Source organism: Vibrio sp. S17_S38, assembly GCF_014694375.1.
GTDB lineage: Bacteria > Pseudomonadota > Gammaproteobacteria > Enterobacterales > Vibrionaceae > Vibrio.
In genome coordinates this window covers 1-56,864 of the sequence record NZ_JAAUWW010000006.1, presented here as the reverse complement: position 1 = coordinate 56,864, position 56,864 = coordinate 1, and the positions used below count along the sequence as shown (strand labels likewise).

The 56,864-nt window shown below is 40.9% G+C and carries 66 protein-coding genes (1 of these 66 running past the window's edge); 49 read left to right on the top strand and 17 right to left on the bottom strand.

Annotation, left to right across the window (positions count from 1 at the left end; genetic code table 11):
• On the top strand, positions 1-226 hold the 3' portion of the coding sequence (locus tag HC725_RS06400) for a hypothetical protein (RefSeq protein ID WP_190330996.1). It extends 143 nt beyond the left edge of the window; only the last 226 of its 369 coding nucleotides appear in the window; the start codon falls outside the window, past its left edge; its stop codon occupies positions 224-226.
• Here the strand turns inward: HC725_RS06400 and HC725_RS06395 are convergent.
• Entirely contained in the window at positions 211-909 is a 699-nt protein-coding gene (locus tag HC725_RS06395) for a LexA family protein (RefSeq protein WP_190330995.1), read from the bottom strand. The two genes, HC725_RS06400 and HC725_RS06395, sit on opposite strands and share 16 nt — an antisense overlap.
• Before the next feature lie 105 nt (positions 910-1,014).
• Here HC725_RS06395 and HC725_RS06390 point away from each other — a divergent pair, with 105 nt between their 5' ends.
• From HC725_RS06390 to HC725_RS06360, 8 genes are all read left to right on the top strand, one after another.
• Positions 1,015-1,257 (top strand): helix-turn-helix domain-containing protein, encoded by a 243-nt coding sequence (locus tag HC725_RS06390; protein WP_190330994.1) that lies wholly within the window; start codon positions 1,015-1,017, stop codon positions 1,255-1,257.
• 70 nt (positions 1,258-1,327) lie between these two features.
• Positions 1,328-1,867, top strand: a complete 540-nt coding sequence (locus tag HC725_RS06385) for a hypothetical protein (RefSeq protein WP_190330993.1) — start codon at positions 1,328-1,330, stop codon at positions 1,865-1,867.
• 105 nt (positions 1,868-1,972) lie between these two features.
• Entirely contained in the window at positions 1,973-2,098 is a 126-nt protein-coding gene (locus HC725_RS16795; RefSeq protein WP_274601392.1) for a hypothetical protein, read from the top strand.
• Positions 2,098-2,364: a hypothetical protein gene (locus HC725_RS06380; protein WP_190330992.1), complete on the top strand. Its 267-nt coding sequence runs from the start codon at positions 2,098-2,100 to the stop codon at positions 2,362-2,364. Before HC725_RS16795 ends, HC725_RS06380 begins: the two co-directional genes overlap by 1 nt.
• Positions 2,361-3,194: a hypothetical protein gene (locus HC725_RS06375; protein WP_190330991.1), complete on the top strand. Its 834-nt coding sequence runs from the start codon at positions 2,361-2,363 to the stop codon at positions 3,192-3,194. Before HC725_RS06380 ends, HC725_RS06375 begins: the two co-directional genes overlap by 4 nt.
• Before the next feature lie 17 nt (positions 3,195-3,211).
• The gene (locus tag HC725_RS06370; RefSeq protein ID WP_190330990.1) at positions 3,212-3,949 is read left to right on the top strand and encodes an ATP-binding protein; all 738 of its coding nucleotides are present in this window, start codon (positions 3,212-3,214) and stop codon (positions 3,947-3,949) included.
• Positions 3,946-4,539, top strand: coding sequence for an MT-A70 family methyltransferase (locus tag HC725_RS06365; protein ID WP_190330989.1), 594 nt, complete (start codon positions 3,946-3,948; stop codon positions 4,537-4,539). The genes HC725_RS06370 and HC725_RS06365 overlap by 4 nt, the downstream gene beginning before the upstream one ends.
• Positions 4,536-5,132 carry a hypothetical protein gene (locus HC725_RS06360; protein ID WP_190330988.1) on the top strand — a complete coding sequence of 199 codons (597 nt, stop codon included), beginning with the start codon at positions 4,536-4,538 and terminating at the stop codon, positions 5,130-5,132. The genes HC725_RS06365 and HC725_RS06360 overlap by 4 nt, the downstream gene beginning before the upstream one ends.
• Before the next feature lie 31 nt (positions 5,133-5,163).
• Here HC725_RS06360 and HC725_RS06355 read toward each other — a convergent pair whose 3' ends face one another.
• Both HC725_RS06355 and HC725_RS06350 read right to left on the bottom strand, forming a co-directional pair.
• Entirely contained in the window at positions 5,164-6,183 is a 1,020-nt protein-coding gene (locus HC725_RS06355) for a Kiwa anti-phage protein KwaB-like domain-containing protein (RefSeq protein ID WP_190330987.1), read from the bottom strand.
• 1 nt (position 6,184) lies between these two features.
• Positions 6,185-6,802, bottom strand: a complete 618-nt coding sequence (locus HC725_RS06350) for a hypothetical protein (RefSeq protein ID WP_203219068.1) — start codon at positions 6,800-6,802, stop codon at positions 6,185-6,187.
• A gap of 444 nt (positions 6,803-7,246) precedes the next feature.
• Here HC725_RS06350 and HC725_RS06345 point away from each other — a divergent pair, with 444 nt between their 5' ends.
• The 32 genes from HC725_RS06345 (at position 7,247) to HC725_RS06195 (ending at position 32,812) form a co-directional block, all read left to right on the top strand.
• A complete protein-coding gene (locus tag HC725_RS06345) occupies positions 7,247-7,558 on the top strand; it encodes a phage holin family protein (protein ID WP_190330986.1) in 312 nt (103 codons plus the stop codon).
• Positions 7,558-7,977, top strand: a complete 420-nt coding sequence (locus tag HC725_RS06340; protein WP_190330985.1) for a M15 family metallopeptidase — start codon at positions 7,558-7,560, stop codon at positions 7,975-7,977. Before HC725_RS06345 ends, HC725_RS06340 begins: the two co-directional genes overlap by 1 nt.
• Positions 7,952-8,386 (top strand): DUF2570 family protein, encoded by a 435-nt coding sequence (locus tag HC725_RS06335; protein WP_190330984.1) that lies wholly within the window; start codon positions 7,952-7,954, stop codon positions 8,384-8,386. The genes HC725_RS06340 and HC725_RS06335 overlap by 26 nt, the downstream gene beginning before the upstream one ends.
• A complete protein-coding gene (gene lysC, locus HC725_RS16900) occupies positions 8,268-8,522 on the top strand; it encodes an Rz1-like lysis system protein LysC (protein WP_446751354.1) in 255 nt (84 codons plus the stop codon). Before HC725_RS06335 ends, lysC begins: the two co-directional genes overlap by 119 nt.
• A gap of 313 nt (positions 8,523-8,835) precedes the next feature.
• Positions 8,836-9,306: a hypothetical protein gene (locus HC725_RS06330; RefSeq protein WP_190330983.1), complete on the top strand. Its 471-nt coding sequence runs from the start codon at positions 8,836-8,838 to the stop codon at positions 9,304-9,306.
• Between the two features lie 16 nt (positions 9,307-9,322).
• On the top strand, positions 9,323-11,434 hold the full coding sequence (locus HC725_RS06325) for a terminase gpA endonuclease subunit (RefSeq protein ID WP_190330982.1): 2,112 nt from the start codon (positions 9,323-9,325) through the stop codon (positions 11,432-11,434).
• Positions 11,431-11,631, top strand: a complete 201-nt coding sequence (locus HC725_RS06320) for a hypothetical protein (RefSeq protein WP_190330981.1) — start codon at positions 11,431-11,433, stop codon at positions 11,629-11,631. The genes HC725_RS06325 and HC725_RS06320 overlap by 4 nt, the downstream gene beginning before the upstream one ends.
• Positions 11,624-13,138 carry a phage portal protein gene (locus HC725_RS06315; protein ID WP_190330980.1) on the top strand — a complete coding sequence of 505 codons (1,515 nt, stop codon included), beginning with the start codon at positions 11,624-11,626 and terminating at the stop codon, positions 13,136-13,138. The genes HC725_RS06320 and HC725_RS06315 overlap by 8 nt, the downstream gene beginning before the upstream one ends.
• A complete protein-coding gene (locus HC725_RS06310) occupies positions 13,110-15,173 on the top strand; it encodes a ClpP-like prohead protease/major capsid protein fusion protein (protein WP_190330979.1) in 2,064 nt (687 codons plus the stop codon). Before HC725_RS06315 ends, HC725_RS06310 begins: the two co-directional genes overlap by 29 nt.
• Positions 15,174-15,334: 161 nt before the next feature.
• On the top strand, positions 15,335-15,673 hold the full coding sequence (locus tag HC725_RS06305; protein ID WP_190330978.1) for a capsid cement protein: 339 nt from the start codon (positions 15,335-15,337) through the stop codon (positions 15,671-15,673).
• A 15-nt stretch (positions 15,674-15,688) separates the two neighbouring features.
• Entirely contained in the window at positions 15,689-16,030 is a 342-nt protein-coding gene (locus HC725_RS06300) for a hypothetical protein (protein ID WP_190330977.1), read from the top strand.
• The gene (locus HC725_RS06295) at positions 15,999-16,511 is read left to right on the top strand and encodes a phage tail protein (RefSeq protein WP_190330976.1); all 513 of its coding nucleotides are present in this window, start codon (positions 15,999-16,001) and stop codon (positions 16,509-16,511) included. The genes HC725_RS06300 and HC725_RS06295 overlap by 32 nt, the downstream gene beginning before the upstream one ends.
• The gene (locus HC725_RS06290; protein WP_238928449.1) at positions 16,477-16,983 is read left to right on the top strand and encodes a hypothetical protein; all 507 of its coding nucleotides are present in this window, start codon (positions 16,477-16,479) and stop codon (positions 16,981-16,983) included. The genes HC725_RS06295 and HC725_RS06290 overlap by 35 nt, the downstream gene beginning before the upstream one ends.
• Entirely contained in the window at positions 16,949-17,665 is a 717-nt protein-coding gene (locus tag HC725_RS06285) for a phage baseplate assembly protein V (protein WP_238928448.1), read from the top strand. The genes HC725_RS06290 and HC725_RS06285 overlap by 35 nt, the downstream gene beginning before the upstream one ends.
• Before the next feature lie 9 nt (positions 17,666-17,674).
• Positions 17,675-18,007, top strand: coding sequence for a phage baseplate protein (locus HC725_RS06280; RefSeq protein WP_190330975.1), 333 nt, complete (start codon positions 17,675-17,677; stop codon positions 18,005-18,007).
• A 37-nt stretch (positions 18,008-18,044) separates the two neighbouring features.
• On the top strand, positions 18,045-19,025 hold the full coding sequence (locus HC725_RS06275) for a baseplate J/gp47 family protein (RefSeq protein WP_194687883.1): 981 nt from the start codon (positions 18,045-18,047) through the stop codon (positions 19,023-19,025).
• A complete protein-coding gene (locus HC725_RS06270) occupies positions 19,006-19,641 on the top strand; it encodes a phage tail protein (RefSeq protein WP_190330974.1) in 636 nt (211 codons plus the stop codon). Before HC725_RS06275 ends, HC725_RS06270 begins: the two co-directional genes overlap by 20 nt.
• Before the next feature lie 21 nt (positions 19,642-19,662).
• Complete coding sequence (locus tag HC725_RS06265) at positions 19,663-20,760, top strand: phage tail-collar fiber domain-containing protein (RefSeq protein WP_190330973.1); 1,098 nt, start codon at positions 19,663-19,665, stop codon at positions 20,758-20,760.
• Positions 20,760-21,317, top strand: coding sequence for a hypothetical protein (locus HC725_RS06260; protein ID WP_190330972.1), 558 nt, complete (start codon positions 20,760-20,762; stop codon positions 21,315-21,317). Before HC725_RS06265 ends, HC725_RS06260 begins: the two co-directional genes overlap by 1 nt.
• Positions 21,318-21,565: 248 nt before the next feature.
• Positions 21,566-22,429 (top strand): acyltransferase family protein, encoded by an 864-nt coding sequence (locus HC725_RS06255; protein ID WP_342365930.1) that lies wholly within the window; start codon positions 21,566-21,568, stop codon positions 22,427-22,429.
• Between the two features lie 119 nt (positions 22,430-22,548).
• Positions 22,549-22,761 carry a hypothetical protein gene (locus HC725_RS06250; protein ID WP_190330971.1) on the top strand — a complete coding sequence of 71 codons (213 nt, stop codon included), beginning with the start codon at positions 22,549-22,551 and terminating at the stop codon, positions 22,759-22,761.
• The gene (locus tag HC725_RS06245) at positions 22,754-23,932 is read left to right on the top strand and encodes a phage tail protein (protein WP_190330970.1); all 1,179 of its coding nucleotides are present in this window, start codon (positions 22,754-22,756) and stop codon (positions 23,930-23,932) included. The genes HC725_RS06250 and HC725_RS06245 overlap by 8 nt, the downstream gene beginning before the upstream one ends.
• Complete coding sequence (locus HC725_RS06240; protein ID WP_190330969.1) at positions 23,925-24,401, top strand: phage major tail tube protein; 477 nt, start codon at positions 23,925-23,927, stop codon at positions 24,399-24,401. The genes HC725_RS06245 and HC725_RS06240 overlap by 8 nt, the downstream gene beginning before the upstream one ends.
• A 90-nt stretch (positions 24,402-24,491) precedes the next feature.
• On the top strand, positions 24,492-25,061 hold the full coding sequence (locus HC725_RS06235; protein ID WP_190330968.1) for a phage tail assembly protein: 570 nt from the start codon (positions 24,492-24,494) through the stop codon (positions 25,059-25,061).
• Between the two features lie 126 nt (positions 25,062-25,187).
• Entirely contained in the window at positions 25,188-27,875 is a 2,688-nt protein-coding gene (locus HC725_RS06230) for a phage tail tape measure protein (RefSeq protein WP_190330967.1), read from the top strand.
• 24 nt (positions 27,876-27,899) lie between these two features.
• The gene (locus HC725_RS06225; RefSeq protein ID WP_190330966.1) at positions 27,900-28,274 is read left to right on the top strand and encodes a phage tail protein; all 375 of its coding nucleotides are present in this window, start codon (positions 27,900-27,902) and stop codon (positions 28,272-28,274) included.
• Positions 28,261-28,467 (top strand): hypothetical protein, encoded by a 207-nt coding sequence (locus HC725_RS06220; protein WP_190330965.1) that lies wholly within the window; start codon positions 28,261-28,263, stop codon positions 28,465-28,467. Before HC725_RS06225 ends, HC725_RS06220 begins: the two co-directional genes overlap by 14 nt.
• A gap of 30 nt (positions 28,468-28,497) precedes the next feature.
• Entirely contained in the window at positions 28,498-29,469 is a 972-nt protein-coding gene (locus tag HC725_RS06215; RefSeq protein WP_190330963.1) for a hypothetical protein, read from the top strand.
• Positions 29,470-29,473: 4 nt separating this feature from the next.
• Entirely contained in the window at positions 29,474-30,703 is a 1,230-nt protein-coding gene (locus HC725_RS06210) for a tyrosine-type recombinase/integrase (RefSeq protein ID WP_190330961.1), read from the top strand.
• Positions 30,704-30,809: 106 nt separating this feature from the next.
• The gene (locus tag HC725_RS06205; RefSeq protein ID WP_190330959.1) at positions 30,810-31,097 is read left to right on the top strand and encodes a MarR family transcriptional regulator; all 288 of its coding nucleotides are present in this window, start codon (positions 30,810-30,812) and stop codon (positions 31,095-31,097) included.
• 15 nt (positions 31,098-31,112) lie between these two features.
• A complete protein-coding gene (locus tag HC725_RS06200) occupies positions 31,113-32,033 on the top strand; it encodes a hypothetical protein (protein ID WP_190330957.1) in 921 nt (306 codons plus the stop codon).
• A 605-nt stretch (positions 32,034-32,638) separates the two neighbouring features.
• Positions 32,639-32,812 carry a hypothetical protein gene (locus tag HC725_RS06195; RefSeq protein ID WP_190330955.1) on the top strand — a complete coding sequence of 58 codons (174 nt, stop codon included), beginning with the start codon at positions 32,639-32,641 and terminating at the stop codon, positions 32,810-32,812.
• Positions 32,813-33,092: 280 nt separating this feature from the next.
• Here HC725_RS06195 and HC725_RS06190 read toward each other — a convergent pair whose 3' ends face one another.
• On the bottom strand, positions 33,093-33,539 hold the full coding sequence (locus HC725_RS06190; RefSeq protein ID WP_190330954.1) for a tellurite resistance TerB family protein: 447 nt from the start codon (positions 33,537-33,539) through the stop codon (positions 33,093-33,095).
• Positions 33,540-33,713: 174 nt separating this feature from the next.
• Between HC725_RS06190 and HC725_RS06185 the strand changes: the two genes are divergently transcribed.
• The 3 genes from HC725_RS06185 to HC725_RS06175 all read left to right on the top strand — a co-directional run bounded on the left by HC725_RS06185 (position 33,714) and on the right by HC725_RS06175 (position 39,197).
• Complete coding sequence (locus tag HC725_RS06185; protein ID WP_446751353.1) at positions 33,714-34,436, top strand: sulfite exporter TauE/SafE family protein; 723 nt, start codon at positions 33,714-33,716, stop codon at positions 34,434-34,436.
• 167 nt (positions 34,437-34,603) lie between these two features.
• Entirely contained in the window at positions 34,604-38,578 is a 3,975-nt protein-coding gene (gene hrpA, locus HC725_RS06180; protein ID WP_190330952.1) for an ATP-dependent RNA helicase HrpA, read from the top strand.
• A 124-nt stretch (positions 38,579-38,702) separates the two neighbouring features.
• Positions 38,703-39,197: an outer membrane beta-barrel protein gene (locus tag HC725_RS06175; protein ID WP_190330950.1), complete on the top strand. Its 495-nt coding sequence runs from the start codon at positions 38,703-38,705 to the stop codon at positions 39,195-39,197.
• A gap of 153 nt (positions 39,198-39,350) precedes the next feature.
• Here HC725_RS06175 and hxpB read toward each other — a convergent pair whose 3' ends face one another.
• Positions 39,351-40,001: a hexitol phosphatase HxpB gene (gene hxpB, locus HC725_RS06170; protein ID WP_190330949.1), complete on the bottom strand. Its 651-nt coding sequence runs from the start codon at positions 39,999-40,001 to the stop codon at positions 39,351-39,353.
• 252 nt (positions 40,002-40,253) lie between these two features.
• On the opposite strand from hxpB, the gene HC725_RS06165 reads away from it, so the two are divergent.
• Entirely contained in the window at positions 40,254-41,156 is a 903-nt protein-coding gene (locus HC725_RS06165) for a DNA ligase (RefSeq protein ID WP_190330948.1), read from the top strand.
• 83 nt (positions 41,157-41,239) lie between these two features.
• Here the strand turns inward: HC725_RS06165 and HC725_RS06160 are convergent, their stop codons facing one another.
• The 5 genes from HC725_RS06160 to HC725_RS06140 all read right to left on the bottom strand — a co-directional run bounded on the left by HC725_RS06160 (position 41,240) and on the right by HC725_RS06140 (position 45,057).
• A complete protein-coding gene (locus HC725_RS06160) occupies positions 41,240-42,613 on the bottom strand; it encodes an MATE family efflux transporter (RefSeq protein WP_190330946.1) in 1,374 nt (457 codons plus the stop codon).
• Between the two features lie 136 nt (positions 42,614-42,749).
• Positions 42,750-42,965: a CPXCG motif-containing cysteine-rich protein gene (locus HC725_RS06155; RefSeq protein ID WP_190330944.1), complete on the bottom strand. Its 216-nt coding sequence runs from the start codon at positions 42,963-42,965 to the stop codon at positions 42,750-42,752.
• 371 nt (positions 42,966-43,336) lie between these two features.
• Positions 43,337-44,206, bottom strand: coding sequence for a fructosamine kinase family protein (locus HC725_RS06150; protein WP_190330942.1), 870 nt, complete (start codon positions 44,204-44,206; stop codon positions 43,337-43,339).
• A gap of 199 nt (positions 44,207-44,405) precedes the next feature.
• The gene (locus HC725_RS06145) at positions 44,406-44,882 is read right to left on the bottom strand and encodes a C40 family peptidase (protein ID WP_190330940.1); all 477 of its coding nucleotides are present in this window, start codon (positions 44,880-44,882) and stop codon (positions 44,406-44,408) included.
• 37 nt (positions 44,883-44,919) lie between these two features.
• Positions 44,920-45,057, bottom strand: coding sequence for a hypothetical protein (locus tag HC725_RS06140; RefSeq protein ID WP_190330939.1), 138 nt, complete (start codon positions 45,055-45,057; stop codon positions 44,920-44,922).
• 45 nt (positions 45,058-45,102) lie between these two features.
• On the opposite strand from HC725_RS06140, the gene nagK reads away from it, so the two are divergent.
• Entirely contained in the window at positions 45,103-46,026 is a 924-nt protein-coding gene (gene nagK / locus HC725_RS06135) for an N-acetylglucosamine kinase (protein ID WP_190330937.1), read from the top strand.
• 48 nt (positions 46,027-46,074) lie between these two features.
• Here nagK and HC725_RS06130 read toward each other — a convergent pair whose 3' ends face one another.
• The 3 genes from HC725_RS06130 to HC725_RS06120 form a co-directional block, all read right to left on the bottom strand.
• The gene (locus HC725_RS06130) at positions 46,075-46,344 is read right to left on the bottom strand and encodes a DUF2960 family protein (RefSeq protein WP_190330936.1); all 270 of its coding nucleotides are present in this window, start codon (positions 46,342-46,344) and stop codon (positions 46,075-46,077) included.
• 140 nt (positions 46,345-46,484) lie between these two features.
• The gene (locus HC725_RS06125) at positions 46,485-47,375 is read right to left on the bottom strand and encodes a mechanosensitive ion channel family protein (protein ID WP_190330934.1); all 891 of its coding nucleotides are present in this window, start codon (positions 47,373-47,375) and stop codon (positions 46,485-46,487) included.
• Between the two features lies 1 nt (position 47,376).
• Positions 47,377-49,728, bottom strand: coding sequence for an ATP-binding protein (locus tag HC725_RS06120; protein ID WP_190330933.1), 2,352 nt, complete (start codon positions 49,726-49,728; stop codon positions 47,377-47,379).
• Positions 49,729-49,988: 260 nt separating this feature from the next.
• Between HC725_RS06120 and cobB the strand changes: the two genes are divergently transcribed.
• Positions 49,989-50,705 carry a Sir2 family NAD+-dependent deacetylase gene (cobB, locus tag HC725_RS06115; RefSeq protein ID WP_190330931.1) on the top strand — a complete coding sequence of 239 codons (717 nt, stop codon included), beginning with the start codon at positions 49,989-49,991 and terminating at the stop codon, positions 50,703-50,705.
• 92 nt (positions 50,706-50,797) lie between these two features.
• Here the strand turns inward: cobB and HC725_RS06110 are convergent, their stop codons facing one another.
• The 4 genes from HC725_RS06110 to potA form a co-directional block, all read right to left on the bottom strand.
• Positions 50,798-51,841, bottom strand: coding sequence for an extracellular solute-binding protein (locus HC725_RS06110; RefSeq protein ID WP_190330928.1), 1,044 nt, complete (start codon positions 51,839-51,841; stop codon positions 50,798-50,800).
• 143 nt (positions 51,842-51,984) lie between these two features.
• A complete protein-coding gene (potC, locus tag HC725_RS06105; protein ID WP_190330926.1) occupies positions 51,985-52,773 on the bottom strand; it encodes a spermidine/putrescine ABC transporter permease PotC in 789 nt (262 codons plus the stop codon).
• The gene (potB, locus tag HC725_RS06100) at positions 52,773-53,630 is read right to left on the bottom strand and encodes a spermidine/putrescine ABC transporter permease PotB (RefSeq protein WP_190331097.1); all 858 of its coding nucleotides are present in this window, start codon (positions 53,628-53,630) and stop codon (positions 52,773-52,775) included. The genes potC and potB overlap by 1 nt, the downstream gene beginning before the upstream one ends.
• Before the next feature lies 1 nt (position 53,631).
• The gene (gene potA / locus HC725_RS06095) at positions 53,632-54,774 is read right to left on the bottom strand and encodes a spermidine/putrescine ABC transporter ATP-binding protein PotA (RefSeq protein WP_190330925.1); all 1,143 of its coding nucleotides are present in this window, start codon (positions 54,772-54,774) and stop codon (positions 53,632-53,634) included.
• A 327-nt stretch (positions 54,775-55,101) separates the two neighbouring features.
• On the opposite strand from potA, the gene HC725_RS06090 reads away from it, so the two are divergent.
• Complete coding sequence (locus tag HC725_RS06090; RefSeq protein WP_190330924.1) at positions 55,102-55,908, top strand: hypothetical protein; 807 nt, start codon at positions 55,102-55,104, stop codon at positions 55,906-55,908.
• A complete protein-coding gene (locus HC725_RS06085) occupies positions 55,905-56,669 on the top strand; it encodes a glucosaminidase domain-containing protein (RefSeq protein WP_190330922.1) in 765 nt (254 codons plus the stop codon). The genes HC725_RS06090 and HC725_RS06085 overlap by 4 nt, the downstream gene beginning before the upstream one ends.
• Positions 56,670-56,864 lie beyond the last annotated feature (195 nt).

Below are 56,864 nucleotides of genomic sequence, written 5' to 3'. Positions count from 1 at the left end.
ACATGAAGTAGAAACGGTTTGGCTTATTGATTGTAAAACTAGTGAGGCTAACCATGCTTTATTCTGGGTTCAGATTCATTCTGATACGGAATACACGGTTTGGGCGGCAAATGGAAAAGCAATGCAATATAAGGATAAGTTCACTAAAACACCTGTAAGTGATTTTTACTTAAACGGAACTTACCCTAATGTAGAAAAGGCTCTGAAATCCTATTCAGGATCATAACTACCAATAACGACGCCATCAATTTCAATGTTATCTTCAACAATTGGCGGGAACTGTGGGTTTAGTGCTTTAAGGTACCATTCGCCATATTCATTCTCGGCCAATTGCTTGAAGGTGTAGCCCTTTTGAGTTCTAGCAACCACTCGCTTGCCTACTTCTGGCACTTTCTTCTTATCAACAAAAATAATCATACCTTCAGGGTAACTTCTGCCGTGGGGCGCAGTCATGGAGTCCCCAACAACTCGTAATGCATAAGTTTCTTCTGATGCATTGGGAGAAGGGCACATGATCATTTCACAGTCTTGAGGTAAGACTTGAGTATCAGAAGGGCAAAATTGACCAGCCTGCACCCAAGAAATTAACGGCACCAACCGAGCTTTTACAAAATGAGTATTTTCTACAGTATAAGAAGGTGCGCTTTCATTTGTAGCGTGCGTTTCTTTTGCTTGTCCACCTAGCAATTCTTCTACAGTAGAGCCAACGATCTCGGCAATATCTGCTAACCGCTTAGTGTCAGGTATCGCCTCACCGACTAACCATTTACGGATCGCAACTAAAGAAATATCAAACGGCAATTTCTTGCGTAAATATCCAGCTCGCCCTCTAACCGGTATTTCCTTTTTATCACAAGCAGCATTAAGTCTTTTAGAGAACTCTAGAGCTTTATTTTCGTTGTAATTCATATCTAGATTCCGAAGTTTTTAACCAATGGTTATTCTATTCTGTTTGACATGTAACTATCAGTTAGTGTTTAATTATCTAACCAATAGTTAGTAATGGAGTTAAGGATGAAAATTAATATCGTTACCAAGGTCATTGATGAGTATTTCAATGGCTCTATGAAGCAAACCGCAGATTACTTCGGTGTTTCTTATCAGGCCGTTCTTAAATGGGTTGAACAAGGTGAATTCCCTGCTAAATACGGACGTATGGAACAAGCACATGTATTAACTGGCATCGAATACAAGCAGTTAACCCCATCGGCTTTTACGTTACCTGATAACCACAAGTTACAGCATGTTGCTGCTTAATTCGTGAACATCGCTTTTCTGTACAAACAAACAGTAATTATTTTTACCTATTAACCAAAGGACATAACACATGAAAAGTTTTAAAGCCGTTATGCGTAACGCACTTGAAAGTTGGCAGTGTGAACTTTCAAAAGATGCAATCACTAGCAAAGTGGCGCGTAAATATCACGAGCTGGATTTAGCGCATGAAGAAGATGCTCAACCAAAACAGCTATTAAAACCGGTTGGGGCAGATGATAAAAATAACTGGCAAAACTTCTTCCGCTATAACGAGCGCACCAGTGTTGAAGCCAAAGCCACTATGTTGGATTTGCTGCCTGCCATATTAACCGCCATGCCAGCGCAACGTGCGTGTGAAATGCTAAACCGCTTTTTAGGGCCACTTGGGTTTTCGGTTGCCGTGATTGGTGCCAATGATACCAAAGCCGACCGAGATAAATTATTGCATGACCACAACAAAGAAACCTCAGAAGCCTTTCAAGCGGTGATTTCATTAGGTGAGAACGCGAGCATTGACCAGCTGCGTGATGCTTACCGTGAAGTCGTAGAGGCGAAAGAGTCTCACTCGCCAATCTTGGAATATTTGGAAACCTTGATTTCAAAAAAATAGGCAGCAAAAAAGCCGCTTAATGAATGGCAAATCTGTGCCGTGCCTGACCAGCACAATGCGCACAAAACCGATCTTCAATATAAAAAGTAAAAAGGACTATGTGCAATGAGACTTTATAAAGTAATCAAAGGTGGCGTTGACCACTACATGATGTTTGATGGAAAAGCAGAGCAAGAAATCACACGCGAGGAATTCGCTCGCCTTTGGGTTGAGAATGGAGGGCGTGTGTGATGGGCGCTAATGTATTTTTACAGTCGTTAACTTACCAAGCTAGAAGCACTCTAGAAAAGTGTGTAGTGATGTATTTCGCACAAAGCTGTGGCTCTGATGCTGTGGTATCTATTTCTCTGCCAAAAATATCTAAATGGTGCGTAGCATCTGAGCAAGAGATCAGTGAGCTTATTCTTGATTTAAAGCGTCGAGGTATTTTGACACCGGATTTTCATCGAGTAACAGATGAACCCGTTTGGAAATTGAATTTCAAGGGGGTGCTATGAACCTTATTGAATTACTCGATCGCCCAATCGCTTTTCACCGTCCATTCGTTGAGCTTGGCCTTGGTATTTCTGGTGCGTTGTTCTTGAGTCAATCGCTATATTGGAGCCGTAGAACGAACGCCTCTGGCTACTTTTACAAGACTCAAGATGAATGGGAATCTGAAACAGGTATGAGCCGCAGAGAGCAAGAAACCGCTCGTAGAAAGCTCAAGTCTTTAGGAATTCTGGAAGAGAAAAAGCAGGGTGTCCCTTGTCGTGTTTTTTACCGAATTAACGATGCCAAGCTACTCGCTTTATTGGATGAAAAACAGCAAGAAAAACAGTCAAATCCAGATTGTACAAAAGCGCCAAACCAGTATGGCGGAATGCGCCAAACTAGAATGGCGGAAAGCGACACACTAGATTGCACGAATCCGCCAAGCAGTGATGGCGGATCTGTACAAACTAAAACAGAGACTACACAGAGACTACCAGAGACTACTAACAAAAAGACCGCGTGCAAAAAGCTTGTTCTTAAATCTCGTTTAGAAAATTCTGAATTACCTGCACAGCTCAACACAGTCGCTTGGGCCCAATGGTTAGATTATCGCGCCAAAGTCAAAAAACCTTTCAAAACGCCTCGCGGTGAACGCCGTGCTATGAATGAACTCATCAAACTTAGCCAAGGTGACCAGACTCTACAGCAGCGGATTGTGGATCAGTCGATTGATTTTGAATGGGTTGGGTTGTTTGAGCTTAAGACTCAGCGTGGCAGTGGCAAACCTAACGTACCGCTAGCAAACCAAGTCGCTGCGGCTGATGCGGATTATTCTCGGCCTGATGGTTTTTAAAAAAGGGATTTTTGATTATGAGCGTATTTGAACGATTACAACGTTGTGTGCCGGCACATGTGCAACCCAAGTTTACAACCGTTGCAGAAATGCGAGCCTTTCACGAACAGGAAGCCGCCAAGCTTAGCCGTGAAGTGTACGACCAGTGCCAAGCCACCAAAGTTAAAAACGTGATTGGCCGTTGTGGTATCAAGAAAAAGCACCTGAACTGTGCGTTTGATAATTACTACACCGAGCGAGCAGAACAACGCCAAGCCTACCAAATCGCCAGCAGTTTGTTTGCAGGGTATTGCAAAGGTGCCGTGCGTAATTTTGTATTCAGCGGTCGCCCTGGTACGGGTAAAAATCACTTAGCTTGTGCCATTGGCAATGGGTTGTTAGCGCGTCAAAAATCGGTGGTAGTGATCACCGTGTCGGATTTGATGATGCAATTGCGTAACTCATACCAACCAAACCCAGAAGTGACCGAAACGCAGATCATCAAACACCTAAGCCAAGTAGATTTATTGATTCTGGATGAAGTCGGTTTGCAACGCAGAAACAACAACGAGGCGATCATGCTCAATCAAATCATTGATAACCGTTACATTGCCGATAAACCAACGGGCGTACTCACCAACCTAGCCAATAGCGAATTGGTGGAATGCTTAGGCGAACGAGCTGTAGAACGATTGATGGAGAACGGCGGTCAGTGGGTACCGTTTACGTGGGATAGTTATCGTAAGTCGCATGTGAAAACAGGGAGGGCAGCATGAATAAAAAGTACCAAGTGATTTATGCCGATCCTCCTTGGGCGTTTAATTCCAAGAAAAGCGGTGGAAATATGAATTCTGGCGCAGCGTCTCATTATGATTGTATGAGCATTGATGATTTGAAAGCCTTGCCAATTGCAGACCTTGCTGCAGATGATTGTTTACTTGTTATGTGGTGGGTAGGTGCAATGCCACAAGAAGCGATTGATTTGGTTAAGGCGTGGGGCTTTACGCTTAAAAACATGAATGGCTTTGTGTGGGAAAAGCTCACCATCAAGAACAATCCATTTTTTGGCATGGGTTATTACACGCGAGCGGGATCTGAGTCGGCCATTATCGCCACTAAAGGCAAGTTTAAACCTGCGAGCCGTAGCGTTCGTGCTGTGCGTCGTGCTGTGGTAGGGCGTCATAGTGAAAAGCCGAATGAATTTCGTGACGACATTGTGCAGTTAGCCGGTGATGTTCCAAGGCTTGAATTATTTGCTCGTATCGCCACACCCGGTTGGGATGTGTTTGGTAATGAATGTGATGGTTCTATTCATATTGAGGCTGAAGAAAGTGATCAAAAAGAAAGCATGGAGGCAAGCGCATGAAACCAGAAACCTTATTAGCCAAATTCAATTTAAAAGGCATTAACTATGAAGCAATGCAAGCCGCAGGTGGTAAAGGTTTGTTTGGTTTAGATGAACAGCTCGCCATGGTGGGGATCACATGGAAAGAATCCCCAGTAGGTTTTTTGGTGTTGTTCGTTGAATGCCTAGGTGATCAACACAGTGCCAAATTACTTTATCAATCCACTTTGGTTGAAGCACAACGTTTAATGCAAGACTTTCGTGGCACCTACCCAGACAAAGCATTACAAGCGTTATGCGTCACGGCAATCATGGAAGCCTGCAACGCCAATGGCCGAATCTGCCCAGAATGCAATGGCAGTGGAAAGGTTCGAGGTCGTCACTCGAATCGTAATATTCGTAAGTGCATGTGCTGTACCGATGGCCGCATTGAATGGGAGATGGAAACGCGCTTTTCAGTATTTTGCCAAACCTTGCCGATCACATACTCACGTTTTAAGGCTTATCATCCCGTGTTACCTGAGTTAGTTAAATGGTTGTTAGGTCAAAGAACGGCTGCGATGCTGGCGATGATGGAAAGATTGGTTGAAGAAGAGAGGGAGGCGGCTGCTTGATGAAGTTAGCGCTCATTTTGAGCGCTTTTACTTATTTAGCTGGGTTTACTAGACTTCCGCTATCTGTTGCGTAGTATTTTTTAGTAGTCATCCCTTGCTTATAATAATCATTGAGCAGTTTAAGGAAATTACGTCCCTGCTTTTCATCTTCTATAACGATTTTACCGTCACCGTTGATTGTAAACTCTTCACCTTGGAACATTTGAAGTACTCCATTCATGGATTGTACTTCATCTTTGTTCAATGTGGTGTGATTGCCTTTTTCTGCAATATGAGCAAGAGTTTTTCTTAATGATGGCTTGTGTAGGATTGCTTTTTCAATGATATCTAGCCCTTCAACTAGATTAAAATCTTTAATTGTATTTAAAGTTTTTTGTGCAGCTTCGGTAAATTCAGCTTCAAGACCTACAATAGATTCAAAGCTTTTCTTATGAAAAACATAAAATTGCTCTTCAATATAGATACAGTCGATCTTATCATCAAAACTAACCACGCTTCCATCAAAGGTTTTTAGTTCTCCACCAGATTTGTCAAACATAGCTGAAATACGTTGTAAGACATCCTGGGGTTCATTAGTGGTTACTTTCCCCCGGCTTATCTTCCGAAAAGAATAAGTTAAGCTAGGACCCTGTTGAACTTTAATGCAATAAGCCCAAAGGTTATCCTGGATATCCGTCAATGAAGTGAGTTCTGGGATTTTGTCTGACTTTATATTTTCATTAATGACTTGAGCAAAAGATATGGCATTGTTCATTGCATATGCGTAAATCTTGTTATCAATATCATCATCAATGACAGTGTAATTCTTCATTTCAATATCATCTTTAGACGCATGAGAAATGATTTGATTTGAAAGGGTCTGCTTGAAGAAAGTTGATATATCAGGCGCTATGGGGGATTTAATTAGTTTGAAATCATGCTTATCTGTAACTTTTGCATTTTTATTCATGCCAGATTTAAGATGCCGTGTTACAAAATACAATGACACTTTAGCTTTTTTATCATCCTTTAATTGTTCAGCATACTCTAAAAGATCTTCTAGTTTTAACATATTAGTCCTTAGTTGTTTCAGCGTAAAAAAGTTTTGGTCCGACATCTTCAATATCTAAAATGTCATCTTCTTCTAAGTATTTTGATGTGGTTAGGAACATGCCATTCCTTGTCTTTTGACTTTCAATGTCCAGGTAACTGACTTGGTATAATGTATATTTAATACTTATTGTGGGATTGATAAGTATCATGCTGGAGTTTATGTAAATTAATGCGGTTACTGTAAGAAGGATTGCTATAGGAACAACATTGGTTAATGTTGATAAGTCTTGAAATACAAAAGGGATTACATATGTAAACAGGTAGCTGATTGATTCACTATTTTTATTTTCAATATCTAATACTTTCACTGTTCTCCCACTTGTTTGGCATCTTCGTTTTACGTTATTCAAGAATAAAGTTAATCCCAATATGCCAAATAAAGAAAGGATAATTAAGAAACTGACAGCTCCAAAGTATTTAGAGAATGTAATTATTGATTGGTAGTTTATGCCACCCCAATTTAAATAGTCACTATATGTGTATATTTGGACAAAACACATAATAAAAAATAGAGGGAGATAGGATACGATAAATAGTGATAGCCTTGCCCCTAACTGTAATTTATTTATTCTCATCATTCCCTCTACCTTTGTACCTTGCATTCTAGTGTATATGAGTAAGCAATGCATCGGTTTTGTTGTTTCGCATATCACATAGATTACACTTAAATACTGTTTTTTTATACAGTGATTGTTGTTTTTTATTTTCCGTAGAACATTGACACTCACCCTAACTTGGTACACAATTACCACGTTGGATAGCCTCACCTAATCGGTGGGGCTTTTTTGTTTCTGACATTTGAGTGTTACCAGAAGCACTTGTTACCCGTTAATCTGGCATGTGATGTTGACGTATTCCGCATGTGGCCGAGTGGCAGGAATGAGGTAGGGCAGCCAACCCTTTAATAAATAAGTTAGGCAATATAATTTGATGATTCTCAAGCGCCTTCGCTTTTCTCTTCACCGAGACAAGCAGGCGCTTTTTTTCGTTCTTATAAACCAAGAGTGCAATTTGAGGTGGCTATGCCAGAAAAAGATCCGAGTGGCTATAGCTTGCTGGCTTACGCACTGTTCATTTTAGTGGCTTTGTGGGGTGGTGTTGTGACTTACGTTATTAACCTACGCCGAAGCAGTTCGGCTTTTGTGTTTCGTGATGCTTGCATTCAGGCATTTATTTCCGGCTTTGTTGGTGTGCTGACCTCGCTATTGTGTTGGTACATTCAAGCACCTATCCCGTTGGCTGGGTTTCTGGCTGGCATGTCTGGTTACATGGGTACCAAAGCATTAACGCTATTTGAAACCCGTACTTCAAAAATTATTAGTGGTGAAAAGTAATGACTCAATATTATTTAAGTGAGCGTAGCGAAAATCGTTTAAGCGGCTGTCACCCTGATCTTGTTCGCGTGGTGAAGCGTGCTATTCAGATAGTTGGTGTTGACTTTACTGTGTCGGAAACAGTGCGAGCGGAAGAGCGCCAGCACGAGCTTTACTATGGTACGCCTAAGAAAACGTGGACGCTAAACAGCAAACACTTGATTCAAGATGATGGCTATTCTCATGCAGCTGATTTGGTGCCGATTGAGAATGGTGAATGCGCGTGGGATAAATGCCCGTTAGTCGCTGAGGCCATGTTTAAAGCGGCGGAAGAAGAAGGTGTGAAGATTCGTTGGGGTGGTGACTGGAACCAGAACGGATCAAGCAAAGATGAAGTACAAAGGGGGAGTTACGATGGACCTCATTTCGAGCTTATTTAGTGGCATGCTTGCCAAGGTTGCTCCCATTCTTTTGATTTTGTTGGCGTTCAGTATGGCGGCTAATTACTTGCAAGAGGCACGCAATGACAAATTGAGCGCTGAGAACAAGTTAATCAAAGAGCGCTTAGGTGATGTGATTGCAGAAAACCAAGCGTTATCGGCTTTGGTTGAAAAGCGAAAGCAAGAGCGTGATATGAATCAGTACTTGGTGGATCAACTCAACCAAGACAACCATAAATTGCAGCAACAAGCCTCGCAAACTCAAACCCAAGTAAGAACGGTGATTCAACATGAAGAATGTTCTCACACTGCTATTCCTGATGCTGCTACTGAGCGGATGCGCGAGCAATACCAGAGTGGTGACTCAGTACAAAACGATAGAGCGCAAGCCGCCTCCCAATTTGATTAGCCCTTGCTTACGTCCATTTAATCAACCGCCTAAAACCTATGGTGAAGCGGTGGAGCGTGATCCTATTTGGCATGCTAGTTGGCGATCGTGTGCGAATCAAATAGAGCAGCTACGCCAGTTTTATCACATCCAATAGTTTTTATAACCAGTTTCGGGCAGATGATGCACTTGCACATTTGGGTGGTCGTCCACCGTATCTTTATTCATCTGCCCGTTTTTATTTTCTCGGTGCTTACTTTTCCAGGTGGCCTGCAAGCGTCGGTTCCTCGCTGTCTTTTGTGTTAGCCGTGATAGGCGTCCTTACCTTAGCGCATAAAACGAATCAAAAAGGAACAAGCCCCGTCGTATCTACGGACATGGTGTAACGTCAGCATTGGCGACTCTTTATAGAGGATGGCGTGACAGCTGGAGAGACAGCTTAACAATTTATTAATAACGGATAGGACACAATGAACAATGAGAAACGATTTTGGAATACCACGGAGTTAGAGCAGTTTGGTAAACATCGTTCAACTATCCGTAAGAATTTAAAAGCGGCAGGTATTGAGCCTGTTGCCTTCAAAGGTGCAACACCGCTTTATGATGTTGTGCAAGTCGCGCCGTATTTATGCCAACGACCAGTAAAAGAAAGTGATGCGCCCGATCTAATGGGCTTTAGAACAGCTGCTGAGTTACGTGCGTATATTCAAGCGCAAACCGAAAAGCTCAACTTAATGGCGGCAGCTAGCGAGACCATTTCTAAAGTGGAATACGAACAAGAAATCGGTGCGCTAATTGGTTCGATTAAATCATTTAAAGACAAAGTGATTACCCGAATTGAAACTGCGATCCCCGATGTTACTACCCATCAACTAGAAGAATTAGAACGCTTATTAAACTTTGATTTGGGCGCGCTTTCAGAACAAATCGAGCAAGAGTAATAGGTGAGGAAGCATTATGAGTTTGAATACTTTCGACCCTCGCTTAGATGTGCAGTTTGCTGATGCGTCACAAACCCGTCGAGATTTAGCTTACCTTTGCAAGCCCACATCAAAAACACCAGTTGAAGCAGCTGATGATGGTTTGTGGATCTCTGATGGTACCGATGCAGTTAAGTTCTTATCGAGCCAAGTGCCCTATATGCGCGAGCCGTTGAACAGTTTATCTCGCCGTATTTATGAAGCTGAAATTTTAATGGGGCCAGCACGTAGCGGTAAAACCAAAGCATTGGTGGAAGGGTGGATAAATTACACAGTGACACAAGCGCCTGGCGATATGTTGCTGATCTACTCCACCAAGAAGAAAGCCGAGAGCATTTCTAAAAAGGATTTATCTCGCGCATTTTCAGCTACGCAAGACATTAACAAGCTAAGAACGGGGCGAAAATCAGACGACACCTTAACCTATAAGCACTTTTTAAATGGCATGAACCTGAACTTAGATTCTGCCACTGAATCGAGCTTATCCGCTGAAACCTTTCGCTATGCAGGTATTTCTGATTATGACCGTGCCGATGATGGTGTGGGGGAAGAAGGGAGTAAGTTTCGATTACTACTTAAACGTATTCAGAATGCCAAAAGCTCAGGCATGGCAATGGCCGAAAGCTCTCCAGGTCGTGTGGTTCGTCATCCGGTACCCGAGGAAAAGCTAGGCCAACATGAGGCACAACCTTGTGGCGGAATTGCTCAGCTTTATAACCAAGGGGATCGCCGTCGTTTCTATTGGCTTTGCCCTGATTGCAATGCATGGTTTCAGCCTTTATTTGAAACGCTTAAATGGGATGACTCGATAGAAGACTTTCAGAAAAAAGCGAAATCAACGGTATGCACTTGCCCTCGTTGTTCGCATGAAGTGAATGAGAAACAAAAACAAGACCTGAATTTAACGGGGCGCTGGTTCCGCGAAGGTGAAGTAACCCAGTTTGGTGAGCAAGTGTTTGATGAGTCAGAGATTCGTCAATCGAAGTGGGCCACGTTCTGGTTTGAAGGAGTGGTTGCCTCTTATCAAAGTTGGGAAAACCTCGTTTATAACTATTTAACCGCACAAAAGATTTATGACGAAAGCGGTGATGAAGACTCGCTGAAATCGTTTTTTAACGTCGATGTTGGTCGTCCTTATATTCTGCAAACGCAAAGTAATGATGTAGGTGCTCATGAGCTTCAAGAACGTGCTGAACAAGCACCTTATGATCGCGCTGTCGTGCCTGTTGGTGGTCGCTTTCTTATTATGTCTATTGATGTACAAGGTGGTAAGTCTAACCCTCGCTTTATTGTGCAAGCTCAAGTCTTTGGTGAAGGTTTGCAAAGATGGGTTATTGATCGCTATGAAATTCTTACTAACCCGAATCGCAATAATGAACGGGTAAATCCTGCCATCTATGCCGAAGACTGGGATTTGTTGATTGAAACAGTGATCAAGAAAACCTATCCATTGGCAGACGGTTCAGGCCGTGTGATGAAACCTTATTTAACTCTGTGTGATTCTGGTGGTTCGAGTGCTTTAGGAAATGAAAAAGCTAAGAACAAAGCGACGAGTGTGACCGATCAGGCGTATCAGTTTTATAACCGGCTTAAAGGAAAAGGCTTAACCCATTTATTCCGTTTAGTGAAAGGGGGAAGCAATCGCAATCAAGAGAACTTGGTGAAAGAAAGCTTCCCAGATAAACGTTCCAAACTCGCACATGGCGAAATTCCATTATTAATTCTGCATACCAACCGCTTAAAAAACCGTGTGGCTGCCAGTTATGGCCGTGCGGAATTTGGTTCGCGTTTCTTTTGGTTGCCGAGTTGGGCCAGTCGAGATTGGTTCGATGAGCTGACGGCAGAATACATCAATGAAAATGGTGATTGGCAATGTCCGGATAAAACGCGCAATGAATCATTCGACCTTTGTTGTTATGCCGAAGCCGGAATGCACTACAAGGGCGGTGATGAAATCAATTGGGATAACCCTCCTAGTTGGGCGCAAGACTGGCAGTTGAATAGCAATGTGGTTGATGCGGATCAGTCGCCTGTTTTCGAGCGTAAAAAGAAGAAACGCTATAACCACTCCAGAGGAATTTATGGATGACGAATAAAGAACGATTAGCGTTTTATCTCGAAGCCGAAAAGCGAATCTTGTTGAGCCAATCGGTGGAAACGGCGTATGGTGAAAAGCTGACGTTAGCGAACTTGGCCAGTGTGCAAAGTGAAATTAAACGTCTGCAGAACTTAATCGCTAATGAAAGCCGTAAGCGTGGTGTGATTCGGAGGAACTACCTTGAGTAATATCATTGATAAAACGATAGGCTTCTTTAATCCGAGCGCAGGCATTAAACGAGCCGAAGCGCGAAAGTTATATAACCGATATACCGCTGCATTACCTGCCAACCCTCACACCAAAAAGCGCAACCTGAAATCAACGCAAAGTGCTAACCAATTAAACCGTGATGCAAAGGCGTTGATGCAACGTGCTCGCCACATGGATGAGAATAATCCTTTTGTGACAGCCATCTTAGATGAGTTATGTGCCAATGTCGTGGGTGCAAACGGGATCATGGTTGAGCCTCAACCACTCGATAGTAAAGGCGAAGTGCATGTTGAGTTTTCACAGGCGATCAGTAAATGGTTTGAGCTGTATTCGCTTAATCAAAATATTGATGGGGAGTTAAGCCGAGCGGAAACCGAATGGCTTTGTGCGCGCACTTGGTTGCGTGATGGTGAAGTGTTTGGCCGTATGTATTCGGGTTATATCTCTGGTGTTGAATACCCAACCAAAACCCCGTTTGCGATTCAGCCGTTTGAGCCAGATTTTATTCCTTACCATATTAGCGAGCCTGAACGTGGCCAACTTGAGGGGATCACCCGCAATAAGCTAGGGCAGGCGATCAGCTACTTGATTCAAAAGAACTCGCTAGGGTTTGAATTTGTTGAGGTCGAAGCTGAGCAAATGCTTCACCTGAAGTTCACTCGTCGCTTACATCAAAACCGTGGTGTGACCTTGTTGCACTCTACGCTGGATTTGATTGCAGACTTGGAAGATTACGACCAGTCAGAGCGGATCAGTGCGCAGATTGCCAGCCGTTTTAGTTATTACATTAAGCGTGATGCTGGCAGTAATGGTGATGGTGATAACTTAGAACGCGATGGGGATTTATTCCTTGGAATGGGGAACAGCTTTGAATTAGCGCCCGGTGAAGATGCTGGAATTATTGAAAGTAACCGCAAGGAGTCGATGAGCTCGCCATTTCGTGAATCACAAATGCGTTTAGCCAGTTCCGCCAGTGGCGTGAATAACAGCGCGGTGACTCGTCATTACGATGGAAGCTACTCAGCGCAACGACAAGAGTTGGTCGATAGCTTTGCGCGTTATCGAATCTTGCAACGTAAATTCGTGACCAGTTGGACCCGTCCGCTTTATCGCAAGGCTCTACAAATCGCTATTTTAAACGGTGAATTGCGAGTGCCTAAAGACGTGGATAAAGACACCGTTCTTAATGCGATTTATCAAGCGCCGGTTATGCCTTGGATTGATCCTGCTAAAGAAATGGTAGGCATCGAAAAAGGTACTCGACTTGGTTTGAACTCACTCAGTTCATACCAACGCGAGCGCAACATTAATCCATTGGCGACCCGCCGAGAAGTTCAAGCAGAACGCAAAGCCATGAATGATATGAACATTGTTTCAACGGCTGATCCTGCTCATAACGTGGCAAGCGATATTCAATATTCAGATAGCCCAAATACAGAAGATAATGGAGACGGCAATGCCAAAACCAAATCAACCAAAAGCTAAAACGTGGTTTACGCTAAAAAATGAAGGTGAATCCGCTCCTGTTAAGGTTTGGATTCACGGTGATATCGGTTCTTACGATATTGAAACCATTGATTTAATCAAGGCATTGCAGTCGGTCGGTAGCCAAGATGTTGAGTTTCGTATTCAAAGCTACGGCGGCAGTGTTTACGAAGGCTTGGCAATGTTCAATGCCATTAAAGCGCACAAGGGTAAAACCGTGGGTGTGGTTGATGGCCTAGTGGCTTCGATTTCATCTTACTTCTTAATGGCGTGTGACACGATTAAGATGCCAGCCAATGCCACTTTGATGATTCACAACCCCGCCATTGGTGCGTGGGGCGGTGAAGATGAAATTCAAAGTGCGTTAACTCAACTGCAGAACGCCAAAAACACCATTGCTGATGCTTATGTTGAACGCAGTGGTCAATCGCTAGGCGATGTATTGGCGGCAATGGAAACCGAAACATGGTTTACCGCACAAGCTGCACTTGAGTTCGGCTTGATTGATGAAGTGATCGATGCGGTCAATCTTTCGAATTGCTTAAAAGAAATTGAAGCGGATTCATTGAAAGCCTTTAAGCATCCACCAAAAGAATTGTTGAACCAACTAGAGCCGGTTGAAAGCGAACCTGCACCTGAGCAGGAAAACCAACCAAACGAAATCCCATTAGCTGCGAGCGCAGCATCTTCTAAAACCGTTCCCACTGCGAATGCGCAAAGTGAACCAACAACACAGGTAAGTAACATGCCAAAACCAAATGACAACCCTGAGCTGCAAGCTGCAGCGAAAAAAGAAAATGCTCGCCAAGCGGCTATTCGTGGCTTATGCGCACAGCATAAAATCAAAGACGAGCTATTAAATGAAATGCTCGATGATATGAGCTGCAGTGAAGAAGTCGCAGCGTCTAAAATCCTCACTGCATTGGGTGAATATTCTGGTGCGGGTACGCGTAATATTCCTAACAACTTAACCAATACGGCTGTGCATGCTGGTAACGGTAATATCGTAAAAGACTCACTACAAAATGCTTTGAATGCTCGCTGTGGTGTTGGTGAGATTGAAAAGGGTAACCCGTACAAGCTCAAATCGTTAATGGATATGGCAGAGATTGCGGTAGGTAAAGATGCAAGCTTATGTTCAACCAAATCTGAATTGGTTGCTCGTGCATTTAATACCGGTGACTTTGCTGAAATCATTACCGAAGGTGTTCGTACGGTAATGCGCGATGAAGCGAAAGTTCGTGCGCCATTGTGGCGTGAGCTCGCCAACACGGAAAACCTACCGAACTTTAAAGAAACTGATTTGGTGATGGTCGATGATGCGCCTGACTTAATGGCGGTTTCAGAAGATGGTGAATACAAACAAGCCATCATCAAAGGTTCGGGTGAGAAAATTCAATTGGCTACCTTTGGCCGTGAAGTGGCGATCACTCGACAAGCGATCATCAATGATGAAATCTCGTTACTGTCTAAATTACCTCGTAAGTTCATGCAATCTGGCTATCGCCTGTCTGACAAGCTAATGTTCAATGCGATTTTGGCAGGCAAGATGGGAGATGGTAAAGATGTGTTCCTAGCTGGCACGGCAAATAAGTGGGGCAACTTAACCACCGGCATTGCTAAAGGGGATTATGAAGCCCTGATTATGGCGTTGCATAAATCATTTGCCACTGCGACAACCAGTGAAGGCGATGCATTAGATCTGCGTGGTGAGTTCTTATTGGCCAGCCCTGACCATGCCTCAATGTTAGAAGCGGTACTGAACACGGCAAGTAAGCCCACAGAGTGGAATGCCGCTTATAAGAAGTTCAATAAAGTCATTGAGACCGCGCGTATGAACACGGTGAATGGTGCGATTGGTTTAACGTCGAAAGATTTTGATTCGGTCATTATGGGTTTCCTAGACGGTCAAATGGACCCGTGGCTTGAGACAGGTGATGGCTTTAGCTCAGATGGTGCTAAGTTCCGTATTACTTACGATATTACTTCGAAAGTGTTGGATCGCCGTGGGATATCCAAAGCTACGTTTGCCTAGTTTTTTACTTCGTATTTGACGCTGTAGCGTTGTTGACTGCACTTGCTCACCCCAATCACATAGGCAAGCTATGCTCATGGGGCTTCGCTCATTTGCCGCCTAGCTACAGCGCCAATTACTTTGTAAAACGATATTAAATATTATTTAAAGAGAGAATCATTATGCATTTAGCAGAAGGTATTAAAATTGCGATTATTGGCCCTGTCGGTGGCCTGAAAAAAGATGTGCCGGTGCAATATGGTCAGTTGGTTATTGTACCAAATTACAACCTTGCCGAAGGTGAAGCGGGTACCGCACGTTGGACCGGTTTATTTGACGGTCCAATTAAAGAAGGTGATGTGCCGACCTTTGCAGGCGAATACGCGTACTTTGATGCAACCGATAAAAGCTTCACTAAAACACAGCCTGCCGATGGTGTGAAAAATGCTGTTGGTGTGTTTATTGATGGTGGTGTGTTACTGACTGGCGAAATAGTCGCGCCAGAAGAACCAGCAGCGTAATTAAAAGGTGGTTAGATGAGCTATTTCACCCAAGCCCGAAACAATTTAAAGCAAGCCATTCTCGCTAACTTTGGTGACCCAACGTTAATTCAGACGGTTGACGGAGAAGTAACGGTGGAAGGCTATGTGAAGTGTATGGAAGAAGATACCACTAAGGTTTTTACTTTCTATACTGACGCTCATTTACCACCTAAATCCACCTTAATGCATGACGGCACCTTGTATGAGTTGTCGTTATCCATGCAGCAAAACGGGAAATCGAGCCGAAGCAATAGCCAGATTATCCGCGAATATCTTATGAATCCTCACTCAGCGGCGGTGCAAAATGGCTGGTCTGAATACCCAGATGGAGATTGATACTGATTTTGTGCAAACCTTCTCTCAATTTCCTAAGTACCTTTCTCAAGCTGCTCGCAAAGCATTAACCAAAACCAACAATTGGTTGCGCACGGCTACGATGGCAGAGCTTGGTTATGAGCTCCGCATTGATACTAAATCCATGAAAACCCGTTTCCGCGTTTATAAGTCTGGTCACATGACAAGGCTTTGGATTGGTGTGAATGATGTTGCGGTACATCGATTAGGCAAGCCACAGCAAAAAGCCGGTGGTGTGCAAGTGGGTGAGCACTTTTTTGAGAAAGCGTTTATTTCACCTATGGATAGCGATGAGCTTTTAGTGTGGCGAAGAACGGGTAAGCAGCGCAGTGAGATTGAAATGGTGAAGTTGGATATTTCTGATCAAGCCGAAGAGATCATTGGTAGCTATACCCCTGAAATCAATAACCGATTTAGAGAATATTTTCATGTCGAGTTCAAACGCCTTCTTTCGAAAACCTAGCGATTGGGTGCAGCACGTTGTATCGGTGCTGGAGCAACGTTTAAACATCGAACTTGAATCCGCTTATGTGCGTGAAGCAAAAGAGCCAAAGCACACGTATTTTTGTTATCAAGTCGGTGATTCCAATGTGTTAAACCAACGCGGTAATGATGGCCGCAAGCTGCATGAGGTTGAGCTGCGGTTTTTAGTCTATGTGCCGTTGGCAGTACCTAATTTTGATTTGGAAGCCTTGGATGCCTCAACTCGTATTGAGCGTGAATTTGTTGATGAGTTTTTAGAGATTGGTCAGCAAGCAGAAGAAACACGTTTACTGTCTAATCAGCCTCGTAAGTTCGATCCGAAGATGGGTGTATTCCTACGAACGGTCACCATTCAACAGCGTATTTATATGGGTGAAGTTGAAGAAGACTTTATGGAGTTAGGCGAAGGTGATTTGAATGTACCCGAATCCGATAATGAAAAATCTGTTTGAGCGGATTCATTCGCTTGAAGAAGAAATGCTGAAACTGGCGGAAGAAATGGAAGAAAACCGCCGTGCCGCTTCAAATATTATTCGTCTTGGTGTCGTGGAAGCAACCAGTGCCAAGACGGTTAACGTCAAAACAGGTAAGAACTTTGCCACTAAGGTTCCATTCTTTGTGTTAGCGGCTGGGCGAGTATCGCATTATCGACGGCCAAGTGTAGGCGAGCAGTGTTTACTGTTAAACATTGGCAGTGGCGATAACTTAAACAATGCGGTGGCCTTGATGGGTTTGCCGTCGGATCAGTTTCCTTGTCCGTCTACCGATGAAAACGTTGTTATGACAGATTACGGCAATGGCATGACTGAAACCTATGATTTGGATGCAGGTTCGCTCACCGCCATTTATCCCGGTGGCTATAACATTACGGCAGATATTACTCATGTCGGTAATGCTGAACTTACAGGTAACACCAACCGAACCGGTGACCTGATTAATACCGGCAACATTGTGAGCACTGGCGGGTTTAATCATTCTGGTGCCTTTGCGGTGACACCTGGCGGATCTGGTTCTATGCCAACCTTTAGCGGAGGTATGAACATTACCGATGGTGATGTGACAGTGGATGGTATTTCTGTGAAGTTTCATATTCATATTGATGCCGAAGGGCGTCCAGTTGGTAAGCCTCAATAAGGAGTTCATATGATTGGCATTGATCCTCATTCCGGCTTTGAGCTTAACGATTCAAGGTTGCTTCAACGCCGTTTTGAACGGGTGTTAACCACTCAAGTGACGAGCCGAATTAAACGCCGTGGTTTTGGCAATCGAGCCATTGAGCGACTAGGCAAGAATCAGTCTCCAGATGAAGCGTTAATCATTCAAAACCTCAGCTTAGAAGCGGTAGCGCTAGACGTTAATGGTCTGACAGAATTTACCGCTAAAACCTGCACAGTAACGACGCAAGCAAATGGTTTTCTAGTGTCCATTTCCGGTGATTGGAAGGGTGAGCCGCTTGTTCTTACTGCTGAGCTATGAGTCAAACGAGAATAAAGCGAATAACACGAGAAGCATTATGTCAGTACCTCAAGCCTTTACCATTCCTAATTTTGAAGATCTGTTTGCTGAATTTAAGCAGGCAGCGGTCGATTACGTTGCACAAACCGATAGCGATAAAGCTGCCAGTTTAGAACAGGCGTTCAGCAATGACGCGGAATTGCTTTCTCAAGTGACCGCCTCATTCATTATTAAGCATCAAGCCATGTTGCGAGAGCAAAACTATTGGGCACTGCAGATGTTCCGCAAGTTCGTGACCGAAAGCGATATGGTTGATCTGCTAGCGATGCAATACGGCTTAACTCGTCAAGTTATCAATCCTGCCGATGATTCAGTATTTCCACCCGTTGAAGCAAAAATGGAAAGCAATGAAGATTTGTTGAGACGTTTCGATTTAGCGCCGTATCAGTTCCACACCTCCGGAACTCGTCAAGGTTATAAATTTCACGCCTTAACCTTGGATGCTCGCCCTTACATTACGATTGAATCGGAAGAAACGGCAGTCACCATGCGTTTTGAATTCCCAACCGAAGCGCAACCTGTTCCAGTGAAAGATGCCGCTGCCCGAATGCTTGAGCCTAATACGGGAAAAGTGGAAGTGGCCATATTAAGCCGTGAAAGCGCCGATGGTACTGCAAGTAGTGAGCTGTTAGAGCGTGTGTCGAAATATTTGAATCGTGATGATATTGCACAAGAGTCTGACGACATTACTGTGAAATCGGTAACACCAAAACCTTATACCATTGAAGCGGTGTGCTACACCGATGGCGACCCGAATAACGATGTAAGCCAAGAATATGCCGTGGTAGCCGTTCAAGCCTTTGTTGATTCTCAGCAAAAGTTAGAAGGGCGTATTGATCGCTTAGAGTTGGGCCATGTGCTGTATGACTTGGGTTATAGCCGTGTTGAACTTTCTTTACCCGTGGCCGATGTGGTGTGCAATTGGGATGAGGCACCGTATTGTGAGGAGATTGTGATCGATGTTAGAGCTAACGGATAAATCATTTATTTCCGCTCAACCTGAAAACCGTACTGTGATTGAAGAGGCATTGGAATTCGCCTGGCATGACATGCTAACCAACGTTGAGCAACTTTACCCAGATTTAAAACAACCCCTTTATACCCAAGATGAGTTTGTTTCGCTGTTGGCTGGCGAGCGCGGTGTGCTTGATTGGCAACCGAGTGATGACGATCAACAACGGAGAGAAACGGCAGATAAGGCGTTTGATATTCACCGCAAGGCAGGCACGCGATATGGCTTGCGTAATGCTTTGTTGCCGCTTGGTATAGATTCCGTTGTGACTAAAGGCGAGCAACCTTATTCGGTGGTCGTTGATGGCAAGTTATCCGATAGGCCACTGACCGCTGAAACCTCACAGCGGATGAATGCGCGCTTAACATCGTATAAATCGGAACGTGACAGCATAGCGTTAACGCTTTCTCGTTCCAGCAATGGTACGGAGACAAAAGCGGCTATTGTGCAAACCGCTAAATTCATTCATGTGTTTGCAGGTGTGCCTGTTCCTCCGGTTTATTATGGTTCAAATCCTAAATTTGGCTTTGTGCAGAGTGAGAAAGTAATTCGTGTTTCTGCCGCTGAGCAGGTGTTCAATTAATTTAATTAAATGAGTTTATATATGGCCGATTTACGCTGTTATTTAACCAAGTCTGGTATTGCTGCAGAGAACAATGCCAAGCAATTTGGTACTACATTAAAATTCACTGAAATGGTGTTTGATGGTAGTTATCTTGCTGATGAAGAAAACCCAGAAAATCTAACCGAAGTGATTAACCCTGTGCTGACCGTTCCGTGTTCCACGACGATCAGCGATGATGAACAAACCTTAACGTTCAAAGGTTCAATTCTGGTTGAGCAGGGCGGCTTTAATGTTTGGGGGATTGGGTTAAAAACAGATTCAGGCGTACTTTACGGCTACGCTCGCTCTAAAGGAGATAAAATTCTCACTGAAGATGAAGGGGCTACTGAATCAGTTCGTTACGCTGTCGATATCATCACGAAGAACTCAGAGGTGGTTGAGATAAATGTTAATCCTTCAACTGTGTATGCAGATTTGGAAGATGTGGATAATGCAGTAAAAGCAGGGATTGAAGGTCATGTGACTGAGGAAGATCCTCATTCTCAATACCTACTAACCGCCCAATTCCTCCGCGCTATGCTAGGCAAACCCGTCCACGAAACAATCGTAGGCCGCGCGCAAGATGATGACTTAATTGTACCCGAGGTAGGCCAAAAGCTTTACGTGGCCGATTATCAAACTGCTTACGAAATCATAAGCCAAGCCGATAACTTTATTGATGAAGCCACCAAAGCAGCATCAATAATGGCAGGGGAGAATACATACTCAGGCTATTGGGGGTACGGTAACGATGGTGCTGATTTCTTCACAACACCAAATGCAACAATAACTATGCACGTTAAATCGGCAGGTGTTTATGGAAATGCAGGTGAGAGTAAAGAAGACCATTTGCAGAATATTACTGGTTCATATCGGATTGCACCAGACCACACGACAGCATACATGGTCCCAACCGGGGTTTATTTAGACGAGAATACAGGTGATCCAATAATAGATCCTAGAACCAACTCTCTTAGGGATAACATTGAAATTAAGAGAACGTTCGATGCATCACGAGTCGCACGTACCGACACTTTTACCGATTCAATGGGTACATTTTTCGATCCATACATTTGGCTACCTAAAGGAGTATTCTAATGATTCAATTTGATATTAAAACAGGTGCGCCAGTTCGTGAAATCAATAGCGATTTGCAACGACCATTAGTCACTGATAAACCATTGCCTAATGCCGCGCTTGATGCAGAAAAACAATACTATTCATTTCGTGACCAATACGACAATGTGCCTTATTGGTCGGGTGAATCGTGTGGTTGGGTGGTTAAAGACAAGAAAATCCAAGTGACGGCTTACAACAAAGAAACTCAAGAAACAAAAGAGTTCGATGATGAGTCTCTTGTGACTGATGATTACACGTTACTAAAACCATCAAGCCAATATGACGAATGGATGGATGAAACATGGGTAACCAACGACCAGGCGCAATACGAAGCGCAAGTGCTGCAAGTCGATGCCACACGTCGTTCGCTTTACTTGAATGTGGATGCACTACGCAATGAAGCCGCCATGATTAGAATGCTTTGCAGTGAAGAGAGGAAAGTAGAAGACGAAGCAAAGGCACAAGATTATGAAGAACAAGCCAAAGCATTGTATTTAAAAATTCGCTCTGAAAACCCGTGGCCTCAGAAAAAGTGACAAGTTTTACATAGGTTAAAACAATTACATTGTTGGTTTTATTCAGGTACTATCTGGGGCAAAAAATTGAGTAGAAAAAGTTATGGAAACAGCTAAAAGTAAAGAGCTTTATGGTTTAACAATCTTTAGGTTTGTTGCTGCATTTTATGTGTTTTTATTCCATTGTAATTTAAGATATCCCACCAATGCGCCTCTATTTTTAAGTGATATTATAAAAAATGGCGCGATAGGGATGACCTTTTTTTTTTATTCTGTCCGGTTTTGTTCTAGCTTGGGCTTCACGTGATGGGATTAAAGAAAATTATTACATGTCAAGGATTGTTAGAATATACCCTGCTTATTTGTTTATGGGGTTAATTACAATACCTTTCATTCTTGAATATGACCTATTTAAAGTAGTGACATTTATATGGCTTTTTATTACCTCCACTCAATCATGGTTACCATCAACATTTAGTTTTTGGAATTTTGGAGGTTCTTGGTCTATATCTACTGAAATGTTTTTCTATCTTGTGTTTCCTTTTGTTTTACCTTTTATTAAGAAGAAACCTGTAGTTTACATTTTTATAGCATATATAATAACTTCCTTTATTATTCCAATATCTTTGTTGTTGACAAATAGTGCCGACTTTCCTCGATATTATGTTAGCCCAATTCATCGTTTGCCGGAGTTTGTTATAGGTGTTGGGCTAGGTGTGATATTCACATCAGGTGGTAGAATAAAGTGTTTTAAAAATACTTTATTTTTATTGGCTATTTTGGGTTTGGTTCTCATATCACCTAGCGATAACCAAGGATGGATGAAGAATAACTATGTGACTGTATTGGGTTCAGCCTACATTGTTTATTTCTTAGCTGAAATCCGTTTTAGCATGAATATAATAACAAAAATTTTCGTTTATTTGGGGAAGATTAGTTTTTCATTTTATCTAATGCAACTTCCGATACTTATGTTTGTAGATAAATATAACTACCTTTTGGCACATATACCAACTTGGCAAGCTTGGAGTATACTTGGTTTGATAAATCTATGTATGGCTTGTTTTTGTTATCACTTTGTTGAGAATAATAAAAAACTAAAATATATATTAAAAAATAAAAAAACAACCTAACGATATCCTCGTTCAAGGAATAATCTTGATGTTTACATTATAAGCCAGCCAAGCGCTGGCTTTTTTGTGTCCATATTCCACACCAACCTTATTAACAAGCCTAACCAAACAGGTGATTTATGACTAAACGAGCTCCACTTGTCGTTTATGACTATCCGATCTTGAAGCCATTTCGACATAGCGGTCGTTGGTGGAAAGTGGAAGATAAAACGATCAAACTTGCGCCACGCCAAACGACGTTCTTATTGCGTTCTGGCAAGATTGGCCCCCGTGTAACCACTGCCGCAAAGGTTACAACAACCCAAACTAAGAAAGAGGTGAAGAATGGCTGAGCTAACACCGATTAATGATTTCGTACTGAACGGTGCAGAAGTCGATACTATTGAGCCGCCACCGTCGATGGGGCCATTGGCCGATCAAATTGTTTGTATTGTGGGTACCGCACCGGATCGTGATGATTCGTTGTTACCACTTAATGAGCCAACTCGTTTATTTAACTACACCAATGGCATGTTGATGCTTGATAGTGTGGGCGATCGTCAAGGTACTTTGCCTTATCTATATCGCTACTTGTACGAGAAAGTAAGCTGTCCGGTTTACGTTATCGTTGTGGAAGAAGGCGCAGATGAAAACGAAACGGAAACCAATGTGATTGGTGATGTGGATGCGGATACGGGCGCATTAACCGGAATTAAAGCGATTAAAGGTTGCCCGGAAACGCCCACGATTTTCGGTTGTCCGGGCTTTAGTTCTGTATCAATTGGTCAAGCACTTGCCGCTGTTGGTCGTGATATTCGTAGTCGTCCGGTTTTAGATGGTCCAAACACTAATGACATGGAAGCAGCGGAATTTGCATCAAGCTTTGGCAGTGAAGGCACGGGCGAAGATAAACTAACGATTATCGACCCTTGGTTTATCACTAAATACGATGGGCTTGAGATCACCATGCCTGCCTCAATTGCGATGATTGCAGCGATGGCGTCGGTTGAAGGTTATGAATCCCCACAAAACCAAGGTGTGAGCTGTTTATACACCTCGCGCAATGTGAGCTACAAAATCAATGATGCCACCACGCAAGCCAACTTTTTGAACAAGTATGGCGTGGCGACGATTGCTCACACTCGTATGGGCGGTTATTCGATTATTGGCAACCGTACCAACACTGGCCGTTTTATCTCGCATGTTGGCCTAGAAGATTTACTGGCGCGTAAGTTGGAAGAAACCTCTCAGCCGTACATGGGCGAGAACTTAACGGAAGACTTTATGAATCAAGTGGTCGATAGCTTGAACATGTGGGGCCAATCATTGGTTGCTGATGGTGTTGTGCCTAATTTTAACGCTTATTTGCACCCAGATAAAAACAACCTGGAGAACTATAAATCCGGTCGTTGGTATTTGTGTGTGGATTATGGCCGTTATAGCCCGAACGAACACATGGTTTACGAGCTGTCGGTGAATGACGGCATGATTGAAGCTTGGCTAGAGGAGACAGTCAATGGCTAAACGAATTCGACTACGATTGAGTTCATTGGTTGGCGGCGTTCCGTTGGCCAATGAGATTGTGGAATTTACCCCACCAGAAGTGAACGCCAAAACCGATACCAACGAAGGGCAGTTTGTCGCCTCCGAAGATATCGTGGGTTACGAGGCATTAACCTGGTCGCTTAAAGTTCAAGCTGAGCGTTACATGTTAATGCCGGTGCTCGGTAAGTTCCTTTCTGGCGATGCCATGGTGAACGTCACTGAACGTGGCAAAAACCAAGATGGTGTGCCTTATGTGGTGAATTACACCATGGGTGGGATCATTAAATCGATTAAGCAAGACACAGTGAAGATGGGCGAAAAGCCTGTGTGTACGATTGAAGGTACCGCCAAAGCGTTCAAAGAAATCGACAACGGTGTGCTGAACTACGATATCGATACCCGCACTGGCAAAACTACTATTGGTGGGTTTGACCAGACGGATATGTAACCCCGTTCAATACCTATTCGCGCTCTTATTTCTTCGGAAGTAAGGGCGCTTTTTTATGCCTGCCATTTTAATTTTTTAATAGGAAACACCATGAGCAAAGTAATCAAATTGCCATTCTTTAAGCGCAATGAAAGCAACGAAATGACCATCAATACCATTTCAGTGAAACAGTTTCGCGAGTTGCCACACATTAATGTTGTAGAGCTTTCTGCCAAGCAAGCATTTCAACAACGTAAGGCACTCATTCAAGCCTGTACTGATATTACCGAATCGGAATTTAATTCATTGAGTGCGCCTGATTTCAATACGTTAGCCTCTGAGGCTCAAACTTATATTTTAACGCCTGCAGATGAGTTAAAAGGCACGCCATTAGAAGTGAAAGACTGGTCGTTTGAATTGCTATTTCCCTTCACCAATGAAGTGAGTGAAGAGATTAAAACCATCCGCTTTTCTGTGCCGAATGTTGCCTCTTCTGAATTGCTCGCTGAGATCACCGATGACCAGGAACGTGAAGATTACATGTTCAAAGTTGTGTGTGGTTTAGAGCATCAAGACATGGCATTACTTTCAATCAATGACTACTTAACTTTGAAGCCGAGAGTCGGTGATTTTTTTCTACAATCGGGGGATTACTTTCGCCCGATGACGTTCAGAGCCTAATTGATTTAATCCCGATGCATCGTAATACCTCAGAAAATGAGATCCGCAAGTGGCTTCAAGATGCGGCGTTGCGTCGGTACCAGATGATTTTAGATAAGTTAGGTGTAAAGCAAGGCGGTCGATAATATGAGCCAAAATGAAAAGATTGTTTTCTCGCTCGAAACGGTGACCAAAGGCACGAAAGATATTCTTTCTACTACTTCGGCAACTGAGCGTTTAACGAAGTCACTGCAGGAGCAAGGCGACGCTGTTAAATCAGTTCAAAAACAATTATCTAATGTTGAAAGCTATAATCGGGTAAATAAAAGCCTTGATAAATCGGCATTACGATTAAATAAAGCAAAAGCAAACTATCAAGAGTTAGGCGCTCAACTCGAAGAACAAAGAAAAAAAACATCTGATTTAAATTTAGAGCAACGTAAAGCTCAAAGAGAGGTTAACTCACTTAATAAGCAATTGAAAAATACGAGTGCAGATGGTCTTAATGAGTTGAATAAAAAGCTGGCTACTTCAGAACAGAGAATGAAGTCAGTTCAAGATGAGTTGATTGAAAGTCGGCAAAAAGTAGATGAGTTTAGAGCAGCTCATAACGGTGCTCGAAAAGAAGTTGAAAAATTTGAAAATCAGCAAATTACACATAGACGGAGTCTTGTCAGCTTAAAACGAAACCTTCGCGAAGCAGGGATCAGTACACACAACCTTGGTGATGAGCAAAAGCGTTTAGAGCGTCAAACCGATCAAAGCAATGCTTCTATTGCGAAACAGAATGCACGCTTAAAAGAGATGAACTCGATTCAATCTCGTATTGATAACCGTAATGCGAAATTGAGTGTGATTGGTGGTCAAGCGACCAGTTTAGCTATGGCGGCGGCTCCTCTGGGTGGCGCGGCTTACATGGCAATGAAAAATGAAAGTTCGTTTGCTGATGTAAGTAAAGTTGTGAATATGTCACCGGAGCAGGCTTCTGCTTTGAAGTCGTGGTCACGAAAGCAATCAACCGAAACTCCGATGAGTGCAGAAGAAATTAATGCGATGTTGGCGGCAGGTGGCCGTAGTGGGATTCAAGATTTTGATGAGCTGAAGTCCTATGTAAAAGACACAGCTAAAATGGCAGTTGCTTTTGATATGGATGCCGGAGATGCAGGGAAAACACTAGCAACGTTTAAAGCTTCTATGGGATTAGATCAAAAGGGTGCGATGAACTTAGCTGGTCTAGCAAACTTACTTGATAACAATATGAATGCTACAGCTGCTGATATTGCTGATGTTATGGCGCGACAAGGAGCAACAGCTCAATCGGGTGGTTTCAAAATTAATGAAGCAGCTGCGCTTTCGGCCTCATTACTCGCAGCTGGTTTAGAGCGTGAACGAGCAGCAACGGCAGTAAAAAATATATCAGGCCGATTAACAATGGGATCGGCAGGTTCCAAAATACAGCAAAATGCGTTGGCACAAATTGGTTTTGGTGCGGATCAGCTTGCTTTTGATATGCAACGTGATGCTTCGGGTTCATTAATCAAAGTCTTGGATGCGATTAAAGCTGCGCCATTAGAAAAGCAAAGTGCTTTGATTTCTCAGATATTCGGTGAAGAAGTAAAAGGTGCGGTTGCTGCGTTGGCTGGCAACACAAAGAATTATACAGAGGCGTTAGAGTTAGCGAATAAAGGGCAGCAAGCGAATGCAGATTCGATTAATAAGGAGTATCAAACCAAGCTAGCGACAACTGAAAACAATGTTAGCCGGTTCACGAATAAACTAGCCAACTTGAGCATGGTTATTGGTGACTCGTTATTACCTGCTTTAAATTGGGTATTAAAGCCATTAGGTGAACTCGTTGATTGGGTTACAGGGTTGGCCGAAGCGAATAAAGGATTAACATCTGTCTTAACCCTAGGTACAGCTGCAGTTATCGGAATTAAAGGGGCACTTTTAGCAGGTAAAGCGGCATCACTGGTTTTTGGTAATTCGGTTGATAAAACGCGCTTATTCCGTAAAGGCTTAAACCGTGAGACTAAAGAAAGCGGCAATATTGCGGCTTATACCGCGAAACAGTGGAGCCGACTTAATACAGTAATGAGTGAAAATCTTGGGCGAGCAAGTCGAAATGGCGGTAGTTATGGTGGAAAATCTAGCCGTCGTCGTTCGTCTCGCTCTCGTGGTATAGGTGGGAAACTGCGTTCTGGGTTATCCCGTATGCGTGGTTCGCGCGGTTTGAAAACCGGGTTAATGAGTCTGGTTGGCGGTGGCATTGCCGTTGCGCCGATGCCTTCATTAGCGGCTGATGCCATTGATATTGGTGGTGATTTAGCGATGAATGCCGGAAAGGTAGGGTTAGCCAAAGTGCTACGGCCTATTGGTATGGCAATGAACCTTGTTGGTATTGCCGATGCGGTTCAAGCAGGCAATATGAAAGATGTGGGTTCTAATGCTGGCAGTTTAGGTGGTTCGATGGCAGGTGCGGCTGCAGGTGCGGCGATTGGTTCGGTAGTTCCCATTATTGGTACTGCTATTGGTGGCATTATTGGTTCAGTCGTTGGAGGTATGGGCGGTGAAGCTCTGGGTGGTTGGTTTGGTAATAAGCTAGATTCGCCTGATGTGACTGCAGAGAAGATCGCTAAGGTTCAAGCTGAGAAAGAAGAACGCTTAAAGCCAGTACATTTTGCACCAAATATTACGGTAAATGCTTTGCCTGGCCAAGATGCTAAAGCAGTCGCAGCCGAGGCTATCAATCAAATGAATGACCAGTACGCCTACTTAACTGGCGGCAATACGATGACGACTCAGTTTAGTTATGCCGGTATTGATAGAAGTTAGTCGATCATTAATGAGGAGTTGGGTATGCGGCATATTGCGATTGGCGATAAGGTGTTTTCGGTTGGTAATGAAACGCCGATCACTAGTATGAATCGGCAAAGCTCTGGTACTTGGTCTGAGGTGGGTTTGATTGGTTCTGCTCGATCTGAAAAGGTCGGGCGGCCATTAGATTCTATTTCTATTTCGGCTAAGTGGTTTCGAGATACGGCGTTTAATAATGTGGATGAGCTGCGCAAGATGATTGATGTTCCACAGCAAATGAGTGATGGCCAAGGGCGTAACTTTGGCCGTTGGACGATTAAATCCATTAGTGAAAAGCGTTCGTATTTTGTGAATAACGGTAAGTCGATGGTGACGAACCTAGACCTGAGTTTGGAGGAATTCCGTGGCGAAAGTTGAAGCACAAGAAGGAGAGTTGATTTTAGACTTTCTCTTTAAACAGACGGGGCAGGATGATGATTTACTCACTGCCTCTTTTTATGAATTGAATCCTCACGTTCGTGGGGATTTTTTTTTGCAAACGACCATTGTTTTTGTGCCTGTTCCTGTGGCGACAGATGATGTTAAAACGGTCACTCGTTCATGGGATTAATGGATTTAGATATTGAAAAGCGAGAGTGTAATGAATATTCGTTTACAAGGTAAAAATAGTGATTTGATGATGGCGCGGTTGAAGTCGTTCAATTTGGAAGATTCGGAAGGGGTAAAGGGCGATTCGTTAACCATTACTCTTTCTTCTGATGATGTTGGCGGTTTACCACCCAAGGGGGAGTTTTACCTGGTGTACTTGGGTAATGTCGAACGTGGCCGTTTTTCTATTTCACAACGAAAGTTTTCGGTATACCCAAAGGAGATCACGATTGTGATGACGGCAGCACCGCTTTCCGTGAAAGATAAAGAGTTTCGTGCTCGTAAATCGTCTAGTTGGGACCAATGTTCGCTAAATCAAATAGTACAAGAGGCTACGCCAACCGGCTTTGAGATTTTTGTGCATCCTGCATTACAAAATATTCAAATCGAGCATACCGATCGCACTGAGGAAAGTACCTCGGCTTTTTTGAATCGATTGGCGAAAGATTATGATGCGGTGGCGAAACCTGTGGGGGATAAGTTTGTGTTTGTGCCGAAAGGACAGGCTAAGTCTGCCAGTGGTGCAGAGATTGAAACCATTACGCTGTCACTTCCTAAAGATAACAGTCCTAGCAATGCTTCGTTTGTGAATGTGAGTGGATCACTTGATGGCAGTAATGAGTTTAATGGTGTGAAGGCGTTTTATTCAACGACGGTGAACGGACAACGCTTGGAGGTTGAAAAAGGTTCTGAGCCGTTTAAACGATTGGCAAAGGACAAGAATACGAAACAAGATGCGATTCAAGCATGTGCGGCAGAATTACGAAAAATTAACCGTGAAGGGCGAAAGATTAGCGTAGAAGCGCCAATTGATCCGAATGCGTTTGCTGAAGGTGTGTTGATTTTGGATGCGTCTTTTGATGCGGTGATCCGTGGTAATTACAGTATTGATCGGGCGAGTTTTTCGGGTTCTGGCTTGCAGGCTAGTCGTATGAGTTTAACCGCTACGTTAGTGATGGAGTGATGCAATGCAAGCAATTCGACTGAATCAAAATGTGTTTTTTAATTCGACGGTGACGGTTCGTATGTCTGAGGCTCAGATCCGTAAGCATATTGATGATAGGCGTGTGTCTGAGTTGAAAGATGCTCGCTGTTCTTTGTATTTACGTTTTAACTCAAACCGAACTGGCGGTACTTGGTGGCTTCGTCGTTATAAAAATGGCAGTGAAATGAAGGTTCGTATAGGGCAATACCCAACCACTCAGGCAAAAGATGTAATGAGTTTGGTGAGCGCGGCGACGATAACGATTGAGAAAGGTGATGCGGTTGAGTGCAGTAAGTTTGAAACGGTTGATCAGTTAATTGATTGGCATGTGAAGCGTGAGAGTTCTAGTAAGCTATCAAGCCGTGAGCGTTTGAATAATTTAAGAAGTATGGCTGACAGGCATTTGATTGGGATGTTTCATGGTGTATCTGTGATGAAGGTAGACCATGCGTTGATTGATGCGGATTTGATTAAGCCTATGTTTGCTCAAGGATATTCGGTGGCGTATGTTCGCGCTATTTTTAATCTACTTAAAACGGCTTTTAATACGGCGCATAAGTTAAAACATATTACGTTGAATGTGATCGCGGATGTGCGCTTTAAAAGCTTTTTTAATGATAACTTTTCACTGACGAGAGCACAGTTGAAGGGGTGTCGTGTGAATGCAGACCAGTTGCCCGGTATTTTGCAGATGACGAAGCAAGCGCGGTTTCCTGTTCGTATGTTGATCATGATGATATTAGGGCACGGTTCTCGTATTGGCGAAACCCGTAAGGCTAAGTGGAGTGATATTAGTTTTATGATGAAGCGGTGGACGATCCCTAAATCGGAGACGAAGAATGGGGAAGAGATGGTGTACCCGTTATCTGCTTGGATGGTTGAGCAACTGCATTCTTATCAAGCGTGGCAAGTTGAGTCAGGATACGTTGGTGATTGGGTATTTCCTGTATCGAAAAAGGGAAATAAAGCGGTTTATGCTTCATTAGCGAGCCAGTGGGTTCAAGAAGTGGCGCAAGGTTTGTGGTCTGCTCATGATCTTCGTAAGCGTGCCCGTTCTATTTGGCTCGATATTGGCGTTGATTACATAGTGTGTGAGGCTTTGTTAAACCATGCAAGGGATAAACTCGATCAGGCTTATATTCATACTCATATGGAATTACAGAAGAAACAGGCGATTGAAACCTACCATGAATGGCTGAAAATTCACTGGTGAACCGCCCGTTGACCGCCCTCAATGTTCCACCTCGATCCTTTCAATGACCTATCAGATCAAGTTCTAACCCTCATTTCAAAATAAATCAAAGCGGATGATTTTAGGTATGCAAAATTTAACGAAAAATACGCCGATAGACGCTCGTTTGTCGGCTGTGGCGAGGTTATTGCCTCATCAAGTGAATTACGTGCGATTAAGTAAAACACAGCTGAGAGTGCTGCAGTCGATTAATTTAGGGGAACAAGTGACAGCGGTTGAAATAGCCAACCGCTGTGATGTTTCGACTTCGTTTGCTAGTACGCTGCTTAAAACTTTGACTCATAAAGGATATTTGAGACGAAAAGTTATGATAGAACGTACGGGTGGGGTAGAGTTTGGGTATCAGTTATTTTAAATGAAAGGTAGATGCATGAGTGTAGATGAGGCTAGAGTTGTTGGCACGGAAGTGATTATTACAGCTGAAGATTTATACTTGTTAGATGATCCTAAGGGTATAGATTTTTGCTGTGATGATTGTGAAATTGGCTTATTTGCAGCTTCATTTGATAGATCTATAAATGTTAGAAAGGCACATTTCCGGCACTTTCCTGATAAGCCACATCATATTGATTGTGGAGGTGAAGAATATGCTAAAGCTAGGAAAAAAGGCAAGAAAGAGAGGTTATCCTTGGAAGGTGAAGGTTTTCCTCATTCCTACCCTAATTGTTTTAAAAAGAGAAAACCCAAGGTTGAATCACAATCGATGAAGGGCGGTTCTTCTACTGAAAATAATGCATCAAGCCGCAGAGATGGTGGGAATAAAGATCTAACTAGTAGTCGTAAGACCAAAGCAACATATGCTACTTCTTCTTTTAAAAGTATAGTGAATGAATATTTTGATTTTCCATTCGATAGGGATAGACCTTTATCATTTGAAGACATTTCTGGTTCTACATATGATGAGGTATTTTTGTGTATTAGAAACCCTTTTGGTAACCAGCAATATAGAATCCAAGGTGATAATATAAAAATCTATCATGGAAAGATGTCATGGAAAAAAGCTGAACCGAAGGGCGATATTCTGAGTATTCAATTGACTAGCGGGTTATGGGAAAATAATAAAAATAAGCGTCCATATTATGTTGATATTAATATGTCGGATTGGCCTGCCCAGACAAAAACCAAGTTCTTAAAGCGCTATAATGATGTTTTTAATCTAATAGTGGGGAAAGAGATGAAGACAGAATGCCATTTTGCTTTTGTTGGACAACAGGATACCCAAGATGATTATTTTAGATTCTTTGCTGAAGATCGTTCGCTAACGGCATTTTATATAGATGTGAAGAAGTAGAGCTAGATTTTAGGTTCTTCTGGGGATGATAAACCTGCAAACGAGGGCGACCCACGCGCTGTAAAAATTTTTCGGTCGCCTTAGTCACCACCACCAGAGTGATTGCTATCACGTATTTTTGATCTGTTTAACTTTTCGTGACGCGTAACGGTTGATTTTATTCATTTGGTTTGAAATTATTGTGACTGCAGCTAAGAGCTGTATATTTGAGCAAAACAGAATAAAAACACTCAAGCCTAATAAGCTTAATTAATCTAAGACTTAACCGTTTCATTGCGAAGTGGTTCATAAGTACATAAATATGATTTCTGTACTACAACGATAGGTATGTATGGTATAGCTTTAAAGTTAATACCATAATTATATTCTAATTCCTCTTCTACAGAGGGCAGTTTTTTTCATTGGAGAAAACTGCTATCACTAAAGATAAGTAATCCAGACATTTTTTTGTGGATTAAATACAAAACAGATCTACCTGCTGAATGGCAGTTAGTAGATGTCTATATGAAATTTTCATTTCTAATCAAACTTGATCATACGTGAATCGTATGATCCTACTGTTTTTGCTCGTAATCTTTAGACTATCGTTATTACAGGTTTTATTTATGAAAAATGAGTTAGATGTGGCTTACGAAGAGATTGAAGAGTTGCTGGTTACTATGCAGGAAGCAGGGGAGGCGGCTCTTGGACTTGCTGACCTTATTCGCGACAAGCAAAGGCCAGAAGTACCAGTGTTAGATCTCATTGCAGCTAGTCTTCTAGATAAAATTAAAAAGTAAATTTAAAGGGGCCTGTAATAGGCCTCTTTTTTGCGTCCAATTTGCGTCCGAGTTAACTTTTCGTTCATTCATTTTCCATGTAAAACAATCTCTTACTTTCCATGTCTCTTAATCAAAAAAGAAAAAGGTTGGAGCATGTTGGCTGCTCATTAGTTGTCCTAGATATTCAATTGTATCAATGTCGTAATACTACCTCTTTTGATTGAATACGAAAACTAACGACTGCATTACGCGCAAGATTATTTTGTTGCTACGTGTACGGTTACTTACAGAAATTGATTTATTTCTCTACAACCGACAATTTGGCTCGAATAAACTCATTATGGTCGACATAAAGCAGTTCAGCGACTTTGCGGATCACGGCTTCTTCGATTGGATCAAGATAGCCATCGGCATAGGCGACGTTCCACATGGCTTGAATTAATTCAAAACGTTCTGTTTGTTCTAATTCTCTCAATTGATCAGTAAATTCGTACACAGACGCTGAGTTTTCAGATCGGATATTCGCTTGGCTTAGTAACTCTTGTGCTTCATTTTCTGTAATATTGACTAATTTCATCAACATATTCGTTTGAGCTATTTGCTCTTGTGGGTCGATAGAATGGTCCGCTTGAGATACTTGGCAAAGTAATGCAGCAATAGCCAGATCAGGAGTGCCTGCCGTGTTAGAGGCATTTTCAGCGCCTTCCGTTAGCTGACTTAATAAGCTTTTAAGGGATTGGATCATAAATGCCTTCTATTAAACGATTTAATTACAACCATAGTCATTTTTTTAACGATGAAATTCAAGTGTAGAAATGGTTTTCATTCTATTTCTTCTGATATTTATTTAAGCGTAAAGATGTATATGCTTTTTACTCTGGTTTATCATGGCCTTTTCTATACGACATTTTGAGTATCTATGTTTGAGTTCAATCACACAGTATTGATGGCGATGGGGCTAATTTTTTTAGGTTCCTTCGTACAAAGTGCCATTGGGTTCGGCTTGGCTGTCGTGGCCGCGCCTTTGCTATTTATTGTTTCACCTGAATATGTCCCGGCTCCAATCGTTATGGTAGCGTTATTTAACTCACTTTTTAATGCTTATAAGTATAGGGATAATATTGCGATTGGTGGCCTGAAAATGGCTATTTATGGAAGAATCCCAGGGTCGATTGCAGGCGGTATTTTACTTCTATATGTATCGAGTTCTATTTTATCATTATGGCTTGGTGGTATGGTGTTAGTGGCAGTATTGATTAGCTTGTTGCCTGTACGTTTTGAACCTACACCTAATCGTATGGCTATTGCTGGGTTCTTTTCTGGTTTCATGGGAACGAGCTCTAGCATTGGTGGCCCACCAATGGCATTAATTTTACAACATCAAGATGCCTCATCGTTACGCGGTAACCTCGCGGCGTTCTTTGTATTTAGCTCTACTATGTCTTTGATTGCACTATACTTCATTGGCTACCTTACTTGGCAACATTTCATCATGACGCTGCCATTATTACCAATGGGGTGGCTGGGGTATGTTGCGGCTCAAATAGTGGTGAAATATGTATCCAAACAGTGGATCCGGATTTTTACATTAATACTTTGTTCAGCTAGTGGGTTATCTGCGATTATCCGTGCGTTTTCTTAACTTTCTTACCCATTTGGGGCTGTGTTATCATAGCCTCAATTTTCCGTTACCTCATACATCGATCTGACGTCATAGCATATCGGCTCATCTCATAGTGTTGATAGAAGCGTATTGTTGATATAAGACAGGTAACGTGCATTCGAACATTAAATTCAATAGGAATTGCTTTGACCCAGTCTCAGCCGAATCAACCAAATTCTTCGTCTCAAGATACATCGTCCAGTCAAGGGAACAGCGCTCATAGCCTTCGTTTAGCCTTAAAAGATTGCATGATCCGTGATCGTTTTCGTTTAAGTAAACGCATTCATGGTGCGAGTAAGATTAAAAATCCAGATGCGAAAGCCAAAGTGTTTGATGAAATCGCCATGGATATTGCTAAATCTATGATGGTGGTACAAAACCGACGCTTACAACAACCGCATATCGAATACCCAGATATCCTGCCAGTAAGCCAGAAACGCGATGATATTGCTGAGGCGATTGCTAATCATCAAGTGGTTATTATTGCAGGGGAAACAGGTTCAGGTAAAACCACTCAGATACCCAAAATTTGTAGTGAACTTGGGCGAGGTCGCACAGGATTAATTGGCCATACTCAGCCGCGTCGACTGGCAGCGCGCTCTGTTGCTAATCGGATAGCTGAAGAAATGCAATCTCCACTGGGTGAGTTTGTAGGTTATAAAGTTAGATTTAACGATCAAATTTCGGACAACACCCAAATCAAATTAATGACCGATGGTATTTTACTGGCGGAAATTCAGCACGATCGTTTTTTAAATCAATACGACACCATTATTATCGATGAAGCTCACGAACGTAGCCTTAACATAGATTTTATTATGGGTTATTTGAAAGAGCTATTGCCTAAACGCCCTGATCTTAAAATCATTATTACGTCTGCAACCATCGATCCTGAACGCTTTTCTAATCATTTTGATAAAGCACCGATCATTGAAGTGTCTGGTCGAACTTATCCAGTGGATGTACGGTATCGTCCGCTTAATCCAGATGAAGCAGACCAAGACCATGATCAACTCGAAGGTATCTTTCAAGCGGTCGATGAGCTATGCGATGAGCCTGGTCTAGGTGACATTTTGATCTTTATGAATGGTGAGCGTGAAATCCGTGATACCGCCGACGCTTTAACTAAACGTGCCTTTGGCAATCGCAGCATGCGAGATACAGAAGTGGTGCCGCTGTACGCGCGCTTATCTTCGGCAGAGCAGAATAAGATTTTTCAATCACATACTGGTCGGCGCATTGTACTGGCAACTAATGTGGCGGAAACGTCACTTACCGTACCGGGAATTAAATATGTGATTGATCCGGGTACGGCGCGTATCAGCCGTTATAGCTATCGTACTAAAGTTCAGCGTTTGCCGATTGAAGCTATTTCACAAGCCAGTGCCAATCAGCGTAAAGGGCGTTGTGGCCGTGTTAGTGATGGTATTTGTATTCGTTTATATTCAGAAGAAGATTTCAACTCACGAGATGAATTTACTGATCCTGAAATTATCCGTACCAATTTGGCTTCCGTTATCCTGCAAATGACGGCTCTGGGCTTAGGGGATATTGATGCCTTCCCATTTGTAGAAGCTCCAGATAAACGCAATATTCAGGATGGGGTAAGGTTACTAGAAGAGCTAGGCGCGATTAACCCAAATTCGACCGATCCTAAAAAACGTTTAACAGCCACAGGTCAAAAATTGGCGAAACTACCGATCGATCCTCGTTTAGCTCGGATGGTATTGGAGTCAGTTAAGTATAATTGCTTGAAAGAAGTGATGATTATTGCTGCGGCATTGTCTATTCAAGATCCGCGCGAACGTCCATCAGATAAACAACAAGCCTCGGATGAGAAACATAAACGCTTCTTTCATGAAGATTCTGATTTCTTAACGTTTGTGAATATATGGGATTACGTTAAAGATCAGCAACAAGCGTTATCGAGCAACCAATTTCGTAATCAGTGTAAGAAAGATTACTTAAACTATTTGCGTGTGCGTGAGTGGCAAGATGTGTATTTCCAAATCCATCAAGCGATGCGTGAAATGAACACAAAGCTCAACTCGGATCCTGCCAACTACGAAGCCGTTCATAGTGCGCTTTTAGTTGGTTTACTCTCACATATTGGTATGAAAGATGCTGAGAAGAGCGAATATCAAGGTGCGCGTAATGCTCGCTTTCATATCTTTCCAGCCTCAGGTTTATTTAAGAAACAGCCTAAATGGATTATGTCGGCAGAGTTGGTGGAAACCTCCAAGCTTTGGGGGCGTATCATTGCCAAAATTCAACCAGAATGGATTGAGCCGTTAGCACCGCATTTAATCAAACGTAGTTATAGCGAACCGCATTGGTCAAAGAAACAAGCAGCCGTCATGGCACATGAAAAAGTGATGTTATATGGCATTCCGATTGTACCGAAGCGCACTATTAATTATGGCTTGATTGATCCGACTATCTGCCGTGAAATTTTTATTCGTAGCGCATTGGTTGAAGGAGACTGGGAAACCAAACATCATTTCTTTAAACAGAATCGTCAGCTATTAAAAGAAGTGGAAGAGCTTGAACATAAATCCCGTCGTCGCGATATTTTGGTCGATGATGATGAGTTGTTCGAGTTCTACGATCAGCGTGTGGATACCGAAGTAGTGTCTGGTCGTCATTTTGATGCATGGTGGAAAAAGGCACGTCAAGCTGAACCTGAATTGCTGAACTTTGAAAAATCGATGTTGTTTAGAAATGACGCTAGCCATGTCACTGATCTTGATTATCCTAATTTTTGGCATCAAAACGGTTTGAAACTAAAACTGAGTTATCAATTTGAACCAGGTATTACTGCTCCAGATAAAGATCGAGATGGTGTAACGGTTCATATTCCATTGCCGATTTTAAATCAAATTAGCCAAGACGGTTTTGACTGGCAAATTCCAGGTTTACGCCATGAGTTGGTGGTGAGCTTGATTAAATCATTACCTAAAACGCTACGCCGTAACTTTGTGCCGGCGCCAAACTATGCCGATGCTTTTCTCTCAAGAGTCACCGTAATGGAATTACCATTGTTAGACTCTTTAGAGAAAGAGTTGCGCCGTATAACAGGTGTAGAAATTAAGCGTGAAGATTGGCAACTTGAACAAATCTCTGAACATTTAAAAGTCACGTTTCGTGCCGTTGATCACCGCAAACGTAAGCTCAAAGAACATTACGATTTGTATGAATTAAAAGAAAGCTTAAAAGAGAAAGTGCAAGAAACGTTATCCCAAGTAGCGGATGATGATATTGAACAGCAAGGTTTACATACGTGGAGTTTTGGTAAGCTTCCAACCGTGTATCAACAAAAACGTGGCGGATTTGAAGTCAAAGCCTATCCGGCTCTAGTGGACACCAAAGATAGTGTTGAAATTAAATTATTTGAAACAGAGCAAGAACAGCACCAAGCAATGAAAGCGGGGCAGCGTCGTTTAATCTTGCTGAATGTGCCGTCACCGATCAAATATTTACACAGTAATTTACCCAACAAATCCAAGCTCGGCTTATATTTTAATCCATATGGAAGAGTGCTTGATCTTATTGATGATTGTATAGCCTGTGGCATAGATAAACTGATTGAGCAAAAAGGTGGTTTAGTATGGCAACCGGAACAATTTGAAGAACTGAAAGAGTATGTTAGGGCTGAACTAGGCGATACCGTGGTCGATATTGCTGGACAAGTGGAAACTATTCTCACTACCGCGTTTAGCATTAATAAAAAGCTCAAAGGTAAAGTCGATTTCACTATGGCGTTTGCGTTATCGGATATTAAAGCGCAAGTGGAAGGCTTAATATTCAAAGGTTTTGCTACTGAATGTGGGTGGAAACGCTTACCGGATATTTTGCGCTATATGAAAGCCATTGAACGTCGGATGGAAAAATTGCCGATAGATCCTAATAAAGATCGATTGCACATGCTTAAAGTTGAATCGGTAGTGAATGACTATAAAGAGCTGCTCAATAAAATCCCAAAAGGCGTTGAAATACCAGATAATGTAAAAGAGATTCGCTGGATGATTGAGGAGTTACGCGTAAGTTTCTATGCTCAGCAGTTAGGAACTCCTTATCCAGTATCTGATAAGCGGATTAAAAATGCTATTGATGCCTGCTAAATATACAAAAACAGAAAAGTGACAAAATTGTTAGGGTTTTTACTTGATTTCAATGAACAAGTCCGGAATCATAGCTGAAAATGACAAGCGCGGGATCACTCGCATCAATCTCGAAGGAATCGATATGAAAAGAACTTTGTTGGCCTTAGCTCTAGCAACGGTTGCTACTTCAGCTTCTGCAGACTCATGGTTATATGCAGGTGCAAACTATGGTGTTGCTGATTACACTGAAAATGGTGCCGATAACCATAATGTTTATGGTTTAAATATTGGTACCGGTATTCTTCCGTTTATCGGTGTTGAAGCTGGTTACTGGGATTTAGGTAGTTCAGAAGGCTCAGATCTAACCGCTTTATATTTAGGCATTAAACCAAGTATTAATGTTGGTCCACTTGAGTTTTATGGCAAGTTGGGCGCAAACAAATTTGATATTAGTGGTGGTGATAATCGAAATAGCGATGATGGCTATGATGTTATGTACGGCGCTGGTGTTGAATATACGGTTTTTGATAGTTTACCTGGTGGTTCATTATCTTTAGGTTTGGCTTACAACAGTTTTGGTTTTGATAAATTTAAAGCGAATACCTATACCGTTAGTGCTACATTCCATTTCTTATAACAGTAATTTTATTATAAGATTTAAATCCAATATGTAGGGTGCAACCTTTTAGATTGCCAATTTATTACGGGTAGTAAACAGCTCGTTATCTTCAAAAGATACGAGCTGTTTTTATTTATTTTGATGTGATTTTTATTTGTCCTGATAGAGCTATCAAGCGTTTAATAATTCAGGTGTAATGTCGTTTAATGAATTTAAATTGTGATCAGCAATTACAAAGTGGGGTTGTTCACGGCTTGAGGCTTCAGGTATCACGATAGTTTTCATTTGTGCAGATTTTGCAGCAAGTAAACCGGTAAAAGAGTCTTCTAAAGCGACACAATCAAGTGGCGATACTTCTAACGCAGCGGCTGCATTTAAATAAACCTCTGGATGTGGCTTCCCATAAGGTAACCCCTCAGCCGATAAAACAGCTTCAAAAACGCCATCTAACTCTAGAGAATCTAATGCAGCTTGTATTAAAACCATTGGTGAAGATGAGGCGAGAGCTATTTTTAAGTTTTGTTGCTGACAGACTTCTAATGCATGGAATAATCCCGGCATCATAGGCTTATGCTCTTTAACGAGTTCGATAACACGCGCTAGAACCATATCACATACTTCTTGGCAGCTTTTTCCTTCCCAAGGTTGTTCGCGGTAATAGATTTCAACTATTTGGTCGATACGGATACCCGTTGTATTAATGGTATCTTGCAATGTGATTTTAACTCCAACGAGAGGGAATATTTCAAGTTGAGCTTGTTGCCAAAACGGTTCTGAATCAATCATCAAACCATCCATATCAAACACAGCTGCTTTAATCATGTTATGCACTCTTAATTATTAGATTTATTTCAGTCTAGCATCATGATTATGGACTTCCTATCGCCTTGAGAAAAAACAGAATTGACAGTGTGCTTTTTAAGCGAACCGCATGAGTGTAATTAGCATGATTATCAATAAATCATTATTTTTATTTTCGTCACAAGTTAATGTTAAAGCTCGGATGGGAGATGAAAACATGCTTAATATGATCTCCTTTATTCATATTGCAAGGTCGGTTGATCTTGAGGAGTTATGTTGAAGTCCACTTGTATTAATCCATATTGTTTTGTCTTCACGGCAGCTTATTTGGCGGTATCATTTCCGGTTTTTTCTGATGCTAATCTTAATTTTCTCAATCATTCAGAGGTTAAAACACCAGATATATCTGTGCCTTTAGCGAATGATTTCTATGAAGATGCTGCTATTGAACAATATTGGTACAGTGAAAAGCTAGATGGTATTCGAGCCTTGTGGAATGGAGAGCAGTTATTTACCCGGACAGGTAAGCCTATTATTGCACCTGAATGGTTTATTCAAGGATTACCGAAAGAACCGTTAGACGGTGAATTATGGGCTGGGCGAGGCCATTTTTCACAAGTTCAACGAACAGTACTAGATCAAATTCCAGATGAAGAAAGTTGGAAAAATATTCAATATATGGTTTTTGATCTGGCTGAGTTAAATGCATCGTATGATCAAAGGTACCAACGCCTTCAACGTATCATCAATGATTCCAATAGTAATAAGCATTTAGCCTTGGTAAAACAATTCCCAATCGAGTCAACAGCATTCCTATATCAAAACCTGCAAAGTGTAGAAACCCAAATGGGTGAAGGTATTATGCTGAGAAAAATAAAGAGCCATTATCAAGGTGGGAGAACTGATGATTTGTTAAAATTGAAATCTTTTCAAGATGATGAAGCCATCGTTATTGGTTATAAGCCTGGAAAGGGTAAACATTTGAATATGACAGGGTCGCTCTATGTTGAATGGAAGGATGGAAAGCGTTTCTATCTTGGGAGTGGTTTGACGAATGAGTTACGTAACAAGCCACCAGCATTGGGTGAGAAAGTAACTTTTCGATTTAATGGTTATACTCGCTCTGGGTTACCTCGTTTTGCAAGATTTATTCATGTTCGGTCCGAAAGTATTTAACAAAACAATAAAACAAGACAACAAGGCTTAGATATTAAGCTTGTTGTCTCGGGGTATTTTGTCCTGACCATTTCGCCAGAAAATCAGCGTCCAGAGAATCTAAGCTGAGTTTCATCTGATTGTTTATGCAACCAATGTAGACGGTGGGAAAGCAACAGTGCAGCAGTTGATAAGCCAATGATAATGCCAATCCAAAACCCTGTGATACCGAGAGGCTCATCACTTAACCAATCAGTCATACCGAGAATATAACCTAAAGGCATACCAATACCCCAGTAAGAGATTAGAGTACGACTAAAGATGGCACTCATATCTTTATAGCCACGTAATGCTCCTGCGGCGATGACTTGAATTGCATCAGTACACTGATAAATAGCCGCCATGACCAGAAGATGCATTGCGACTACTGCAACGCTATTATTATCAGTATATAAGCTAATAATTTGTTGGCTAAATACCACGGTTAGTATTGCGGTTAATATTGCAGTAAACAATCCAAATAATAAGCCAACATGAGAGGATATTCTGGCACCTGCAACGCTTTGTTCACCAAGTTGGTGCCCAACGCGAATACTGACCGCAGCACCAATACTCATTGGTAGCATAAAAACCAAAGATGAAAAGTTAATAGCTACTTGGTGCGCTGCAACCGTTATTGGCCCCAAAGGCGCAACCATTAATGCCACTACTGCAAAAAGTGTCACTTCAAAAAATAGAGCGGCAGCAATTGGAAACCCTAGGCTAAATAATCGTTTCAGTGAATGAAGATTCGGTTTATGAAACTCCGTGAAAAGGTGAATGTTTTTAAAACGTTTTGCTTTAATTATATACAACAACATTGCAGTGAACATAAACCAGTAAACAATAGCAGTGGCCACACCACAACCAATGGCGCCAAGCTCCGGTGCACCAAATTTCCCGTAAACAAAGATCCAGTTCAGCGGTATATTCAATAATAAACCTAGAAAGCCTAATATCATGGCGGGTTTAGTTAGCGATAAACCATCAGATAAACTGCGCAGAGTTTGAAAAAGTAGAAAAGCGGGCACGGCAAAAATCATAGCAAACATATAGCCATTGGTTTTTTCTGCCATTACCGTTTCGATATTCATAGCAAATAAAATATGACGAGTTTGAGATAAAACTAAAATAATTGGAATCGCAACCAGAAACGATAGATATGCTCCTTGCTGCACTTCATGGGCAATGCGAGTTTGTCGTCCGGAACCATTTAATTGTGCAATAACTGGCACTAAAGCTAACAACAATCCTATACCAAATAAGATTGAAGGCAACCAAATGCTGGTAGCTACGGCAACGGCAGCCATATCCGTTGCACTTACGCCACCGGCCATAACTGTATCGACAAACCCCATTCCTGTTTGAGCGACTGAAGCAAATAATACTGGTGTTGCAAGTTTTACCAATATTGATGCTTCTTTACGGTAACGATGCACAAAAACTCCTGATAAGCAAAATATTTGATGCTGATTATATAGTTAAGTAACTAATTTGCGACATAAATAATCATTTATTTTACAACAAAAAAGCCCCTAAATAGGAGCTTCATAAAGAGTTCGTATACGTTAATGATTAACTAACATGACTAAAAAATGAATGGTCATCATCACCAATAGCGAGTTGGACTTTGTTTGTCTCGGTATCTACTTTAAGTGTTAAAAAAACAGCGTGATTACAAGTAGGGCAGTCATCATAGAAGCTTTGACTTCCTGTCGTTTTGTCTACGGTTAACCCAATACTATGACCACAATGTGGACAGGCGACTCTTTTCTCTGTGTATTTTATCATTGCTTTCCTCACTGTACTTCTCGTGTTTGTCGCGATGAACTGCAAAATAGATTAAAGGTAAATAATACAATTTCAATATAACAAGCGTTAAATCGAACATGAATGTAGTTTAAAGATTAACGGTCAAAGTTAGTTTATGTATAAAAAAAAGCGAAAAGATTGAGTCTTACCAAATTAAAGATAGGTAAGGTAAAAAAACCGTGATTGCGTAAACAAAAAATAAAGTTATATAGTCAGCATGATTATCTAGATACAGTTAAATGACACAATAACAATGTCAGTATAGATCACCATTACCATTTAATTACGATCAATATCCCAATATAAGTAAAAGATATTTGCGAGGGAAAATTAACAAATTATCGTTTACGTTAGTCTATCTTCAAATATTGTGCGATTTTATGGGCACATTTAGGAAGGTATTCACCACCATATTGATTACAAAGGCAGAGTAAATAGTAGAATTGATAGATATCTTTTCGTTGGATATAATTTTTTTCAAGAGGGTAGATAGCTTGGTAGCCTTCCATAAAGGCTGGGTTCATTTGTCCGTAATATTCAGCTATGGCAATATCATACTCCCTATCTCCCCAAAAACTTGATGGGTCATAACATAATGGTCCAATAGGAGATAAAGCCACATTTTGTTGGTTTAGTGAGCCATGTAAAAGTGAAGGTTTTGGTTGGTGATTCGCTAATATTTTTTTGACATATTGTACCACCTCATTAATATCGCCTAAATCTATACCTTTCTCTTTCAGTAACTGTAATTGCCACCCAATTCGATGTTCAGCAAAAAACACACACCATTTTTTATGCCAAGCGTTCGGTTGCAAATTTAATCCAACATAAGTATCAGCATCATAACCAAAATCTTTTTGATCTCCACATAAATGTAATCGAGCAACTTGTTGGCCTAATGTGTAAAAGTCAGACTCTTTATTAAGAGATTTAGTAGGGTAATAATTGAGGATTAAAAAGGAATGTTCTTTTGTTTGTCCACAAATGATGGGTTCAGGAACGCAAAGTGTAGAAGTCGCATTCAAGGCAGATAAATTTTCAAACTCAGCTTCAAACTTTGAGAGCCAAGAGCGCTCATTTAGTTTAATAAAATAACGTTGCTCGCCATCACCGATTAAATAACAGTAATTAGTTTCGCCATCATTGAGGTGCTCTTTTTCTCTAAGGATAAACTCAAAGGCGGTTGCATCTGAAAGTTGCTGTGCGATAGCTTGCCACATAAAACCTCCTGAACGGAAATAATCTGGTACTACCTTAGCTTAGCTTATCTTTACGTTTAGAGAACTGTTCCGCATAAATTACATTAATTTATCGGCTAAAAAGAAAATATTTTGTCTACGATTAGTATTTTTATTAATGTTTCTGCGCAGCTAATTGGGGCGTGAGTAATCGTGGTTTTTCTCCATGAGTGCCTTCAAGCTATCCTTTAACAACTGGAGTGATTCGTCGAAATTGCCAAAAGGCACTGGCCCAGTAAGGGTTATCTGTTCGTGAAATCATCACACCCTTGGAAGACGAAGCGTGCATGAATTGTTTATTGCCTAAATAAAACCCAACGTGGCGTTGATTCCAGCCGGTTTTAAAAAAAATCAGATCACCAAAAGCAGCTTGATTTTCTGGAATATATCGTCCTCGCTTACTTTGTTGTTCGGTTGTACGGGGAAGTTCTAGCTGATATAACGACATAACGGTCACTTGCATAAAAGCCGAGCAATCAATTCCTGCGCGATTTTGACCGCCAAATTGATAAGGAACACCAACCCAGTTTTGATAAAGCGTATTAATTTCTTTTTTTTCTGTGTTGGTATAAGGCAAAGGTTGCGGTGGTGGTGTTGATGAGCATCCTGCAACGGAAACAAGGATAAAACACATAAAGTAGCGGAGATAAAGTGGCATGAAAATATCCGTAGGCGGCTCAAATTTATACCGTACTTTATAGGTAATCAAAGCGATCGACAACAATTTGACTATCTACAACGATATAAATGCAGTTTTTATGAGCAATCAGTTTCTTATCATTTTCAAACTGGTAATTAATCACGGTTTGCGTCATTACTTTGTGGATAATCATCAACAGGTTCAATTTAAGACAATATAAGACTTTGGGAGAGACAGGATGTATTACGGTTTTGATGTGGGAGGCACTAAAATTGAATTTGGTGCTTTCAATCATAAATTAGAACGCTTGGCGACGGAACGAGTTCCAACTCCTGGTGATGATTATCAAGCTTTATTAGTGACATTATCTGAATTAGTTAAGAAATATGATATTGAGTTTGGAGTTGAAGGTTCTATAGGTATCGGGATTCCAGGCATGGAAAGTGTTGATGATGGTGCCGTTTTGACATCAAATGTCCCAGCAGCTAAAGGACAGTTTTTACGTAAGGACCTTGAAGCTTTAGTGCAACGCCCAGTAAAAATAGCTAATGATGCTAACTGTTTTGCTCTATCTGAAGCGTGGGATCAAGAGCATCAAGGCGAAGAAAGCGTGCTTGGGTTAATTTTAGGTACGGGGTTTGGTGGTGGCATTGTTATCAATGGGCATGTCGTTTCAGGGCGCAGTCATGTTGCTGGTGAAATTGGACATACACGCATGCCATTAGATGGTTGGTTGTATTTACAAAATAGTTCACCAGATAAAGAAGCACCATTGTTTGGTTGTGGTTGTGATAAACAAGGCTGTATAGATAATTATTTGTCTGGCCGTGGCTTTGAGCAACTTTATGAACATTATTATGGTGAGCGAGTAAAGGCGGTAGAATTGATTCAGCAACAAGCCGCAGGGGAAACAAAAGCAGTTGAACATGTTGAGCGTTTTATGGAGCTGCTCGCTATTTGTTTAGGGAATATTTTCACGGCTTTCGATCCTAACGTTGTTGTACTTGGCGGTGGTTTATCTAACTATGATTTGATTTATCAAGAAATGCCGAAACGAATACCTAAACATTTATTACCTATAGGAAAAGTCCCTAAAATATTGAAAGCAAAATACGGTGATTCCGGTGGCGTACGTGGGGCAGCATTTTTGAATATTGGTTAACTATTTACGCTAGTTTTAATATAAAAAAGAGGTCGCTAGACCTCTTTTTTATGACTTTTTCTTGTGACCAATTCCCATATTTTCTTTTGGTAGTAGGGTAATGCGTCCGAATCCTAATTTAGTGAAATGAGCATCGCGGTAACTTCTTACGGCTTTAGTATCGGAAATAGCTTCGATGGATTGCTCCATTTTTAAATATTCTTTGATATCGATGCCTTCATTTGCAGCTACTGCTTCGTGAATGCTGTGAAATTCACGATAGCTAAAGGGTAATGTTTTTTCTTCATTTTTATAGGTGTAAGCAATAATACGAGACATAAGTACTCATTTAATTAGATGCATGTTGAGTCGGAGTATAAAGCTATCCTAAACATGAATCTAATGTTGTTTACTAATCAATGTAAAAAAGCCCAAAATGTTCATCTTAGGCTTGTAGGTAGAGGATTTAAGCGATAGCGCTAGATTTGATTTGTGCGTACCGCAATCTGAGGTGGCTGAATATTATGCTGTCTAAACTCTTTCATGACTCTTAATGTGATATCGGTTTCAAATAATTTTTCATAAAACGTATCTACCACATAAGCTTTGCATGTCAGTTTGATTGCCAAGTAATTGTCGGCCATTTCTTGGTTAACTAAAACGACAACTGGTTTAGGTAGATGAATATAACGACTAGAAGAAGCGGCTTCTTGAATTAGATTACGAGCAAGAAGGATGTCTTGATCCATACCGATGTAAAAAGGGATAACACATTGCATATCAAGTGCACCATAGTTTCCACTCATAGTGACTTCGCTTAAAAATTTGTTATTAGGTATGGTAATAATATCATCGGTTAAGGTTCGCATACGAACAGATCGTAATCCGATCGTAATAATATCACCGTAATTGCCCTCAAATGTTACGCGGTCACCAACTTGGAAGGGGCGGTCAATCATAACAGTCAAACCTGCGATAAAAGAAGCCGCAAGGTCTTTCAATGCAAAACCTATTGATACTGCAAGCGTGCCGCCAATGAGTGTCAGTATTTGTTCATTGATGCGAAAGCTCATCATGAATACGGTAATACCAGCAGTCATATAAACAAAAAACTGAAAGAAAGATTGCAGTTTTTGTAGAACCATTCTGTATTGTACAAATTGAGTACTAAAAGTTTCAACTAACTTATTGGTGAAACGTAATAGGATCCATGCAGCAATTACGATGATAAAAGAAAAGACAACACCACCCCAGCGAACAAGGTTGGTAAACTGTGCAATATTTTCTAAGTGGTTATCTATGGTTTCACCTTCAGCAAAAGCAATGCTACTAACTGAAAACAAAATAATAAAAAGGAGCGTTTTTTTCATGCTATTTCACCAATAAGTGCTGACGATGTAGGGCATTTGTTATATATCGATACCAATGGTCGGAAATTTTTGCTTTGTCACCAGACCATTCTATATAATTACGACTTTCAAAGTAGCGTAATGTCCCGATAACTTCAGGAGTGGTTAACTGGGTGCATTCAGATAGCTCCTCTGGTGTTGACACCTCCAATTGAACTATAGAACGCAAAATGGCGAGCATAGGTTTTGGCATTTTCTCTAACTCTTCCGATTCAGGTGCTTGGAAAAGCCGAACAACCACTTTGTCTGTTTTCTGATCTTGGCGTAGGGATAATCTAAAGAAACGTAGAGCAACCGTTGGATTGCCATCCGAATAATGCCAAAGGATACGATAAAACCCTTGTCTTGCTCGTTCCTCTTCAGATATATCATCTTGATCCCACTGCTTGGGAAGATTGAGGTCATCAAATGACACTGGATTTTCAATATCGTGATTTAGGCGAGAATTGAGTAGCTCTGATATTTGAGACTCAGTCCAACGGGGCATGAATGTTACTAAGTCGAATAAGAGTCTTTCCCCTCGAGCTCTGTCAACAAAACGCCAGCTTGATTTTTCTATTGCCATCATTACGCGGTGATTTTTCTTAGATCGTCGCATTAAATTAGTGAATTTCATGAGTCCAGATAAGCCACCAACCATTGGTTTAACAAGGCGTTGAGCATTGTCCACAGCGATAAGGTAAGCAGTTTCACTTTTTCTCAGATAAGCCAAAATTTGAATGTCAGAAGACTCCCGGTCTAAGCCTAATTGTTCGGCTAAATCTGACATTAATTCACTATAACCAGAATTAGGGCAGTTTAAGTAAATGGGTTGGGCATTATTAACTCTATAGAGAATTTGCTTTAATAAAGTGGTCGTTCCTATTCCTCGTTCACCTGAAATAACACACATTGCAGGACTATCTGATAGGATGTATTTTGACAGCTGTTTGATCTCATCAGAAGCATAGCCAATGAGCTTGCTGTCTTCTTTTCCAGGTAAAATATAATTAAATATATCATCACCTTTCAGTTGGACTAAATTCGTATTTTGCCCACCATTATCACTCTGTTTTGCTACTTCAATTCTAAACAAATAGGCTAAAGTTTGACTAAAAAAAGCGTATTGGGAAAGAGTTGCAATGACAAATTGCTTTAGGTTTCGTGAAATTAACCAAAAAGTCATAATGAAAACGGAGATGGTTGATAGGCCAAAACTATCTTTTTTATTTATTGCCCACTGAGCCCATAAAGGATGATCCATATTTTGGTTAGTTTCACTAAATACATAAGGTTTCCATTTACGAAGTACAACCACAGTAATTAATAAAAACCAGAGTGATAACAAGCTCGAAACCCAGTGATATATAGTGCCTTGACCAATGGTTGTTTTTGTCATTTGCAGTATCACGCCAGCACCGATTGCACTCCAAACATAGTAACGGATACTAGATAAACGAATAGCGGTCATTTCTTTTGTGGTACTACGACTATTACGATAAGCAAATTCTAAAATAAACTTAACAGCAATAGATCCACCTAATACCCACCAAGTAAAAATACTGAGAAACTTAACATGCTGTAAACTTTGAAGCGTGGCTAAAATATCCAAAGATATTGTGATAGCGATTAACCATGCAATTGGTCGATTTGCTTTACTGATATACCAAATGAAACGAATAAAAAGAGATGGCGGTGTAGCTGTTTCAAGTTTTGCTTTACGGAATTGCTTAATAATATCGCTGCTGTTTTTTAACCACCATGATAACCCTAAGTATACGAAAAATAGTTTAACTAACATCACAATGACAGGAACTGGTGATATAGTTAAATCAACCAAAAATGCTTTAAAGCTTTGATATTGAAAAAAAACAAGATATTGGGCGTTTAATTGAGTGAGATACAGTTCTGACTTGAATTGAGTTACGCCATAAGGGCCAAATCCTGTTAGCTTATTGAAGACATTACCATTGGCTAACTTAAGGAGTTGTTGTTTGGACTCACTAAAACTGTGTAAAGATAAATAATATTCTTGGGTTTGAAACCAGATAGATTTCCCTCCCGTTTTTCTGTATTCGGATAAGGCTTTAGCAAATTGAATGGTGTTCTGATCTATTTGATATAAAGTTGCAGAAAGTAATTCATCTACTTTGGCATGATCATTTTCGGACATAAAAAGTGGATCGGGCAATGCAGATACATCTTCAGCAATACGTTTAGCTTCAGAGGTAATATTGGGTTGTTTTTTAGCTGTAGGCATCGGTTCCCATTCTGCTTGTGCAGTAAATGAGAAGGTGATGAGTAATATGCATAATATTTGATAAATTTTTCCCATAAGGCCACTTTTAACTAGTTGATAGCACTGATAATTGGTTCGATATTACACTATAGACATTAATCATAGTTGTTATTTTTAATAAATATCGATTTTATTTAAACGTAGCTTAATTTATACGGGAGAATATAGGACCAGCAAAAGAAGAGAGTTAGTGCTCAATAATTCAAAACCTAATTTTATCCTTAACTAAAACAAGGTAAATTAAATCTAATATGCTGTCTGTATTTGTACCGTCACAATAACCAAAAGGACTGAAAATGCATTTTCCTTATCAAAATATTGTTATATTAACAGGAGCTGGTATTTCAGCGGAGTCAGGTATTCAAACATTTCGCTCTCAAGATGGTTTGTGGGAAAACCATCGTATCGAGGATGTTGCTACACCTGAAGGTTATCAAGCTAATCCTGAATTAGTACAAAATTTTTATAACCAACGCCGTCAGAGTTTACATGATATTAATATTCAGCCTAACTTAGCTCATTTAGCACTTGCGCAGCTAGAAAATAAATTAGATGGGAAAATAACGATCGTCACACAAAATATCGATAACTTGCATGAAAAAGCGGGGAGCCAGAAGATCATTCATATGCATGGTGAGTTACTTAAAGTTCGATGCCCTGAGTCCAATCAAGTAATTGATCATGACGATGATCTAAATATAAATGATCTATGCCACTGCTGTCAGATACCAAACCCATTAAGGCCACATATCGTCTGGTTTGGTGAAATGCCATTACGTATGGCAGAAATTTATTCATTAATAGAACAAGCCGATTTATTTATCTCGATAGGAACATCTGGTGTAGTTTATCCTGCCGCGGGCTTTGTTCATGATGCAAAAATGCATGGAGCCCATACTATTGAACTTAATTTAGAGCCTAGCGCAGTTGAAAGTGAGTTTGCTGAAAAACGCTATGGTAAAGCCAGTATTGAAGTTCCTAAATTGGTCGGAGAATTATTGGGCAATATTTGATTTAATAAGTAAAATTCAGTAAAGATAGAGATTCAAAGAAAAGCTCGCAATACACTGCGAGCTTTTTTGTTTAGGGCATAAATGTATGTAAATTACATATCTACTTTTAGCTTTTGGAAATATTGTTCATATAAAACGTTTGCTTCACCAACATCGTTTTGCCATTCGCCACTATCAAAGACTTGCTGTGGTGGGAATACATCTTGATCTTCAATAAAATCTTTGGGAAGAAGTGGATAGGCGGCTTTAACCGGCGTTGGATAACCAATTTCTAAAGCTATCTTAGCTGCGTTATCTGGACGTAATAAGAAATTAATCATCTTATGAGCAGCATCAACATTTTTGGCTCCAGTTGGAATCGCTAAGCTATCCATCCAGAATATGGTCCCTTTTTCTGGCCAAACAATATGAATGGGAGCTCCATCTTTACGAGCCGCATAAGCGGAACCATTCCAAATCATACCCAAAGAAGTTTCGCCTGCCATATACGGATTTGCAGGGTTATCTGAGTTAAAAACTAATACGTTAGGCATGAGTTTTTTTAACTCTTCATAAGCTTGTTTGATTTCTTCTGGATCAGTTGAATTGGCCGAATAGCCAAGTTTTGTTAATGCAACTTGGAATACTTCACGCGGATCATCCATCATCATTAACTGACCAACCCATTTTGAATCCCATAAATCAGCCCATTTATGGATGGAGTTTTTATCTAACATATCGGTATTTATACCAATACCGGTAGCCCCCCAAATATAAGGGATTGAATAGTCATTATTTGGATCAAAAGGTTTATTTAAATAGTTTGGGTCTAATCCATCAAAATTAGTCAGTTTCGATTTATCTATTGGCTGTAACATGCCTTCTTTTCGCATTTTCGCGACAAAATAAGTCGAAGGCACCACAAGATCATAGCCTTTGCCTTGTGTTTTGAGTTTGGCGTACATGGACTCATTCGACTCATAAGTCGAATAGATAACCTTAATGCCTGTTTCTTTAGTAAATTCTTGCAGGATTTCACTAGGGATATACTCTGACCAATTATAAAAATAGAGTTCTTTATCATCCGCCTGCGCATAGTTCGCCGTTAATGAGGCAGTCAATGCCGCGCCTACAAGTAACTTAGACCATGGTTTCATTTGTATCCCCCAGTGTGAATCGTAGTTTTATGCATATTGAAAATAGTGTGAAGTATAGTCAGATTAAGGTTTTTTAAAAGCCTTATTCCGTAATTAGGCAAAATGTTAACCATGATAGAGCTATGTTTATCAAGGTTCTATGTTCATGATGGAGATCTATCTCTGGCAATGAGCTGAGAGCAGACCACTAGGATTAAAGATACTACAAGCATAACTGTTGCTAAAGCATTCACTTCAGGCGAAATACCGACTTTAACCATAGAATAGATTTTTAAGGGTAATATTTCATAGCTAGGCCCCGTCACAAATGAGCTGATGATGACATCGTCTAGTGATAGCGTAAAACTTAGTAGCCATCCAGCGGCAACGGCAGGTTTAGCTAAAGGTAATAGGATTCGCTTTAAAATAATCCATTCACTTGCTCCGAGATCTCTTGCCGCTTCTAGCATCTTTACATCAAATCCTTTCAGCCGACTGTAAACAGTCACAACGACAAAAGGTAAGCAAAAAGTGATATGCGATATGAGTAACGTTAGCAATCCTAATTGAAAGCCAACGACCAAGAATAACGCTAACAGTGAAATGGCCATTACAATATCAGGCGACATCATTACAATGAATAACAATCCATTCACCGCACCTTTGCCTTTAAACTGATAACGGAATAAGGCCACAGCAGTCAAACTACCGATGATAGTGGCGGCAGTCGAGGAAATAACTGCAATGGTAATTGAGTGCCCAGCAGCCTGAATGAGGCTATTGTTGTGCAATAAATCGCCATACCATTTTGTCGTAAAGCCATCCCAACGAATGCCAAATCGACTCGCATTAAAGGAGTTAGCAATTAAAACTAAAATTGGTAAATATAAAAATAGATAGACCAAGCTCATAAAACTGGATTTGACAACTTTAACTCCGACGTTGTTGGTCATTAGTCTAACTCCACTTTTCTGTTGAGCAATTTTCCTGCACGATAATAGGCATACAGCATTAATGCCATTACGATAGTGAGAGCAATGCTGGTTGCTGCGCCAAATGGCCAATCACGAGCATTGAGTACTTGGCTTTTAATCACATTACCTATCAGTAAGTTTTTTGCACCGCCCAATAAATCGGAGACATAAAACATACCTAAAGCGGGTAATAATACTAATAAGCAGCCACCAATGATTCCTGGCATAGTCAAGGGCAGTATTACTTTAACAAGAGTTTGTACTTTATTTGCACCAAGATCTCTTGCTGCCTCGATGTAAGTTCTATCCAGCTTCTCAATAGCGGAATAGAGTGGCAGAATCATAAACGGCAGTAAGATATAAACTAAACCCACCATAACAGCGATTTCGGTGTACATAATACGAATAGGGTGATCAATGAGTCCAATCGCTATTAGGCTTTTATTCAAAATCCCTTGCGTTCCTAATACTACTTTTAAGCCATATGTGCGAATAAGCGAGTTAGTCCAAAAAGGTACAATGACGAGGAACAACATAATTGGACGCATTTTTTCAGGCATTTTTGCCACTATATAAGCAAAAGGATATCCAATGAGTAAACATAATCCGGTTGCGACAATTGCCATGTAAAGAGAGTGAATCATGACTTTTGCATATAGAGGATCAAGCAGGCGTGCATAGTTGTGTAAAGTGAATGTTAGATCGATTAAATTGGCATCATCACGAGTTAAAAAGCTAGTGATGATGATCATAATGTTTGGAATGAAAACAAACAGAATTAACCATGACACAATCAAGAACACAATGCTGTTTTGAAGATTGATTTTCTTCATGATGTTATTCAGCGCCCGCGATAGATTGAAGAGTTTCTGATTCATCAGGAAGCACAACTTCCCAACTTTCGACCCAAGTAATCGCTACTTTTTGACCAATTGAGTGATCAACGTCGGGGTCATCTTCATTGAAAAATTCACTAACCATAACTCTCATGCCAGATTTTTCAAGTTCAACAACTGAATCTAAGGTCACACCCTTATAGGTTCTCTCCGTGACATGGCCGACAATACCGTTGTCTTCAGATTCTTGAATTTCTTCAATACGAATATCTTCAGGTCGAAGTAAGACTTTTAATTCTTGTCCTTGTTGCACTGATTTTTTGAAATGTACGACAGATTCACAGTCTTCAATGGAAGCAAGAATGGTATTATCATCAAGCCTACGAATGACGGTGGCATTAAAAACGTTTATTTCACCAATAAAGCTTGCCACAAATAAGTTACTTGGTTCTTCATAAATCTCGCGTGGAGAACCATCTTGTTCTATTACGCCATCCCGCATTACGATAATACGATCGGACATAGAAAGGGCTTCTTCTTGGTCATGAGTAACGAAAATAAAGGTAATCCCAAGTTGGCGTTGCAGTCGTTTTAATTCGAGCTGCATTTGTTTACGCAATTTATAGTCTAACGCGGAAAGGGATTCATCTAGTAGGAGTACTTTAGGTTTATTCACAACAGCACGCGCGATCGCAATACGTTGTTGTTGCCCACCAGAAAGCTGATTAGGTCGTCTTTGTGCCATGTTCTCAAGTCGAACCATTTTTAAAGCATCAATGACACGAGTATCGATCTCTGAATCGGATACTTTTTGCATACGTAAACCAAACGCTACATTTTCATAGACCGACATATGTGGAAATAAAGCATAGCTTTGAAATACAGTGTTGACATGTCGCTGTTCTGGGGGAAGTTGCGTTACATCTTCGTTTGCTAGTAATATTTTGCCGCAATCAACGGTTTCAAATCCTGCAATCATTCGTAGTACTGTGGTTTTTCCGCAACCAGACGGTCCAAGTATGGTTAAGAATTCACCATGATTGACGTTTAGATCTAAGTTCTCAATGATAGTTTTGCCATCGAAAGACTTACTTATGCCAGTTAGTGTAATAACTGTAGATCTATGTAACTGTTCAACATTCAATTTCGGTATTTCTCCCTAGAAAGAAAAGTATCGTTCAACACAAAAATTTGAGGGCGCATCATAGTCGCCATCGTAGACATTTCCTAGCAGTTTACAGTTAAATAGTAGCTAAAGGAGAATGTAAACAAACAAGCCGGACATTATCCTATATTGCTTTCATGATTTCAAAAAAGTTGACATTAAATTCATGTTTTTTGTTTTGTTGTTTGATTTTTCATCATACTTACAAAATGAAATGGATTAAAAATACTGGAAACTCGCATCTTGAGTTGGCATGGGTATAATGTGCTCCATAAGCTTATTTGACGTTGTTTGGACAACTAATACATGAATGATGAACTAGAAAAAGAATTCAATGTCGGAGGAAATCTGACGACAGCCTTAAATGGTCAATATGAATTAAAAGCGAGTCAGGTAATAAAAGAAGCTTGGCAGTTAACGATAAAGTATTTTTTATCATTTTCACCTACCATTATTCTTTTATTAGTTTTGCAGCTTGCTATTTTTGCCGTGGCATTAAAACTTCAGCTTGGCGATCCAAGTGTGATCTTACAATTATTTAAAGATGCCTCGGATACCTCTCAGCACCAAAATATTATTGAATCAATATTTATTGCAAATTTTAGTTACGAAATTATCAGTGCACCTTTATATGCAGGTGTCTGTCTTATGGCCATGAGTCATACAACAGGCTTCAAAACCCAACCTCGGCATATGTTAAAAGGTTTGCAGTTTACTGTGCCTCTCATGGTAATGACGTTGATTGCTTTAACCTTGCAAGGTATTGGTGGGATGGTGCTACCATTTTTATCGTTATATTTCACTATGGCCTTTAGCCATGCACCATTATTAATTTGTGAGAAACGAACCACGCCTTTGAAATCTTTGTTGCTGTCATTAAGAGCAGTTAATAAAAAAATCCTGCCATTAATTGCAATTTATTTATTAGTTATAATGATGTTTTTTGCTGCTGCATTATTTTATGGCATAGGTTTTATTTTTGTGTTGCCGTTTTATTTCCATGTTAAAGGTGTTCTTTATCGCGATATGTTCGGTATTCGTTTAAAAGTTGTCTCTGGTGGGGGAAATCCGCCTAATAATGATAATAAACAATCTCAGGTATTTAACGCATGATTAAAAAACTCATAATGGCTGCCATTATTTTGGCATTTTGGGCTGTGTATTATTTTCAAAATCATTACTCATCAGATACCACTAAACCAGTTGAAAAAAGTAAGACAGAGAACGTTGATATCAATGTTAAGAAAGTAAGTTTTTTTGAACAATTACGTCCTGGTTTTGAAAAGGAAAATCAACGTGTTGAAAATGAACGTAGTCAATTACTCGAATTACAATCAGCGCTTGCAGAAAACAACATTAGTTCTAGCTTGCTAAAAAAGGCTTCGACGCTTGCTCAAATGTATGATGTTTCTTTACCTAAAGAGGGTGTTACAAAAGACTGGTTAAATGAGATGCTAATACGAGTTAATATTTTGCCTGAAGCATTAGTATTAACACAGGCTGCAAATGAATCAGCATGGGGGACATCTCGTTTTGCTAAGGATGCTAATAACTTCTTTGGTCAATGGTGCTATACCGAAGGGTGCGGTCTTGTACCAACACAACGCGTTGACGGTGCAACTCATGAAGTAGCTAAGTTTGATAGCCCTCAAGCGTCAATTAATGCCTATTTTATGAATGTTAATCGTAACGATGCTTATAAAGAACTACGTAATATTCGTCAAAACTTGGCTGAGAAAAAAGTGGATTTATCTTCAACAGCAACCGCATTAGAATTAACTAATGGGTTATTAAGTTATTCCGAAAGAGGTCAAGACTACATTAATGACCTTCAAAGTATGATTAAGCAGAATCAGGATTATTGGAAAAATTAATAATGAAGCAGTGGAGACATTCGATATTACTTACGATGCTAACTTGTGTATTGTCTACGCCTGTTTATGCACAACAATATCGGTTTAATTATTTGTCAACACCAGTTGAAATCTGATCCACTTTTTTAAAAATTCACCGTTTTAATATTGATCCACTTATTTGCTCAGCTATTGCTAATTTCTAATATTCCAGCT

Coding starts and splice junctions, on each gene's coding strand:
- HC725_RS06225 (WP_190330966.1), top strand. CDS start 27,900: ATGCGGCATATTGCGATTGGCGATAAGGTGTTTTCGGTTGGTAATGAA.
- HC725_RS06310 (WP_190330979.1), top strand. CDS start 13,110: ATGCCAAAACCAAATCAACCAAAAGCTAAAACGTGGTTTACGCTAAAA.
- HC725_RS06340 (WP_190330985.1), top strand. CDS start 7,558: ATGACTCAATATTATTTAAGTGAGCGTAGCGAAAATCGTTTAAGCGGC.
- HC725_RS06395 (WP_190330995.1), bottom strand. CDS start 909: ATGAATTACAACGAAAATAAAGCTCTAGAGTTCTCTAAAAGACTTAAT.
- HC725_RS06245 (WP_190330970.1), top strand. CDS start 22,754: ATGGCTGAGCTAACACCGATTAATGATTTCGTACTGAACGGTGCAGAA.
- HC725_RS06265 (WP_190330973.1), top strand. CDS start 19,663: ATGGCCGATTTACGCTGTTATTTAACCAAGTCTGGTATTGCTGCAGAG.
- potC (WP_190330926.1), bottom strand. CDS start 52,773: ATGACCAACAACGTCGGAGTTAAAGTTGTCAAATCCAGTTTTATGAGC.
- HC725_RS06250 (WP_190330971.1), top strand. CDS start 22,549: ATGACTAAACGAGCTCCACTTGTCGTTTATGACTATCCGATCTTGAAG.
- HC725_RS06320 (WP_190330981.1), top strand. CDS start 11,431: ATGACGAATAAAGAACGATTAGCGTTTTATCTCGAAGCCGAAAAGCGA.
- HC725_RS06090 (WP_190330924.1), top strand. CDS start 55,102: ATGAATGATGAACTAGAAAAAGAATTCAATGTCGGAGGAAATCTGACG.
- HC725_RS06275 (WP_194687883.1), top strand. CDS start 18,045: ATGTCAGTACCTCAAGCCTTTACCATTCCTAATTTTGAAGATCTGTTT.
- HC725_RS06295 (WP_190330976.1), top strand. CDS start 15,999: ATGGCTGGTCTGAATACCCAGATGGAGATTGATACTGATTTTGTGCAA.
- HC725_RS06130 (WP_190330936.1), bottom strand. CDS start 46,344: ATGTCTCGTATTATTGCTTACACCTATAAAAATGAAGAAAAAACATTA.
- HC725_RS06085 (WP_190330922.1), top strand. CDS start 55,905: ATGATTAAAAAACTCATAATGGCTGCCATTATTTTGGCATTTTGGGCT.
- HC725_RS06280 (WP_190330975.1), top strand. CDS start 17,675: ATGATTGGCATTGATCCTCATTCCGGCTTTGAGCTTAACGATTCAAGG.
- HC725_RS06365 (WP_190330989.1), top strand. CDS start 3,946: ATGAATAAAAAGTACCAAGTGATTTATGCCGATCCTCCTTGGGCGTTT.
- HC725_RS06380 (WP_190330992.1), top strand. CDS start 2,098: ATGGGCGCTAATGTATTTTTACAGTCGTTAACTTACCAAGCTAGAAGC.
- HC725_RS06165 (WP_190330948.1), top strand. CDS start 40,254: ATGTTGAAGTCCACTTGTATTAATCCATATTGTTTTGTCTTCACGGCA.
- HC725_RS06350 (WP_203219068.1), bottom strand. CDS start 6,802: ATGATGAGAATAAATAAATTACAGTTAGGGGCAAGGCTATCACTATTT.
- HC725_RS06385 (WP_190330993.1), top strand. CDS start 1,328: ATGAAAAGTTTTAAAGCCGTTATGCGTAACGCACTTGAAAGTTGGCAG.
- HC725_RS06175 (WP_190330950.1), top strand. CDS start 38,703: ATGAAAAGAACTTTGTTGGCCTTAGCTCTAGCAACGGTTGCTACTTCA.
- HC725_RS06305 (WP_190330978.1), top strand. CDS start 15,335: ATGCATTTAGCAGAAGGTATTAAAATTGCGATTATTGGCCCTGTCGGT.
- HC725_RS06300 (WP_190330977.1), top strand. CDS start 15,689: ATGAGCTATTTCACCCAAGCCCGAAACAATTTAAAGCAAGCCATTCTC.
- HC725_RS06155 (WP_190330944.1), bottom strand. CDS start 42,965: ATGATAAAATACACAGAGAAAAGAGTCGCCTGTCCACATTGTGGTCAT.
- HC725_RS06230 (WP_190330967.1), top strand. CDS start 25,188: ATGAGCCAAAATGAAAAGATTGTTTTCTCGCTCGAAACGGTGACCAAA.
- HC725_RS06325 (WP_190330982.1), top strand. CDS start 9,323: ATGAGTTTGAATACTTTCGACCCTCGCTTAGATGTGCAGTTTGCTGAT.
- HC725_RS06285 (WP_238928448.1), top strand. CDS start 16,949: ATGTACCCGAATCCGATAATGAAAAATCTGTTTGAGCGGATTCATTCG.
- HC725_RS06370 (WP_190330990.1), top strand. CDS start 3,212: ATGAGCGTATTTGAACGATTACAACGTTGTGTGCCGGCACATGTGCAA.
- HC725_RS06195 (WP_190330955.1), top strand. CDS start 32,639: ATGAAAAATGAGTTAGATGTGGCTTACGAAGAGATTGAAGAGTTGCTG.
- HC725_RS06360 (WP_190330988.1), top strand. CDS start 4,536: ATGAAACCAGAAACCTTATTAGCCAAATTCAATTTAAAAGGCATTAAC.
- HC725_RS06330 (WP_190330983.1), top strand. CDS start 8,836: ATGAACAATGAGAAACGATTTTGGAATACCACGGAGTTAGAGCAGTTT.
- HC725_RS06290 (WP_238928449.1), top strand. CDS start 16,477: ATGTCGAGTTCAAACGCCTTCTTTCGAAAACCTAGCGATTGGGTGCAG.
- HC725_RS06235 (WP_190330968.1), top strand. CDS start 24,492: ATGAGCAAAGTAATCAAATTGCCATTCTTTAAGCGCAATGAAAGCAAC.
- HC725_RS06145 (WP_190330940.1), bottom strand. CDS start 44,882: ATGCCACTTTATCTCCGCTACTTTATGTGTTTTATCCTTGTTTCCGTT.
- HC725_RS06215 (WP_190330963.1), top strand. CDS start 28,498: ATGAATATTCGTTTACAAGGTAAAAATAGTGATTTGATGATGGCGCGG.
- HC725_RS06240 (WP_190330969.1), top strand. CDS start 23,925: ATGGCTAAACGAATTCGACTACGATTGAGTTCATTGGTTGGCGGCGTT.
- HC725_RS06345 (WP_190330986.1), top strand. CDS start 7,247: ATGCCAGAAAAAGATCCGAGTGGCTATAGCTTGCTGGCTTACGCACTG.
- nagK (WP_190330937.1), top strand. CDS start 45,103: ATGTATTACGGTTTTGATGTGGGAGGCACTAAAATTGAATTTGGTGCT.
- HC725_RS06390 (WP_190330994.1), top strand. CDS start 1,015: ATGAAAATTAATATCGTTACCAAGGTCATTGATGAGTATTTCAATGGC.
- HC725_RS06210 (WP_190330961.1), top strand. CDS start 29,474: ATGCAAGCAATTCGACTGAATCAAAATGTGTTTTTTAATTCGACGGTG.
- HC725_RS16795 (WP_274601392.1), top strand. CDS start 1,973: ATGAGACTTTATAAAGTAATCAAAGGTGGCGTTGACCACTACATGATG.
- HC725_RS06110 (WP_190330928.1), bottom strand. CDS start 51,841: ATGAAACCATGGTCTAAGTTACTTGTAGGCGCGGCATTGACTGCCTCA.
- hxpB (WP_190330949.1), bottom strand. CDS start 40,001: ATGATTAAAGCAGCTGTGTTTGATATGGATGGTTTGATGATTGATTCA.
- HC725_RS06355 (WP_190330987.1), bottom strand. CDS start 6,183: ATGTTAAAACTAGAAGATCTTTTAGAGTATGCTGAACAATTAAAGGAT.
- HC725_RS06140 (WP_190330939.1), bottom strand. CDS start 45,057: ATGATTATCCACAAAGTAATGACGCAAACCGTGATTAATTACCAGTTT.
- cobB (WP_190330931.1), top strand. CDS start 49,989: ATGCATTTTCCTTATCAAAATATTGTTATATTAACAGGAGCTGGTATT.
- HC725_RS06335 (WP_190330984.1), top strand. CDS start 7,952: ATGGACCTCATTTCGAGCTTATTTAGTGGCATGCTTGCCAAGGTTGCT.
- HC725_RS06260 (WP_190330972.1), top strand. CDS start 20,760: ATGATTCAATTTGATATTAAAACAGGTGCGCCAGTTCGTGAAATCAAT.
- HC725_RS06120 (WP_190330933.1), bottom strand. CDS start 49,728: ATGGGAAAAATTTATCAAATATTATGCATATTACTCATCACCTTCTCA.
- HC725_RS06190 (WP_190330954.1), bottom strand. CDS start 33,539: ATGATCCAATCCCTTAAAAGCTTATTAAGTCAGCTAACGGAAGGCGCT.
- HC725_RS06270 (WP_190330974.1), top strand. CDS start 19,006: ATGTTAGAGCTAACGGATAAATCATTTATTTCCGCTCAACCTGAAAAC.
- HC725_RS06375 (WP_190330991.1), top strand. CDS start 2,361: ATGAACCTTATTGAATTACTCGATCGCCCAATCGCTTTTCACCGTCCA.
- HC725_RS06205 (WP_190330959.1), top strand. CDS start 30,810: ATGCAAAATTTAACGAAAAATACGCCGATAGACGCTCGTTTGTCGGCT.
- HC725_RS06150 (WP_190330942.1), bottom strand. CDS start 44,206: ATGTGGCAAGCTATCGCACAGCAACTTTCAGATGCAACCGCCTTTGAG.
- lysC (WP_446751354.1), top strand. CDS start 8,268: ATGAAGAATGTTCTCACACTGCTATTCCTGATGCTGCTACTGAGCGGA.
- HC725_RS06200 (WP_190330957.1), top strand. CDS start 31,113: ATGAGTGTAGATGAGGCTAGAGTTGTTGGCACGGAAGTGATTATTACA.
- HC725_RS06185 (WP_446751353.1), top strand. CDS start 33,714: ATGTTTGAGTTCAATCACACAGTATTGATGGCGATGGGGCTAATTTTT.
- HC725_RS06125 (WP_190330934.1), bottom strand. CDS start 47,375: ATGAAAAAAACGCTCCTTTTTATTATTTTGTTTTCAGTTAGTAGCATT.